Raw genomic sequence first — 57,671 nt, 5'->3', positions numbered from 1 at the left:
ATAGGATCACTTAAAAAATGAGGGCATATGAAAAAGATTATTGGAGGAATCGCCTTTTTAGGAATGATCATCGGAGCATTACCAGTATTGGCGCAGGATGAAGGAAAGCAATTATTTCAGGTGGAGGAAGAGGTGGTGAGTAAGAGAGGGTGTATGGACTGTTCGTGTAAAGAATTGATATTGGATCCTACGCTCTTATTTAAAGACAAGAGCCATATTGCTCTTAAGCATCAAAAAAATAATGTTTATATAAGTGAGTTGACACTGGAGGAGAAGCAGCACATTTTGGTGGTGTTAAAGTACCTGCCTCAACCACTCGCTCAGCAGAAAGAAACTGTAAAAGGGGAATACAGAAAGTAGTAAATGATGAGAGATGAAACAGGCACGTTACTAATGTGCCTGTTTTTTTATCGTAATAAGAATCCTTCCTTAAAAGGGTCGTCCGGATCAATTAAAAAAGTATGCATTCCTGTAATATAGGCTGTACCTTCTACCTTAGGAATCACCGCATTTTGGTAAGGACCATAAGGAATCACTTCCTTGATACTTCCTTTGAACTGGCTTCCGGTAATGCTTTCGATGGTTAAGCTTTCGGATTCGGATAACTCTCCTTTGGCATAATGAAGGGCCATCCTTCCTGCGACACCAGATCCTGTAGGGGAGCGATCTACTTCTCCATCAGCGAAAATACATACATTTCGACTGTTTGCTGTGGAGGAGTCCTCAGGCTTACCCATAAAGATTGTTCCATATAGGAAGCTTAGATCTTCTTCAAAAGGGTGTTTTACCTTCACTTGTTCCATTACAGCATGCTTGATAGCCCTGCCTTTTTCAATTAATTCATTGTGATTTTCCTCAGCCATGGAAATACCTAAATGATCGGCATCGACATAAGCATAAAAAGCACCTCCATAAGAAATATCATAAGGGACATTACCAATTCCTTTTACCTGTACTTCTTGGTTTAAGGCAAGAGTAAAGGAAGGAACACAATAAAAATAGCAGTCGGTTACTTTTCCATGATCGTCCAATCGAGCATAGCTATCAATCCTTCCGCAAGGCGCATCAATACGAAGATGTGTCTCAGGGAATGTTTTTTCTTTCCATCCCATCTCTACAGCTAGTTTAGTAAGGGCAATAACGGCATGCCCACACATGGTAGAATACCCTTCGTTATGGATAAAAAGAACACCGAAGTCGGCCTCATCTGTATTGGGTGGAAGTAGAACACAACCATACATATCGGCATGCCCTCTAGGTTCCCACATCAATGCTTTTCGGAGGGAGTCGTGTCGGTTTTTCATATCCTGACGGTATTCCAAGATATTGTTTCCTTCTAATTTGGGAAGCCCTCCGATAATCACTCTTAGCGGTTCCCCTCCGGTATGCATATCAATACTCTGAACTTGAAGCCATCCTTCTGGAGGGACGAAGGAAGTTTGTGTTTGTATTTTATGGTAAATGCTCATTTTTTCAGTTATCAGTGAAAGTTGAAAAGGACTATCTAGTCAAAGAGTTCAGAGATCATACGATAGTATGATATCGCTCTTTGACTTTGCAGTTTATGACCAAAGGATCATTTTGGGTTTATCAGTTATCAATAATTACTGATAAACCCCACCTACATATCACACTGCCGCAATCAACTGTGCTTTTCTCTCATAACGATTTGGGGAAAAGCCTTCCAGTGACAAACTCCCTTTTTGTTCCGTAAGTAGCTCTGCAATTAATTTACCGGTAGCAGGTGCCAAGCTGACCCCCATCATCGCATGCCCTGCAGCGATACTTACATTAGTAAACTTATTACTTCTACCAATATATGGAAGGCCGTCAGGAGAACAAGGGCGTAATCCTTTCCATATTTTAGTTTTATCCTCTGGAATCTGAGCTTGGTGCTGTGGATAGTATTTTTCTACTGCCTGTACGATGCCTTCCACTCTTTTAGTGTTTACAGAGAAGTCAACGCCAGCAATCTCCATGGTACCGGCAATGCGAAGTGAGTTCCCCATAGGCGTCATCGCGACTTTTGCTTCTGTGAGGATAGAAGGAATACTAAGATTATTTTTAACATTCTCCTGTGTAATACTATAGCCTTTTCCGGCTTGCATAGGTAGGTTTAGTCCTAGTTGTTCAACCAAATCCCCTGCCCATGCTCCTGTGGCAACGACGACCTCATCAGCATCAATCATTCCTTGATTGGTGATTACTCCTTGTATCTTATTACCTTTTTGGACAAACTGTGTGACCGTAGTGTTTTCTAGGATTTTTACTCCCTTAGCTAGTAAGTTGGTATATAATTGCTGTAATACTTCGGCTGGATTAAGGTGAGCATCTCCCGGGTAGTAAACAGCCCCCTTCACATCAGTGGTACAGTTATTTTCCAAAGTGGCTACTTCTGAAGCCGAAAGGATTTGCGCTTCTAGCCCTGCTTTTTGAGCCAAGAGTGCCGCTTCACCTTCTTCTTCTTCCATATGGTCTGTTTTATAAAGCATCAGTAATCCCTTGTGCTGTAATGGAAGCTGTAAGTCATCCATTAATTCCTGATATAAAGATTTACTGAAGAGACTCAAGTCTCTAAGCAAAGGGATCGCGTTGGATACATGGGTATGGTTGGCTGCCTTATAGAAATGAAGTCCCCATTTAAACAGGGTAGGACTGATTCTTGGACGGACATAAAAAGGACTGCGGGCATTAAACATCCAACGTATACCTTTAGAAATCATCCCGGGTGCAGCTAATGGAATAATATGACTGGGAACGATCATTCCAGCATTCCCAAAAGAGCAACCATCCAATACTTTACCTTGCTCCAGAACAGTTACCTGACAACCTTCTTTGGATAGATAATAGGCAGTAGATAATCCAATGATTCCTCCACCAATTACAGTTACATTCATACAATTTTTAATTACTAATGAGGAATTTTCAATTATCAATGAACAGTGAGCAGTGAACAGTGAGCAGTGAGCAGTGAGCAGTGAACAGTTATGAATTATGAGTGCTGTAAAAACTATTGGTTATTGTGTTCGATGGTAAGTTTTTAATATTATACTTGATCTATAGTTCAAATAGACGAACTTATTTTTGAAGCCATAACTCATAACTCATAACTCATAACTCATAACTCATAACTCATAACTCATAACTCATAACTCATAACTCATAACTCATAACTCATAACTCATAACTCATAACTCAACTATATTACCTGAAAACCGTGTGCATATGGATCATTTTCATCAATGATGATATGATTATATCCTGTCACTTGTGCCCATCCCTCTATGCTAGGAATAATGGCAGGAAGGCCATCCAAAGAAGCCTCTTCCTCTATACGCCCAATAAACTGAGAGCCTATAATACTTTCATGGATAAATTGTTCACCGGGTTTGAGTTGTCCTTTGGTGTACCATTGTGCCATACGGGCTGAAGTACCCGTTCCACAAGGAGAACGGTCGATGGCTTTATCGCCATAGAATACGGCATTGCGAGCAGTAGCTTCAGGAGATAAAGTAGCTCCGGTCCATAAGAGGTGACTTAACCCATTGATGGTTTCGTCCTGAGGGTGAACAAAGACATACTTTTCATTTACTTTATTACGGATCTCCCGACTCCATCGAATCAACTGATCGGCAGAGTAATCCTGAATGCCTTTGAAGTTTTCCTGAGGGTCTACGATGGCATAGAAATTTCCTCCATAAGCGACATCCATACGCAGGAGGCCTAGTTCTTCTGTTTCTATTTCTATATCGGTAGCAGCAAGGTAAGAGGCGATATTGGTCAGTTGTACAGAGGTGACCTTTTTTCCTTCCTGTTCATAGGACACTTTGACGAGTCCTGCGGGGGTTTCCAGTCGAAGCTGCCCCGGAACTTTGGGAGTGATCAATCCTTCTTCAATAGCAATGGTTACCGTGCCAATCGTACCGTGTCCACACATAGGAAGACAGCCACTGGTTTCAATAAACAATATTCCCATATCGTTTTCCGGATCGGAAGGAGGGAAGAGAATACTGCCAGACATCATATCATGTCCCCTTGGTTCAAACATGAGGCCTTTTCGGATCCAGTCAAATTCCTTGAGGAAGTGCTGCCTTTTTTCACTCATATTTTTTCCTTTCAGAAGAGGGCCTCCTCCTGCAACTACCCTTACTGGGTTACCACAGGTATGTGCATCGATACAAAAAAAAGATTTTCTATTCATGTTGATTTATGGCATGGTTTGTAGCAGGGCTAATGCCCAATTGTTTCGTAATAAGTTGTGCAGCGACAAGATCTTCCAGTGCATGTCCTACGGATTTGAATACCGTAATCTCCTTGGAGGAAGTCCTGCCCATATGTTCTCCTTTACAGAGTGTGGTTAATTCAGCTAGAATATCATTAGGGGTAATACTGCCTTCAGCTAGTGGTATTGCCAGATCACCGGTTTCTTTGCTTGCGCCTTCCAGGGTGTCTACAAAAATGCTGGACTGCCATAGAACGGCATTGTCAGCTTCTCGCATGTTGGGCTTATAGGCCCCCACAAGATCAATATGTTGCCCTTCTCTTAATTGCTCTCCAAATACAAGTGGAGTACTACTTAATGTAGCGCAACTCACAATATCAACATCGGAGATGATGGTTGTGTAGTCTTCAATGGGTTCAATGGAAGCAGTGATCTTATCCTCAAGAGTATGGGCAATCTTTTTTGCTTTCTCATAACTTCTCCCCCAGATATAAACTTTTTCAATAGGCCTTATACTGCAATGTGCTTGTATTAGTTCAGGTGCGAGTACACCGGTTCCGATCATCAGCAGGGTACGACTATCTTCTCGGGAAAGAAAAGAAGCCGCAAGGGCAGAGGCAGCTGCTGTTCTTTTAGCCGTAAGACTAGGAGCATCAATTAAGGCTTTTGGTTGTCCAGTGACTGCATCCAGCAAAAAGTAAACTCCTTGTATAGAAGGGAGCTGAAACTTGCTATTATGAGGAGATACGGTCACTACTTTTACGCCTACATCCTGATTGGTCTGCCAGGCAGGCATAAGTAACAAGGTAGAGACCTCTTTCCCCGATACACCTTGGAAAAAATGATGATGCCTTAAAGGTACTTCTATACGCTGAGTTTTAAAGGCTTCCCTCAATGCAGGAATAAGGAGATTGAAGGGGAGGTTTTCCTGAACTTCTCGTTGACTAATAATTTCCATAATAATACAATGTAGAGGCGCCCTAATAGGGCGTCTCTACTATACAAATCCCTGTATTAATAATTACCTAACCTACTAATTCAACTATAGACACTTTACTCATTTGTCCGTCTACCTTTCGCCAGATACCTAATGGATTTGCATCCTTAAGTTCTTCAGGAAGGTAGGACTCTGGACAGTTTTGATAACATATAGGGCGAACAAATCGCTTGATAGCCGCAGTACCTACGGAAGTAAATCGACTATCTGACGCTGCAGGAAATGGTCCTCCGTGTTGCATGGCATGACTTACCTCTACACCTGTAGGAACATTGTTAAAGATCAAGCGTCCCACCTTTTCTTGCAGGATATCGATTTCGTTCTCAAAGATCTTCACATCTTCATTGGTACCCATGATAGTCCCTGTAAGCTGTCCCTTCAGTGCATGTAATACCAATTTTAGTTCTAGGCGGTTTTTACATTTTATGACCAAAGAAAATGCACCAAACACTTCTTCTTGGGCTAATGTATTGTTGATAAAGTCTTCTCCGGAGATCATAGCTATAGCAGGCTGACCAGCACCTTTTGGTAACTCTTGTTGTGAACTAGCTATTGGGCTGACTCCTGTGGAAGAAAGAACGGTTTCTTTTCCATTTTCATAGGCTTTTAGAATGCCGTCAGTGAGCATGACTTGTGGTGTACTATCCTCAATAGCCTCTTTGAGTTCAGAGGTAAACAAGTCCAGCTCCATAGAGTCCAGTCCGATTAATAAGCCTGGATTGGTACAGAATTGTCCTGCTCCTAATGTGATGGAAGCGGCATACGTTTGTGCAATTTCTTTGACTTCCAGATTAAGCTTCTCGGGAAGTAATAGTACCGGGTTGATACTGCCCATTTCGGCAAATACCGGAATGGGAACAGGACGTTCAGTAGCGATTTTCATTAATGCTTGCCCCCCTCGAGTGGAACCGGTAAAGGTTACCGCTTTGGTTTCAGGGTGCTTCACTAACTGCTCTCCTACGCTATAGCCTTGAGCGTTTAGGGAAGAGAAAACCCCTTGAGGCATATTGGTTTTTTCAGCAGCATTTATGATTGCTGTAGATACCAATTCATTGGTACCTAAGTGTGCTTCATGAGCTTTCACAACTACAGGGTTTCCTGCAGCTAATGCCGAGGCCGTATCGCCTCCAGCCGTAGAGAATGCCAAAGGAAAGTTGCTGGCCGTAAATACAACTACAGGACCAAGGGGGCGGAGCATGGTACGGTGATCAGGTTTAGGGACGGGAGTTCTTTCCGGTTGAGCTGTTTCAATCACAGCTTCACACCAGGAGCCTTCCCGAAGTAGGGTAGCGAACAAGCGTAATTGATTGACGGTTCTACCTCTCTCTCCCTCAATCCGCCCTTGAGGGAGCCCGGATTCCTGAGCAGCCTGTTGTACCAGCTCATCCCCCAGCACCAATAATTCCTCCGCAATAGCTTCCAGAAAGTCTGCTCTTTGGTCTTGTGAAGTTTGTTTGTAAGTAATGAATGCGTTAGCCGCTAAAGACATCGTTTGTTCTACTTCTTCAGTCGTGGCTGCAAAAAAACGTGTGGGTAAAGTAGTGCCCGTAGCAGGGTTGATACTTTGGCAAGTTGTTGTACCTTGAGCGGATAAAGTACCGCCGATAATATTTTTACCGTGCATAATCAGGAATATTTTTGAATAAATTGGTGCGTAGTAACCACCACAGTCACTTTCTCTTCTTACTATTCAGTCCTCTACAAGAAAAACATTCAGCCTAAAAATGATCAAGAGCATTGATGTCTTCGGAAGAGAAGAAATGCTGTGGTGGTAAGAGTGGTTATCGGTTATTGTTTATCGCTTATCGTTTAAATAACTTTCTTAACTGATAACTGATAACTGATAACTGATAACTGATAACTGATAACTGATAACTGATAACTGATAACCGATAAAACTATTGATAAACTTCTACCTCAGGTAAAGCTGGTCGAGAAGCCAGACTATCCTCAATCACTTTAAGGACACGTTTGCGTTCAGTACCGATAAGCGGAAGTCTAGGAGCTCTTACAGTCTCAGAGCCTAGTCCAACAGCTACTTCTGCTAGCTTAATATTTTGTACGAGTTGAGCATTGATATCCAGTTCCAATAGTGGTAAGAACCAACGATAGATCGCAAGCGCTTCCTCCATACGTCCTGCTTTGGCCAATTGGAAAATAGTAACAGTTTCCCTAGGGAAAGCACATACCAGTCCGGCAACCCATCCGTCAGCTCCCATGGCAAGGCTTTCCAAGGCAAGTGTATCTACGCCTGAAAGAATCTGGAAACGATCACCAAAACGGTTTTTCATGCGCGTTACATTAGACAAGTCACGGGTAGACTCTTTTACTGCTTGTATATTCTCGTATTGAGTCAGCTCCTCAAACATATCCAGTGTAACCAATGTCTTGTAGTCAACCGGGTTGTTATAGATCATGATCGGAAGGTCTGTACTCTTGGCGATCTCAGCAAAGTAAGCAACTGTTTCATAATCAGTAGCAGCGTATCGCATAGGAGGTAATAGCATCAAGCCACTAGCACCGTCTTCTTTTGCTTTAGCAGCCGCAGCAATTGCTCCTTTAGTAGTTTGCTCTGCGATATTGATAATTACAGGAACTTTACCTGCTACGTGAGCAACGGTTGTGCGAACAAGGGTAGATTTTTCTTCTTCGGTCAGTGTACTGGCTTCTCCTAGGGTACCACCAAGGATAATTCCATCAACACCTGCTTCTAATTGCGCATCGATATTCTTCTTGAATAGCGCTAAATCTAATGTGTCGTTTTCTGTAAATTTTGTGGTTACAGCTGGGTATACCCCTTTCCAATTGATTGTCATTTCTTATGATCGTTTTTAAGTATGAAATAGAAATCCAAAAGAGCTTACACTGCTGAAGAGCTTAAGGTAGGCAAGCAAAAACCAAGTGAATACAAAGCGAAGATTAGGGATCATTACCTTTTGAAAGGATAGCCTTAGAGATCTACTATCTTTTACTTCTTACCTTTATTTTACCTCTTATCAATTTACTACATGGTTAGTATATGGTCAGTAGAGAAATGAGATTAGCACAGAATAGCTCTCCATTTGCTCTCCAACAGTATAAGCATATGACAAATGTATAGGGAGACTAAGGAAGATATTTTCACCATTCTAGCAGGATATAATATTATCCTATCCACTTGTTAAGGTGAGGGTGTAAAAAGCAGGGAATTTGGTATTAAAGTACAAGGTAGGGGCGACCCCACGTGGTCGCCTTTTATATTATTTGATCTTAATAACCAAGGAATCAGGGTAAATACCATTTTGCTGTAAATGCAACATGGTTTTTAGACGAATATTCATGCGGATTACTTTTAGCTCCTGTCTCGAGAGCTTCCTTTTCCAATGAAGCGTTAAGATGTACAGGGTATCCCGATGGAGTTGTATGTCCTCTGTGATTTCTTTACCGAAAGCCATCTTTTGTAAGTCGGGGTAGTCAATTCTTAAACCTTCTTTCAGAGGTGAAATATTCCATTGATCAATTTCTTTTTGTTTTAAGAGCGTTTCCAAGGAATCTACTTGATTACGATAAAACACTAGAGCATCCCCCTTTTCGGACTCAGGTACTTGCTGGATTAAACTATCGATATGTTGAAAGTCCCGAAAGCGAAATTGTCGATGAAAGATTCTAAAAGTGGTTTGTTCTAAATGATAACGTTGTGTCTGGTTTTTCCAGGTAGCGATTGTGCGATCATCAATGGAACCATGGGTGACATCCAATTCCATGTAAGTGGAATCTGGGTTGATATACTTACTGTTAAAGTTAAGCTTGATGTTTTCATCAGTGACTGAAGGCTTGATGACTTCCAAATAAAAATTCTCACTATTATTTAAGAAGAGGCTTTCTTTTACCAATCGATAGAAAAGAATACCGGAGGGAATAATAATGATTACTGTTCCCAATAGGAGGTAGTTTTTGACTTTCTTCTCTACTTTGGGATCAATAAATTGTCGGGTAGGAAACTTCATTAAACGTATAATCCCTACAGTGGATATACAAATAAACAGGGAGTTGAGTAAGAATAAATACATAGCCCCAAAGAAGTAGGACCATTTTGCGGAAGCCATTCCATAGCCAGCAGTACACAAGGGTGGCATTAAAGCGGTAGCAATCGCCACACCTGGTACCACTGTACCCCGCTCTCCCCGGGTGGCGGCGATGATTCCTGCTAGTCCTCCAAAAAAAGCAACTAAGATATCTAAGGTAGTAGGAAATGTTCGATTCAACAGTTCAGGAGTTTCCCGTTCAATCGGTGAAATGAGAAAATAAAGGAAAGAAACCATCAAGCTCACAATGGTCATCTTTAAGAAGTTTTTTAAAGAGATCGCAATTAGCCCAAAGTCAATTAATCCTAACCCTAGTCCAATTCCCCGTATAGGTCCCATCAAAGGGGAAATCAACATGGCACCAATAATTACCGCCGGAGAATTGTTATTCAATCCGACAGAGGCCACGACAATAGAACACATCAATACCCAGATATTATATCCACGATACTTGACACTTCCCTCTATGGATTTAATGGTTGCTTCATAGTCTACGTTTTGGGTGAGTTCAAATGACTCCCTGATTTCGTCAAGTATACGTTGCCATATACTCCGAACACTCTTGTCTTCTATTTTTGTGGGGTCTTCGATGACCTTTCGTTCCAGTCGTGATTTTTTATTTGGGTTCTCTTCGTTTGCCATTAGGTGATCGGTGGTTAGTGATGGGCGATTAGGTTTAATTTATGAGATTTCAACCTGATTATTGGAGTGTCATGACTAAAAGTTGACAAGTTTTTTTATTGAAAGGCATTGTGATTGTCGTTTGCGTTAGTTCTATCCAAACGATAAGTGATTTACTATAGATGATAGACAGTCATACTTCGCTATGCATTGTGTTAATGCGGTTTTTGTTTGGTTTTTTATTTTAAATAAGAATTTAGTTTGGATAATAGATTCGTTTTAACTTACATTTATACTGTATTAGTTAAGTAGTACACTAAATCACTAAGTAAAATGATACAACTCCAGAAACTAGGTTTTGCTTATAGTAGCAAGACCATATTGTTTAATAATCTCAACTTATCCCTTCATGAAGGGAGTATTGTAGGAGTCTTAGGAAAAAATGGAGCAGGGAAAAGTAGCTTGATGAAAATGATAGCAGGGCTTTTGTCTCCTCAAGAAGGCACCTTAAGCGTTTTAGGATATACTCCTTCCGCACGAGTCCCTTCTTTTTTACAAGAAGTATTCCTTCTTCCTGAAGAACCTGAAACCCCTTCGCTTAGTATTCAGGAATATATTCAGGCTTATAGCCCATTCTACCCAAATTTTGATCTGAACTTACTGGAAGAGAGCTTAAGAGTATTTGAGTTGTCGATCGGCACTCACTTGAAAAAGCTTTCCTATGGACAGAAAAAGAAGTTTATGATTGCTTTTGCCCTAGCCAGTAGATGTCGTTTGATCATCATGGATGAACCGACTAATGGGCTAGATATTCCATCCAAAAAAGCCTTCAAGAAATTGATGGCAGGGACGATGAATGACGATCAATTGCTTTTGCTTAGTACACATCAGATCAATGATATTGAAAGCTTGATTGATCAGGTAGTGGTATTGGACGAAGGTAAGGTAGTTTACCATAAGGGTATGTATCAGCTCAGCAAAGAGCTCGCCTTTGCCCTGGTACCTTCTTTAGAGGGAAGGGAAGTGCTGTATAGCGAGGAAAGTGTGGGAGGTTACAAAGTAATTACCCCTAATCAAAAAATGGATACTCCAGTTGACTTGGAGTTATTATTCAATGCGTTAATGAAAAACCCGAATAAGTTAGATCATGAAAACAACTAATGACTTTTTTAGTGCTACCCGTTTCAAGTTGCTGGCGCAGCAAACGTACTTCTTAAATCGAAAGGCTTTTTTTAAGGGGATCGCCGGATTTTGTGGTGCACTGTTTATTTTATTTTTGGTGATGCAATCTCCCTTGGGAATGAGACGAGCCTTGGAAGGAAAGCATTTGCTGGAAATATTTATCACACTGTTTGTGATTTTAGGATTGATTTACATTGGTTATGCTTTTCCGGCTTTTCGCTCTAAAGAAAAGACCATTCCTTACCTGATGTTACCGGCTTCCGCATTTGAGAAGTTTGTTTTGGAATACCTGACTCGGATACTATTGTTTGTGATTGTTTTTCCCTTCTTATTTTTGATGACCTATATGGTTGAAGGATGGTTGCATGCTAATTTATTGCAGGATATCAACTTTTATGGCTGGGAGGTATTGGATCAAATTGAACTGTTTAAGCATATGGAGGAATTTATGAAGCCATGGTCGGCCATGTTGCTGGGCGTAGTTTTCTGGACAGGTATCAATTTAGCCTTTTTAGGAAGTGCGATGTTCCAACGATTGCCTTTGTTGACAACCATATTCGTATCCGTGGCATTGTTCTTTCTATATTTTGGGTTAGTTGTATTAATGTTTTTTCTTTTTGATGTGAACTCCTATCCTTTTGTATTAAAGCAATCTTCTATATTGGAAAGAGTATGGATAGCGGCGATTATTCTATTGGGGATAGGATTTAATGGAGGGTTGATTGCTGCGGCGTATTATAAGGTGAAAGAAAAAGAGGTCTAAAAATGGAATTCAATAACAACAAAAGTATTTACCTACAAATTGCTGAGAGCATCACGGAGAAGATCGTGAGGGGAGAGTACGCAGAAGGAAATAAGATTCCATCAGTGCGAGAGATGGCAGCAAACATGGGAGTAAATCCAAATACCATTATGAGAACGTATAGTGAACTACAGTCCCAAGGGATTATTGGAAATAAGAGAGGAATCGGCTATTTCGTGAATGAGAAGGCACAGGAAGCCATTTTACTGCAAAAGCGTAAGCATTTTTATGAGGAAGTCCTTCCGGAATTTATCCGACAAGCAGAATTGCTTGGTATAGAACTGGAAGATCTACAAAAACATTTAAGTACACTCGAAAATGAAAACAAGTAATAAAATTCTGATGGCCGCTTTTGGGAGTATTGTGGCTTTTATCCTGATTGCTGGAACCTCCATGCGTATACAGATGAATGATACGGATAGGCTACAGCTAGTAAAAAATAGGTTGTCAATTGCTCCTTTTAAATATATCAAGGTCAATAGTCCCAATTTTACCCTATCAATGAGCACAGGTAAGGAACATGCTTTTTTGCTGGATTCAGATCAAAAAATAGAGGACAGTAAGCATGTATTGAACTATTATATCTCGAATGATACCCTCTATTTTAAGGACCAGACGGCAGAGCAGGAGAAAATTCCTTTGTATCACTTTACCTTGACCACACCGGATTCGGTACATGTGATAGATGCAAAAAATACCAGAGTAAATCTCAGTAACCTAAAAAGTGACTATTTACAAGTAACGATGGAAAAAGGAGAGCTTTCAGCCTATCATAATACTAAAATTGGAACATGTACCCTTGACCTGAGAGATGTCGTCAATCACTCTTCATTTTCTTCTAACACTCAAATAGAGGAAGCTACGGTCAATCTAAATAATTCGGAGTTTCACTTTTATAACAAGAAGAAACTAAAATCCCTGAAAGGAACCATTTACAATGAATCGAAGCTTACACTGAATGATCCTGAAATATTAAGTATTGATAAGGATCAGAAGAGTAGTGTCAAGGTACACTAAGTTGAATGAAGAATGAAGAATAGATGGCTTAGGAATTGCATACCAACTTTATCAGTCCTAATTTCATTCTTCATTCTTCATTCTTCATTCTTCATTCTTCATTCTTCATTCTTCATTCTTCATTCTTCATTTAAAACTGCACAATATAACTCACCATCGGAATCAACGGGAAGCCAGACTGCTTCCAGTACTGATTATTATAATAGTAGATGTATAATGGATTAGGGTTACTGTACAGGTTATACAAGGAGAACGACCAGGTACGTAGGGACTCCTGTCCATTTCTTTGTCTCAGTTTCTTGCTTTGGTAGCTGATATCCATACGGTGATAGGCCGGGAGTCGGTGACGATTGATACCTCCTACGTTGCCTATACTTTCCAATGGAGAGGCCCCCGGCATAAGGGAAGCCGTAAGCTGTTTACTGTCCTGTATAGTGAAGGCGCTTCCGGTGAAATAGACGAAGTTAAAAGAGATCTGCTTGTCTTTATTGAAGTTATAAGCTCCGAAAAGAGAAAGGTCGTGACGACGGTCAAAAGTATAAGGGAAGGTATTCCCGTTATTAAGTGTAGGGAACTGACGGTTAGACCAAGAGAGCGTATAGCCCAACATACCCATCCATTTCTTACTTTCTTTTTTCAGAAGAATTTCAGCGCCATAGGCTGTACCGGTTCCGGTTTCTACCAGTTCCTGCCAATTTTCCTGGAAGCCAAACATTGTATTACCTGGGTCTTTATAAGCTAATAAGTTTTCCATCTCTTTATAGTAGCCACTTAGTGTTACCTCCCATTTTTTTGGCGATTGATATTGTAGGTCTAAAGCATATTGTGTGGCTTTGGCAGTAGGGTGCAGATCAGTGGCCGTGACCCAGGTATCCAATGGCAGACGGCCATTCAGGTTATTAAGCTGCTGAAACGGCTGTACCATCTGGCTATAAGAAGGGGCAATACTCAATTGCTCATTGACTTGATATTTCAAGGAGACCCTTGGCAAGAGGTAAAGATCATTTTCCTCTTTGTCAAAATAGTGAAGGTACCCCCCTCTCAATCCGGCACTCAAGGAAATCTTTTCACCAATGCTTTTGCTATAGTTCACGTATAGGGCACTATTAAGCAAGGAAAGGGAGTACTCCTCTGCTAAGGAGTCATTAGGATTTTCAGAAAACGTATTGACTTGTGGAAGTAATTCTTGATGTGCTACACTTCCTCCTACTTGTATATTTCCCCAAGTTGTTTGAATCGTATTGTCAATTTGTACGCCATAGTCTCGGATATTGGAACGTATGTCTCGGTCCGGTCCTCTTTCTTCTTCTGGAGACAAATCCTCTACTAAAATATCGTTTTGATAGGCACTATAATAGGCCTTCAGGTTCAAGGTATGTTCGTCGGTAAACTGATGTTGCCACTGACTGGAAACAGCCATATTGGTCCAGTTTAAGCTATATCGATGGTCTGAGTAGCTGAAATTTCCACTGTGCTGTAGGAAACGGTCACGGGAAAGAAAAAGGTGGTTTCTCCAAGTGGTTTTGGAAGATAGCTTGGAATGACTTTTCAGATTGACGTCATAGAATAAAAAGTTTGGAGCACCAGAACCTTCTCCGCCGATTAATGCCAACACATCGGTAAAACTCCTTCTCCCTGCCATGATTAGGTGATGCTTTTCATTAGGGCTTTTCAGTTGGCCTGAAAAAGAGGAAAGAATAGGGTTGAGATTCAGCTTGAAACGATAGTCCAAAGAGTCCCGACTTTTCGTAGAGAGGACAGAAGAAAGTCCTCCTCCATAATGGGCAGGGATGTCTCCCTTAAAAAGCGTGGTACGTTCAATGATATCTTCGTTATAGGAAGAGACAAATCCCCAAAAATGGGAAATATTGTAAAGACGGGCATCATCCAGCAAGGTGATGGTTTGGTCTGGACTTCCTCCTCTTACGTGCAATCCCGTAGTGCCCTCTTGTCCCGGCTTCACCCCTGGAAGGATCTGCAAAGCTTTGATAGGGTCTTGAATACCCATGGTAGGGATACGTTGTAAAACCGCTCGCTCTATTGCAATGGACTGGGTATGAAAGGGGGAGTCTTTCTGTCCTTTGACTTCTACCGTTTTTAATTCTTTTTGTCGGTCAAAAAGAAGGGTTAAAGGAAGATCTTTCCGGATGACGACTTGTGTTGTTCGGGACATTCTTTCGTAAGAAAGTAGGATGGTAGCCGGTCCCTCTCGTAATGGAAGGGTAAAAGAGCCGGACAAGTCCGTTGCTGTTTTAAGGGTATCGGATTGTATGGCCGTTACCTTTACATTAAACAGCGGTTGTTTGCTTAGTTGATCCAAGACCTTCCCTTCTACAGTAGCTTTTTCTTGTGCAGAAGTGGATGAAATGGATAGTATAGAAAATCCAAGCAGGAATAAAATAGTAGGGTAAAAAGAAGACATAGGACTAGAAAATTTCATCTTTTAGTGGAGGAAAAGCGACTTGGCGTACGGTGTAAGCGGCAAAGATGCCGTTGGCGTTTTTGATATTGGAATAAAGCTGTGTGCTTTGCCCAAAAGGGAACCAGTCTTCAGGGTCCGGTTCGTATTTTTTACTGGCAATATAGCTTTGAAGGTATTGGTCATAGGTGGTACTGCCATTGACTACGGAAGCGGTAAGGTCATATCGGGTATAACGGCCAGAGTATTCCCGTTGATAGGTTTGATAGCCAAACTCAAATGCATAGGTATAGGAGGCTGGTGCCGGAAGTATGGGCGAAAAATCACCATACCCATACGTATTAGTATAACTGTCAAACTCCCCTCTTTTTTGGTCAAAATATGGATCAATACTCTGAAAGTTATAACCAAAATATTTCTCAGAAGCTTGGTAAATACTATCGTGGTCGAAGTAGTGTGCATGTACTAACCCTCCCAGCCAACTGGGCTTTGGCAAAGGAGTCTCAAACGTTACGGTATATAACTGATAACGGCGAACAGACCATCCATTATCAAGTACGGTAGTGTCATAAGCATAAATATGCCTTGCTGTAAAATCAGGAACCAATTCAGGAACAGTATCTTCCGCCTCAATGGTTGGGTGTCCATCAATCGCTACCTCAATACGGTAGGTATGATTGACTTTTGGGAGGTAGTCTAATTGGTAATAACCACTCCCTCTATAGGCGGTCGTACCAATTTCAGTATTATTTTCAAATACAGTAATCTGGGCATTGTCCACATTAGGAAATGCTGTTGCAGCGGTAGGTGGTATTGATTTGGAGAGGTGAATACTAATACTCGAATCAGGGCAAATCATCCCATTTACGATAATTTCTTCGTTGTGATCTACCTCAAAGGCAATAGGTTCACTACACCCATATAGTAATACTATAGGGAGTAGTAAAAGGCAAATAGTTTTATTCATTACAGATTATTAAAGTGTGTTTTGCTTATTTGTTCACAAAGAAAATAAATTATGCAAAAAAAAAACAAAAATAGATTTTAATAAGAGATGTAATGAGGAGAGGAAAGGTTGTAAAGGGTTTAATAGCTGCGTAATTGCATATGGTACAGGTGGTATCCTTCTGCCCACCCATTTTCTTTTACGAAAAGTAGTGTAAACCCCATCTTCTCATAAAACTGATAGGCCAATTGGGAGGTTCGTACGATAATGTTGGAATATAGTTTTTGGGATTGGATGTGCTTTAGTCGAAATAGTGTAAGCTGTTTGCCAATGCCTTTTCCGTGAGCATCAGGATGAACGAAATCCCAGGATAGGCGAGCTTCCTGTTGTTCAGGGAAATAATTGATACCTGCAGCACCCAGGATCTCCCCTTCTTCTTCAAATAAAAAATAGTCTTCTATATGCTGCTTCAAATAATCTTCTAGGTCAGTAATTTCCTCTTCAGCAAAATAAGCAGGGGTATTGGCCTGCATAAGGGCGATGACTTTTGGGTAGTCATCGGGGTGGTAAGGACGAATCATGTTAATGAAGAATGAAAAATGAAAAGTTATGAATTGAGTGATGGGCTAAAGATAGTTAATTTCATCCTTCATCCTTCATCCTTCATCCTTCATCCTAGACTATTCGTTTATAAACTTCTCATAAATCTCCCCAAAGTCTTCACGATTGAACTCAAGGTAACGGTCTTTTTGCCAATCAAAAGCATATTCATTGACTTTTTTGAACAGATCATCCGTCATCTCGAATCGGCTTGCAGATAGTGTTTGTACTGTACTGCTAAGGCTACTTTCAGACATTTCCAGCATGCGGTCATTATCGTATTGCATGGAACCAATTTTCACTAAAGCTTTGTAAAGGTCTTTCAGCTTTTCCAGTTGTTTTTTATCAACATCAATGCTGTAATCCACATCACCAAGATAGAACTTGATCTCTACGTCCTTATCCAGGTTTCCGGCAGTTTCCAGACGTACATTTCTGAAGTTGTTGTGCTTATAGGAATACCTCTTTAGCATGCGTTTTTTATTCATTGCTGAGGTACCATCCAAATGGATCAATGCTTTATTCGTAAAACAGTATTCATCACTTTTGGATTTGATCAAAAAATAGATTTTCTCTCCATCTTCGTGCATGACATAGTCATCAGAGTCTACCATATGATACTCAGAAGGGCTTACAATAGTACCGATGTCACTAAGACCCATCATATCCGAGGCTACTTTTCCAAACATATTGTTTTTGATTTGTATAAGGTTAAAAATAAAATTGATGTATTGGGTTTAACGTGGAGGGGAGGCAAAAGGTTGCTGGAGGGGTAAAGGATAAAGGATAAAGGATAAAGGATGAAGGATGAAGGATAAAGGATAAAGGATGAAGGATAAAGGATAAAGGATAAAGGATAAAGGATGAAGGATAAAGGATAAAGGATAAAGGATGAAGGATTATTTTTCTTATAGTGCTTTAATTGGGTAGTGAAATGGATGAATTAGTTAAATCACAGCTTGGTATCGTAATTTATCTAATCTTAATCACAACTTTATGTATCAGTTTCCTTATGAACGCCTTAATGTTTGGAAAGAAAGTATGCTCCTTATAAAGGAAGTCTATCAGGCGATTATCAAATTTCCAAAGTCAGAAGATTATGCATTAAAATCTCAGTTAAAAAGAGCGGTGGTATCTGTTACTTCTAATATAGCTGAAGGTTCAGCTCGCCTTTCTCCTAAGCAACAAGCTTATTTTTTTCAAATGGCTTATGGGTCTCTTATTGAAGTAAATTGTCAATTGCAAATAGCAGTGTCTTTAGGGTACCTAGAGGAAGAATCGTATAAGTCTTTGCGGGAACATATTCGTCAAATAAGTAGTCAACTTAGTGCACTTAGAAATCGACAATTTAAGTAAGGATTTTTTCCGAGGAAATGTTTAGTTTCCTCCTTCCTCCTTCCTCCTTCCTCCTTCCTCCTTCCTCCTTCCTCCTTCCTCCTTCCTCCTTCCTCCTTCCTCCTTCCTCCTTCCTCCTTCCTCCTTTTTCTATTGCCGAAGTTATCCCTACCTTTACCCTGACCATTTTTTACATCAGAGTATCTATATCATGAGCAATACCAATCAATCCTTCACGCCAGTGATTTATTCCATTCAAGAACTTCTATCCCTTTCCTTAGTGGACTTTGGAATGGCTTTAGCGAAACAGTTTGAGGAACGAAAAGGAGAGCGTCCAGATCGGGAAGAAAAGGTGAAATGGCTAAAGACCTATGAGTTACTGCAGAAGGTGTTGCCGACATTCAAGGAGATTCCAGCGGAACTTGTTTTTGGATATGAGCTTCCGGGGGAAGAAGGAAGAAGTCCAGACTTAATTTTGTTGATAGAAAATCAGCTTCTAGTGATAGAAATTCAATCGACTCATGAGACCAGAAAAGGAGAGCAGATAGAGAGTACACATTATCTTCGTGATCTTCAGGCATATCATACCGCTTCGGGTGAGTTAGAGATTACATCATTACGTATTCTGGCGGATGCCAAGAAAGCACAACGGTCGGTAAATGGTATTGAGCAATTGACGGATGCAGGATTTAAATCGTATTTATCTTCTTTATTTAAAAGGTATAAAGAGTCTCCTATTGTGTCTGCTGATACTTGGGCGAAGGCTTCTTATCAGGCATTACCAGACTTAAGGGAGGCCGCAAAAACCTTGTTTGAACAGCAAGAACTTCCGGTCATGGAGAAGGCAAAAGAAGCGAAATTGCCGGAAACGATGCGTTTTTTGAAAGAGACTATTGTGTCTGTAGCTAATGCAAAAAAACATCAATTAATATTTTTGACGGGAGCACCCGGTACCGGAAAGACAGTGGCAGGGTTGCAATTGGCGCAAACGCTGGACAATCCACTTTACCTTACAGCTAACACTGCTTTTGCAGAAGTTATTCAGGAGACCACTAGTCAATATTTTGTGCAAAATCTTCATCAGTTTTTAAGTGAGAATTCTACGGTAAATACTCCTGTGATTATCGTGGACGAAGCCCAACGTGTATGGGATACTTCTACCGTAAGTGCGCAAGGAGGAGCAGAGCAATCTGAGGCTTCCGCCTTGCTTTCTATAGGAGCGAAGAACACCTGGAGTATAATTGTATGCCTCGTAGGGGAAGGGCAGGAAATTTATTTGGGAGAGGAAAAAGGGTTAAGCTTGTGGGAAGAGGCCTTGGAAAGTAGCTCAACACAATGGGATGTGCTAGTGCCACCTCATTGGGAAAGTCGTTTTACTTATCCACATCAAATAGACCCTTTGTTGCATTTGACGACTTCCATGAGAACTCATTTAGCGAATGACTTACAAGCTTGGGTAGATGCTTTATTGGAAGGAGATTTAGCTTTATGTGCTACCTTGTCTGATCAGCTTAACCAAAAGGGTTTTCATATCGATTTGACTCGCAGAATGTCCGTAGCAAAACAGCATATTCAACATATCTATTCCAAGGCTAAGGAGAAACGTTATGGTATTCTATCGACTTCTCATGATCGTTTGCTACAAGAGACCGACTTAACGTTAACCGAAGATATTGCTGCTTTTTATAATACCTCTCCTGCAGACACTCATTCATGTTGTCAGCTTAAGGAGTATGTGACGGAGTTTGAGTGTCAGGGGCTTGACCTGGATTATACAATGGTATGCTGGGGTGATGATTTAGTATGGAACGGGGACCGCTGGATAGAGTTGTATCACCGTAAAGAAGCAGATCAGTCCATTCGTCTTCGCAAGAATGCCTATAGGGTGTTACTCAGTAGGGCTAGAGATGGTATGATGCTGTATGTACCGGAAGGGCTGGCTTTGGATAAGACGTATGAAGTGCTGAAAGAGGCGGTAGGGGCGACTCCATGTGGTCGCCCAAAAAAGTAGGAGTATTCCCCATGTGGTTGTATGGTAAATGCAATAGGCCTAAATGATATAAGCATTTAATGAAATTAATTAGTAAACTGCTGCCCTTTATCGCTTTTTTAATTAATAACTGCTGGGAAGTAGACAGAACTTCCGGTAGGAAGAACCAATCATATACCAATGAAACTAATAAACAGAACGATGACAACCCTCTTGGCTTGCCTGATGGTCTTAGGCCTGAATGCCCAAGAGAGGGGGATTACGATTGACCAACTTTTTCACGATTATGAGTTGCAGAGCGAGAGGGCTCCCAAGTTACAGTGGATGCAAGGGGGAGATCGTTATACGCTATGGGAAAAAGGAACAGAGGGGTATGACTTGATACAGTATCATACCGAAAAACAAACCTCTAAGGTGTTGATTGAAGCCAAAGAATTAATTCCTCAAGGAGAGGAGAAGCCCCTGAGGATAGAGCAGTATAGCTGGTCAGCAGATGAGCGTAAGGTATTGCTGTTTACCAATTCCAAAAGAGTATGGAGAAGTAATACCAAAGGCGATTATTATGTATTTGACCTGGATAGCAGACGGTTGAAGCAGCTTGGAAAAGCGTTGCCGTCTTCTTCCTTGATGTTTGCGAAATTCTCCCCAGACAACAGTCAGGTAGCTTATGTTTCTGATTTTAATTTATATGTAGAGGATTACCGTAATGGGGAAATTCGTCAGTTAACGACAGATGGAACGAGTAAGGTGATCAACGGTACCTTTGATTGGGCTTATGAGGAGGAACTGGCTTGTAGGGATGGTTTCCGCTGGAGTCCTGACGGAAAGAAGATTGCTTTTTGGCAGATTGATGCTTCTAATACCAAGACGTTTTATATGATTAATAATACGGATAGTATTTACGCAAGTCTGATTCCTTTACAGTATCCAAAAGTAGGGGAAGCTCCCTCTGCAGCAAAGGTAGGTACCGTTACGGTCGAAAGTGCAGAGATACAGTGGGTAGATCTTCCGGGAGACCCATCCCAGCATTATTTGCCCAGAATGCAATGGCATGAAAACGATTTACTAATCACACAATTAAACAGAAAGCAGAATACCTTGAAGCTGTGGAGAAAGAAAGAAGGAGCGCAACCTACTTTACTCTATACGGAAAAAGATCAGGCATGGGTAGATGTGATTCACACCGACTTGACGGCTTCTTGGGTGGTGGATGATATGCCTGTGGTAGACAAGGGACAAGCGGTACTGAAAACTAATGAAACCGATGGATGGAGACATTTGTACAAAATCAATCTGAACGATGGCGCTCAGACATTATTTTCTCCGGGGGAATATGACTTGGCTCGTATGTATACGATGGATCAAAAGCAAAAATACATGTATGTGAATGCTTCTCCTAAGAATAATACACAGCGTTATTTATACCGTTTGTCTTTGGATGGAAAGGGAACATTGAAGCGTATGACCCCTGCTGCTTATGAGGGAGTAAACGTATATAACGTATCTCCTAATGGTAAATATGCGGTGCATACCCATACCAGTGCCAATAGTCCTGCGACGATACAACTGATCCGTACGAAAGATCATCGATCGATTGCTAACTTGGTGGATAATAATGAACTGAAAGAGAAATTAATAGCGCTGAAAATGCCAAAAGCAACCTTCTTTAAAGTGACTACAGAAGAAGGTATAGAAATGGATGGTAGAATAGTAAAACCAGTAGATTTTGACCCTAATAAAAAGTACCCGGTGCTTTTCTATGTCTATGGAGAACCTTGGGGACAGACGGCGGTGGATGATTGGTCTATGCGTTCTTTATGGGAGCGCATGCTGGTACAAAAAGGCTATATCGCTATTACAATGGACAATCGTGGTACTCCTACCCTCAAAGGAAGGGAGTGGCGAAAAAGCATTTATCGTAAAGTAGGGATTCTTAATGCCAGAGATCAGGCTATGGCCGCTAAGGAAGTTCTGAAATGGGATTTTATTGATGAGGACCGTGTGGCCGTTTGGGGCTGGAGTGGTGGAGGTTCCATGACATTGAACCTCATGTTTCAATACCCTGAAATCTATAAAACAGGGATGTCTATTGCACCGGTGGCTAACCAGCTGACGTATGACAATATCTATCAGGAACGTTATATGGGATTGCCGTCTGAGAATAAGGAAGACTTTATAGCAGGTTCTCCAGTGACTCACGCCAAAGGACTTCAAGGAAATCTCTTACTGGTACACGGAACGGGAGATGATAATGTGCATTATCAAAATGCTGAAATGGTAATCAATGAGTTGATTAAGCATAATAAACAGTTTCAAATGATGGCTTACCCTAATCGCTCTCATGGGATTTGGGAAGGTGCCAATACTAGCAGACACTTATTTACGCTCCTGACACAGTATTTGGAGAATCATGTGAAAGCAGGTGGAGTAGAACGTCCTGAAGCTATGAAAAATTAAAAATATAAATCAATTATTCTTCTTTGAAGGTATCCATTTGGATACCTTTTTTTATGCATATATCCTTTGGAATTTACCAATAAACCATGATGGAGTCCTTCCCTGTTTATTGTGATTTTTATGGATAACATTACACAAGTCTTTATTCAATTTAACATTGAATTCTTTTATCGGTATCCTTATGAAAAGCAAATTATTCCAATCCAATTTGCAAAATACACACTATCAATATTATACAAATAACTATCAAACGCCCATAGACGTATTCCAAACAAGCTCTTAGGGTAAAAAATTATCCGATAAAATGAAAATGAGACATGTAATGTATCGCCTTTTAAAAGGCGCCGTTTTGTTATGCTTTTTACTTTTTGTGGGAAAGCAAAGTCTACAAGCCCAAAAAGGAGCTGACTTGGCCGCTGAACTTTCCTCTTCTGCAGGTCCTTTTACCTTAGGTACAATTGATGGGCCAGATGGGGATACCGCTCCAGGTAACGATATTCCTACAGGTGATTATTGGGAAGGAGTAGGAGATATAACGATCACAGATAAGAATATAACGCTTGCTGCAACTGGAACTATTATCATAAATGGAGACCTCATATTGGATGGCAGTACAAATTTCACAAATGGAGGAAGACTGATTGTCATTGGAGATCTAATCGTGACAGGAACGGCTAATTTGGCATCCTCTAATATGTTGGTAGTATTTGGAGATGTAGATATACAACATACGGGTTCTGTTTCGGGTGCTAGTGTTGTGGGAGGAGATGTGAAAGGGACAACACCTTCCGGATATAATTACTCAAAGGGTAAAGGAAATCTGGATGATTATGAAACTGATGCCGTAGCGGCAGATTTGAGAACAGTGGTCGATCAAGTCAATAACCGTTATATTACTTTCGGCGCTTTACCGGTAGAGTTACTTTATTTCAATGCGAATCGAAAAAATAGCAACATTGAACTGGAGTGGGAAACCACTTATGAGGAGAATAATGATTTTTTCGTCATACAGCGTTCTATTGATGCGAAAGAGTATGTCTCCTTGGATACCATCCATGGTTTAAAAAAAGGGGTGTATGATTATGGGCAGGTATATCAATTTGTAGATCGGGATGCCCCTATGGGAATCGTATATTATAGACTTAAGCAGATGGATATCGATAGGAAGTTTGAATATTATAATGTAATAGTTAATCCTGCGGCACAACAAAGAGGAGTGAATATGGAGATTTATGGAAGTGATCCTTTTGTAGACACCCCTTTTAGGATACAGTTTTATTCTCCTATTACTCAGCAAATCTATCTGATGATCGTCAACTCCAAGGGAATGATGACCTATGAGAAGCGAATAACAATTTCTGGTGGGTATACCTCTCTTCTTATCCCTGAGCTTTCCATAGAGAAAGGATTATCATTACTATCCTTAATCACTGCTCACAAAAAACAAGTAGTAAAAATCGTCCGTTAGTTGTTCATAGTGTTTAGTTGTTTTATTTTTTTTCAACTAAACAACATGAACGAGCGAAGCTCAATTAAACATCATGAACAAAAAAAACACAACTGTGCATTTAGATTGCATAGTTGTGTTTTTTATTTGTGTATAGTTGATCGTTTAACCATAAACAAAAGAGAAAATGGCCACCAATAAACACGCAATTATTCGCTATAAAACGTTAGATCGTTGCTTTAGAAATACAGGAAGAAAGTACTTTTTGGAAGACCTGCTGACGGAGTGTAATAGTGCATTACAAGAATTTACTGGCAATGGTGTGGATATTAAGAGAAGGCAACTATTCAATGATCTGACCTATATGGAAAGTGATCAGGGGTGGTCAGCAGATATTGATCGTATACGGGAAGGCCGCAAAACATATTATCGTTACAAGGATCCCAGTTTTTCTATTGATAACCAACCCATGACGGAGTTGGAGGTAGCCCACTTAAAAGAAACTTTACAATCCCTGAACTTGATGAAGGGACTGCCACAATTTGACTGGTTACAGGAAACGGTTACTCGCCTGCATGCCAATATGGGAATACAGGAAAAGCAGGAGCAGGAGGTGATGTCTTTCCAACAAAATCCTTTTCTGACCGGATTGGAATATCTGGAAGAGGCATATAATGCTATTATTTACAAAAAGGTATTACAGGTGACCTACCAGAGTTACAAGAAAGAGGGAAGTGAATATTTTGAGATTCATCCTTATCACCTGAAACAATATAATAACCGATGGTTCTTGTTGGGCTATAACCCTAAATACGATGCTTTGACAAATATAGCACTAGACCGTATTGTGGCTATGGAGACTTGCAGTTTACCCTATATTGAGAATACCCAATATAATTTCCAGGAGTATTTTGAAGATGTAGTAGGAGTTACCCGAAATGAAAAAGAGGGCCCTCAAAAAGTATTATTAAAAATAGAGAAAGGGCTTTGGCCTTACATTCAGTCCAAACCTATTCACGGTTCACAGCGTAAAGTGGAAGAAACAGAGAAGTTTGTGACAATTTCTTTGGAAGTCGTACTGAACTATGAGCTGCAAAGCTTATTGATGACTTATGCCCATGGTATGCAAGTATTAGCTCCAATGTCTTTGGCAGAAGACCTTAAGGAACGGGCGATGGCTATCTTGCAAAATCAAGGAACGTAAGGAGGACGTAATTCATTTACGTTCTGTTGCCTTATATTGCATGGACAAATCACCGCATAATAAGAAGCAAATGGGTAATATTTTATTTTTCGATACAGAGACGAATGGCTTGCCGAGGAGTTATCACGCTAAATGGTCAGATGTTAGTAATTGGCCTAGAGTCGTACAGTTAGGGTTTTTGTTAACTGATACAGAAGGGAATACGATTCAAGAGTATCAGGCTATTATACAACCTGATGGGTGGGAGATTCCTATTGAGGCGAGTCGTATACATGGTATTTCCCAGGAAGTAGCAGAAGCGGAAGGTGTGCCCATGTTTCAGGCGGTGGCAGTTTTTGAAGAAGCGTTGGAGCAAGCAGACCTATTGGTAGCGCATAATATTAAGTTTGACCTACCTATAATGGGCGCAGAATTTTATCGAGAAGAAAAGCTTTTACATGTCCCTGATACATTTTGTACTATGCTCGGTAGTACCGATTATGTAGGGATATGGAATGAGTATTATGGGGGATATAAGTGGCCAAAACTAGAAGAACTTTACTGGAAATTGTTTGAGGAACCCTTTGAAGGAGCACATGATGCCTTGGCAGATGTAAAAGCAACAGCTGCTTGCTATTTTAAGCTTAAGGAAAAAGGTATCTTTGTGTTTGAAGGATAGAGTAAGGGCGCCCCCAATGCTGTCAATTTAAGCTGAAAGTAAAAAGGTAGAAACTGGTCGTAGGGTCGACCACGTCATGTAATGATACGACCTGAAGCGGGTTTGCACTACGCTTTCTACAAGTAGGTAACATTCAACTAAACATTATGAACGAGCGAAGCTCAATTAAACACCTTGAACAAATAACAAAATGGCTATTTTTTTAACCCCTTCTCAACACATTAAATGGTTGGAGCGATTGATTCGTGAAAGTGAAGAAGAGCTGGTCATGGTAGTTCATGATCTGAAAGCACTAAGGGATTGTATGAGCATCTTGCAGGAGATCGATCAACAAGGGGTAGAACAAACGATTATTTATCAACAATCAGGAATCCTATCGGAGGAACTGAAGGATTTCTGGGAACTGAAGCATCTGACTTTATTGAAACATGCCAGCTTGCAGGAGTATAGTTATTTTAATAACAAATTATTACTAAGGGGAGTGTTGGACAGTGAAGGCAGTGTTTTATACCACTCTACGGATCTGGAAGGGACTTTGGCAGATTATATTACGACGTTTACTGATTTTACAGAGAGCTTCCAAAATGCATTGGAGCAGGCTTCTTTGATTAAACGCTCGACACGGTTGCATCATGCGATCCCATACCAAGATGGAGAGGAGCAGGCCATGGTTTACTGTGAAGCGCTATTGCCTCATTTTCCAAATAAGCTATTTTATCCACTGTTTTCTGAAGAAGGAGAGTGGGTAGCTCAATGTGAAGGCTATGCGGAAGGCATTGATATCTTGTTAGAGAAAGAACGTTTAGGAGTGACTTTTCAGGGAACAGAAGAAAAACGACAGGCCCTATATCGTTATTGGATGATAGACAATGATCCATTAGAGTTTAGAGGATTTAAGCAGTATTGGCAGCACCCGAACGCACCTTTATATCTCTATCGCAATTATGAATTTGATTGGGATAGCCTGATCGCTTCCGGGATGTTTTACAAGAAAATCCAGCAAGGTGCTGACTGGATCGTTGAAAAAGTCGATAAAATTATACCTTATCTTTCTTGAGGTAAAAGGTAAAAGGTAAAAGGTAAAAGTGATCATGTGTGATGGCTTTTACCTTTTACCTTTTACTTTCTCCCTTAACCTGTCTAATCTCTCCGAATAATTGTCTTGTTATGGGAAGGAATACGATTAAATAAATAATTTCCGTAATTTTCCCATTGGTAGGAACTTTAAACTGAACCTTATAATTTTCGCTTTTAAGCGATAAGCGATAAGCGATAAGCGATAAGCGATAAGCGATAAGCGATAAGCGATAAGCGATAAGCGATAAGCGATAAGCGATAAGCGATAAGCGATAAGCGATAAGCGATAAGCAGTGACAATTATTTTTTAGACAATATTTTTTGAATGAAAACAAGATATATTTTTCATGGGGTATTGAGTGTTCTAATAGCCGTTATGGCCTTTCTTGTACAGGCATGTTCTTTGGAAGCTGTATTGCCGGATGTTTGTGAAAATCAGGAATTCACTTTGGAAAGAGAGAACTACACGGCAGGGCAATTGCCTTTGAACGGGTACTATTATAGTGAGAATGATACGAGTACAGCTGTAGATGTTGTGTATCTATATGGCAATGGAGTAGTTTACTATTATGGGGAAGTAACCGATGCGGCTGATATTGTACGTAATGGGAATTGGATTCCGGAGTTACCACAGAATTATCAGACAAACCCGATTGACTGGGGACTTTTTCAGGTAAATAATGAACAATTGGATATTCAAACTTGGTATCCGGGACTATGTGGAGCTTTTGTCTTAGAGTTGAAAGGAGCCGTAGTGAAGGATTCTCTTTTTAAAATTACGACTTATATAGAACAAGGTGTTCCTTTTCCTTTGGAGAAAGAACATTATTACTATTTTCGGGAGAGTAATTTTAAACCGGATAGTATTAACCTTTTTATAAACTGATAGGCTTTTTTTGAACGAATGAAAACAAACTATTACCTGCTGCTTTTCTTGACTTTGTGGATGACTTCTTGTGCTCTGTTCAAGGAGCCTGAGGAAGAGTTCATACCCATAGAGGATTATCTACAAATTAACCAGAGTAGTGATGAGCTTGTCCGTGGGATCAATGACTTGACCTTTTTAAACAATAGTCCAGATTCTATACAGTCGTTTGAATGCTTTTTGAATGGAGAACTGATTTACCGTTCAGACTTTCAGGAAAGTGAGTATAATGTTCGCTTTGATACGTTCAATTATCCGAATGGAAGCTACGAGTTGGTAGCAATATTGACTACAATTAATGGAGAAGTATCCAAGGAGATTCTGGGTATGAACATCCACAACTATCAATTGGACTTTTCATTTGCTCCCGATTATTTTAGAACGGCAGAACAGGCATTTCTATTGGTTACGGATGAGCAAGGAACACTACAGTATATAGAGCCTGTGGTGAATGGAGGGCAGTATCATTTCAAGGATTATAATGGTGCAATTGACGAAACATTTCTTGTCCATGTTTTTTATGGGAATCAGTTACATTCTTATTATGCCAATGCTTCTTTGTCAAGCTGGAATTGGGTCAATCAGGAAGAAGAGCTCTTAGAGGAGACAGATTCTTTGGGAACGGTGATGGTAGAAATGGACCTTCATCCGCATATTCCCAAAGCTTTTTTTGGAACAGTTTCCGGAAGTGATTCTACGTTTCATGAGGTTGAGATAGTGCAGGATACGTTGCATTCTTTAGCGATGGAGGTCGTGAAGAATCATAGTAACTTGTATTTGTCCTATGAAGTGGAAGATACGGTATTTGTAGCCCTAAAAGCGGCACAACAGCCAGGGGATACGGTACGTTTGTCTTTGGATGACTTCACAGCTTATTCAAAGCATCAAATTTCAATTTCAGAAACCAATAGTTTTCAGTATAGATTGATGGATAATGAGTCGAGACACCTTTTAACTAAAGGGAGTACGAATACTTCATCAATAACGACTTATACCCCCGATCAGCATTGGGAGAACTTCTATTTTACAGGAACGGATACAGGAGCACAATTTAATAGAACTTATGAGCATTGGGGGACAGTATTGCCAAGTGACATTGTATGGAATACGCATACATTTGAATATACAGTACAGTCTGATGCCCTATCCTTTCAACAGGAGTCTTCGGCTTCTTGGGCCGAGATCTCATTGGAAGGAGGAACAGGAACACAAAAGCGTTTCTGGACACTTCATTTACCTGCCGAATCACTAAGTATTAAAGTCCCTAAGTTGCCTAATGAAGTATTGCCTAACTTTTTATATGGTCGATATGAAGTCAAAGAAGTAACCTGGAAAACACCCGGGACAGTGAAGGGATATGAAGAGTACTTGTCTCGATTATCTTCAGGAGCCTTGAAAAAAGGAATGGAGAACAAGACTTATGAAACGATAGTAATGCGTATTGAAAATGAAGAAGACAATGAGGGGGAATAATATAGTTTTAATGATGGTATTGATGGGACTACTGATGGCGTGTGGCTCCCAAGATACAGTGGAACCTATAGATTATTACTTTACGGCCACTTTGGATACCACTAAGGTAGCTTATCATGTAAAGCAAAATACGGTATTGCAGCAAGGAAAAAAGACGGAAGAAACTTCCTTTGGGTTTTATAGCTGTTTTGAGGATGGTATATTACTCACTTCTTCGGAACGTTTTGAGATAGAGGTAGGTGCCTCTGCCAAGACAGACGGAGATCTATTGAGACTGGATCAAGTCGATTATTTATTTAGGGAAACAAAGCTGGATTTTGCTCAAGTGAGTATGAATACTAAGGTCGAGAGTTGTGAACGATTGGTGCAAATGGGGATTCGATTGACCGTAAGAGACAAGGAGAATGACACATTCTATTCGACAGCTTTTGCACCTCAATCAGTGGACAGTACCTATTTTTTCGTCAATGACTTTTATAAAGAAATTGATCTTTCCAATGAGAAAGTAGGTGTCGATATTCATTCCGCTTACTACGTATTGAAAAGTACTTTTGCTTGTCGTTTGTATAAAGAAGGAGATCCATCACAATGGATTGACTTGAAAGAAGGGAGACTATTCTTGCCAATAGGAGCGATATCCATCAATAGTACTCAATAAACTGTTCATATTGTTTAAGTGAGCTTCGCTCGTTCATGATGTTTAGTTGAAATCTAACATTAAGTTATTAAACCTCAATAACTTCGTATTGAGGTTTAACAACAATAACTAAACAATATGAACGAGCGAAGCTCAACTAAACAACATCAACAAAACTGTATGATTCAACCTTAACCAATACAATGATTATGTCATCAAAAGAAATTAAAACATTCGAGGAATTTTACCCTTACTATCTGTCTGAACATCAACATACCACCTCCAGGGTATTACACTTTACGGGAACGTTATTGTTTTTTATAGCTTTGGGGATCGCTATTTATTTTGGATGGACGTGGCAATGGGTATTTCTTCCTGTGATTGGTTATGGTTTTGCGTGGGTAGGACACTTTTTCTTTGAGAAAAATAAGCCAGCAACTTTTCAGTATCCTTTGTGGAGCTTACGATCAGATTTCAAGCTGTTTTTTGAGATTCTGAGAGGAAAAAAGGCCTTTCATGCGGAAAAAGACCATCAGTAGTATTTGTTGAATCGTTGAATTTCACCTTCGGTGAGTTGAATTGAGCTTCGCTCGTTGATTCGAGTTGATAGGTGGTTTGAGGATTTGTATATATTTCAATCAACAGTTCAACTCGAATCAACGAGCGAAGCTCAATTCAACAAGCAGCGTAAGCTGCCTCAACGATTCAACAAAAAGAGCTTATTAGATTCTGAAGCCAAGAATAGCCACATCATCAATCTGTTCTTGCTCAGCCTTCCATCTTTCAAAAGTTACTTCTAAAATTTCCTTTTGCTCTGCTACTGGCAGTGTAAAGATGGAGAAGAGGAATCCTTTCAGGTTTTTCTTCAAAAACTTTTTATTGTTAGGCCCACCTATTTGATCCGCAAAACCATCAGAAGCCAGGTAGATCATATCACCTTTATGTAATGGAATAGAGAGATTGACAAATGGCTTTTCTTTTGGATATATCCCTATAGGTTGTCTATTGCCTTTAATCTCTATTAGGGTATCGCCTGTTTTGGATGCAATCAACTTGATATGTTCTGACGTTTCCGGCAGGGGAGTACCCGCTTTTCGAAGGATAATAGCCGTATTATGCGCACTGGCAAAGTGTAGTAGATTATTTTCTTTTTCAATGATACAGAAAGCGATATCCATACCATCTTGCTGCTCTCCGTTACTACCATTTTGTCCTAGCGAATGCTTCACATTATTTCTTAGTGTTTCTAAGTAGTCTGCAGCATTGCACAAAGGATCAATTTGGTTTAGAAAAGCTACGCCCATCATGCTCATAAAAGCACCCGGGACACCATGGCCTGTACAGTCGGCAACAGTCACAAAAGTACGTTCTTTTGTGCTTTTACTCCAATAAAAGTCACCACTGACAATATCTCTGGGTCTGAAGAAGACAAAGTGATCTTGCAAGTGTTGTTCCAGCTGTTGCTCATCTGGAAGTACTGCTTTCTGAATACGTTGTGCATACTGAATACTATTGAGGATTTTAAGGTTTTTTCGCTCAATTTCTTCTTTTTGCTCATTGACTACCTCCAGTGTTCTGAATAGTTCTTCGTTGGTACTTTGAAGCTCTTCATTAGTGGCCTGTAGTTCCTCGGTACGTTCAATAACCTTGAACTCCAAGTCCCTGTTGAGGCTTTCCAGTTCTTTGTGCTGTAGTTCAATTTGCTTTTTGGCATCGTACTTCTGTATAGCTTCTTTTACGGTAAGCTGTACATCCTCTGGTTCCCATGGTTTGGGAATGTAACGATACAGGTTGGCCGCATTCACCGCACTACCAACAGCTTCGGTATCTGCTTGCCCTGTTAATAATATATTGATGGTGGTATCACAACGTTGATGAATATTCTTCAGGAATTCATCTCCTTTCATCCCCGGCATGATGTAATCCGTGATAACTACAGGAATATCGTACCCATCTTCTTTGAGTTCGTCAAAAACTTCCAGCCCCTCATCCCCACTTTCGGCGGTTTCTATGATAAAATCGCTGCCCAAAACAGTTTTTAGCTGTTTTTTCAGGCCTGTTAGAATGATGCGTTCATCATCTACGCATAATATAGCTCTTTTCATGTTTTGGTCGTTTTTAGCTTGTAGTTAGCCGTTAAGATTGAATTGTTACTCCCTCAACTTCAACTACATTATATGCTTTTGCATTAATTTAGGGGAAGAGTGACGGTAAAGGTGGTGCCTTGTCCTACTTCACTGTCCACTTCAATAGTTCCGTGGTGTTTTTTTATAATTTTACTCACAATATCCAAACCAAGGCCTGTTCCTTCGCCTTGTTTTTTCGTTGTGAAGAATGGGTCGAATATACGATCTTTAATTCTGTCAGGGATTCCCGTACCTGAATCTTTCATGGCGACACTAACAGCCCCTACCTCTTCTCCGGTAACGCCAATCATGGAGGTATTTTTCACGTCAATTGCGATATCTCCTTGATAGTTCATGGCTTGTAATGCATTGTGTAGGAGATTGGTCCATACCTGGTTCAGTTCATCGACATAGCAGGAAATCATTGGTACTTGCTCGAAGTTACGCTGTATGGTCACCCCATGTTTCATTTGGTTTTGATACAAGGTTAAGACCGTTTCCAGGTTATTGATAACCTCTGCAGGGTGCTTGTCCCCTTCCGCATCCCGGTGAGCAAAACTCTTCAAGGCAAAGACCACTTTAGAGGCTTTACTTACCGCTAAGGATACATTATTACTGTCATTAACCAGCGTAGAGAAATGGTAGAGGGAGTTGATCGCCTCTAGTGGACTTTTTGTAGCAAGCAAAGGCTTGATACTATCAAGGTTATATACTTTGGAGTCTATAAGGGTATCGGCCAACGTATCACTCTCTTCCTCTATACCGAGTTCTTCCAAATCAGCTCTCAGCTTTCTTTTCAGTTGTCGCTCCTCTCTGGAGGTTAGGTGTTGGTTTTCTCTTTGACTAACCTCTGTCACGATCGAGAAGAATATGTGAAGTTCTTCTTCTGTGAGTTTCTTTGCTAAGTTAGGGAAGTGTGTACCGCAGACTTGCAGAGAGTCGGAAATATTTTGTATTGAGGCACTGATGGCCCCCAGAGGTGTGTTGATTTCATGGGCAATCCCAGCAATAAGCTGTCCCAGTGAGGCCATCTTTTCTGATTGTACCAATTGGGATTGCGTTGCTTGTAAATTGTTAAGTGTTGCCTGTAGTTCGTGTTTCTGGTCGTTAAGTTCTGCGTTGGTGACGGTTAATTCCTGTGTACGAGCTTCCACGATTTCTTCCAGATTTTCCGTCAAACTCTTGAGTTCATTGTTTGCTTTATCTCTAAGGTTAACGAAGTAAAGGAATAAGCTGACCACCATACCACAAATAATGGACATGTTCAGCGTAAAGAAAAGAGTACTTACCCATGCCTCATGTTGTAATCCATGTTGAGCCCAATAGCTATCAGTTAACCCGGAAAAGATAATCAAGGTAATATAGGCTGCTAGCCAATACCACGAGCTTTTAATCTCTGAAAAGGCGATAGATCCCGTTAGTGAAAATAATGCCCAAAGCATTACTCCTCCAGAAGCAACAAACCCTCCTAGTCCCCATTGGAAGAAGAACGGAAGAAGTAAACTGATCAGAATCTGGAAAAAACGTACGCCTTTGAAGTTCTTGCTAATATGAAAATATAGCAAATTGAAGAAGGACATAATCGTGTAGCCAAAAGGAATCATACCAATGAGGTATTCTCCAAAAGCAAAAGCGATGCCCCCCCAGATTAAACCTCCAACACTCATCATGATGGCTAGACTATTCAATAGCTGCTTCCTGGAGCGCATTTGTATTTCGTCATCAGGAAGTTGCCCTATGGCGATGAGTTGGGAAAATATAGACTGTGACATATGGATGTATGCTAAAAAGTAAAGAAGTCTTAATGTTAAAGTTGAAACTGTAAAGTCCTATGGTTTTAGAGTCCTGGAAGTCATGAAATAGTATAAATTCTCAAGCCCTCCTTGATTAGGCAAATATACTATAAGGTTTTATAAATACCTTTTTTATTAAAGGTAACGAAAAGTTCTGCAGTTCATTGTATTTGAAAATGCATAGGATAATAGTATAACGTACAAGGTACTGATCGTATATACAAAATTGTATTTTAAAGAGTGGACAATCAGTGGACAGGTAAGGAGAATGTTATGAATACTTTTTGTGGTGAAAAACCAAAAAAGGTACACGCTTAAAAGTAGAGGAATATCAAGATCTATTTGAATCACTCTATATTCTACATAGGTAAGGGGCGTGATGGATTGCGTCCGTATCTAATTTATAGTATTCATCCTAAAATAAGCGAAAGAGATCAATGAAAGATAAAAACCTGTCGGATAAGGAAATCCATCAGATCACTCGAAGAAGCTTTATCAAAGTAGCTGGAGGAGCCATTGCTATAGGAGGCCTAACAGCAGGGGGATGGGCTTTAACGGAGCTGATCGTGGATGAAGGTCCCGTGGAGTCTTGGCATAAGTCAGTTTGCCGTTATTGTGGCACCGGATGTGGTGTGATGTTGGGTATGAGCAAAGGAAAGAAACTTATGCGCGTGAGGGGAGATCAGGAGGCGCATAATAAAGGAGTGATTTGTATCAAAGGCTCTACTTTGGATAAGATGCTCGCCAATGAACCTCAACGATTGAAAAAGCCCATGATTCGTAAAAATGGCACATTAGAAGAAGCTAGTTGGGAAGAGGCCATGACGTTGATGACTGAGAAGTTTAAGGGAGCAATTGCTGAGCATGGAGCAGATAGCGTGGCCTTCTATGGATCGGGGCAACTATTAACGGAAGAATCTTACACGGCCAATAAGCTATTTAAAGGTGGCTTTAAAACGAATAATGTCGATGGAAACCCTCGATATTGTATGGCTTCTGCAGCGGTAGGATATACCCAGACGTTTGGAAAGGATGAGCCCCCAGGAGCCTATGAGGATATCGATCATGCCGAGTGTTTTTTCTTGATTGGCTCCAACGCCTATGAGTGCCATCCTCCTTTATTTGAGCGGATGATGGTCAGGAAAAAGGTGAATCCCAATGTACGGATGATTGTTGTGGATCCCCGAAAAACCAAAACGGCAGAACATGCAGATCTACACCTTCCGGTATTGCCTGGGACGGATCTTTTACTATTGAATGCGATGCTCTACACCATGATGAAAACGGACCTTTTTGATGAGGAGTTTATTCGGGAGCATGTCAATTTTAGTGATGGGAAGAACAAGGTTTCCTTTGAGGATTTCAAGAAGTTTCTGGAAGACTATAAACCTGAAAAGGTGGCTCCGGAACTAGGAATATCCGCCCGTGATATTCGAAAGGCCGCTTACATGTTTGGTAATGCTAAAGCAACCATGTCACTGTGGACGATGGGGATTAACCAAAGGATACAAGGCACCTACCTTAATAATACATTGAATAGTATGCACCTTGTCACCGGACATATCAATCGACCGGGAGCAACACCTTTATCGCTGACCGGGCAAAGTAATGCTTGTGGAGGGGTAAGGGATACAGGATCACTTTCTCATATTATCCCGCATGGACGTCTGATTGCCAAGAAAGAGCATCGCAATGAGATGGAAGAGATTTGGGGTATTCCAAAGGATTCCATGAGCCCTAAGCCAGGGTATCATGCGTTGGCATTGTTTCAGGCCATGGTGGATGAAAAGGTGAAGTGCGCTTTGATTATGTGTACTAATCCTGCCCAATCCTCCCCTAATGTAGAGCACTATAAAAAAGGAATGGAAAAGACCTTCTTGGTGGTGGCTGATGTGTTTGAGACAGAAACAACCAAGTTGGCAGATATTGTTCTCCCAGCGGCATTGTACATTGAAAAGCAAGGCGTATATGGACAGACAGAAAGACGTTATCAGTTAATTGAAAAATTATTGGATCCTCCGGGAGAAGCAAAAAGCGACCTTCAAATATTAGTCGATTTTGCAGAGCGAATGGGGTATGGCGATTTTATCAAAGCCAAAACACCGGATGAGGTTTGGGAGGAGTACCGTAAAGTATCGTCTCACAGTAAATATAACTTTGAGGGTATTACTTATGAGCGCCTGAAGAAGGAAAGAGGATTACAATGGCCTTGTCCGTCAACCGATCATCCCGGCACCGTTCGCCGATACACGAAAGGAGATCCTTTTGTACCTGAAGGAAAAGAGCATTACTTCTATGGAAAACCAGATGGTAAGGCTGTGGTTTTTCTACGTACTTATACGCCTAGCAAGGAAAAGGTAACTGACGAGTATCCACTTTATTTAACCACCGGAAGGGTAATCTCCCAGTGGCATACAGGAACGATGACCATGAAGGTGGATGAACTCATGTCTTCCAGTGGTCCTGCCCAGTTGGTAATGCATCCGGAAGATGCCTCTCGTATGAGGTTGAAGGAAGGGGAGACGGTAAAGGTGGAAGCAAGAAGGGGTAATATGAATGCCGTCGTGAAAATCTCTGAGCATGAAACGCCAGGGGTGTTGTTTGCCGCATTTTATGATCCATCTTTCCTAATTAATGGAGTGGTGTCGGACGATCATGATCCTTTTTCTAAGGAGCCAGCTTACAAAGTTACTGCGGTACGAGTAACCAAGGCGTAGATCGCGCAAGATGTATTAAAATGAATTTGATACCCACTATACGTTATAAACTATGGAAACCGTATTAGTCTATATAGCTATTGCATTAGTGCTTTTGGAGGTCATACTATTGTATCGCCTACATGTAAATAGAGGCAGTCTAACCGCTAAGGTCAAGTGGTTGGCATTATTTGCCATTATCATTGTACCTGCGTCGACTTTGTTATTTGCCAATTACCATGTCTTTGAGAGTACGAAAAAGTCGGCTGAATGTATGAGTTGCCACGTGATGGCGGCTATTGGCAATGACATGAAGGGTTGGACAGAAGAAGAGCATAGTATGACATTGGCTGCCCGACATTACCGTAATGGATGGCTACCAGAGGAACAAGAGTGTTATTCTTGTCATAAGGATTATGGATTTCAAGGAACCTTCAAGGCGAAGTTGGATGGTTACCGACATTTGATGCGCTATGTGACGGAAACCTATGAAGAGCCTATTCGCTACCGAGGAGAATTCAATTACATGAATTGCCTAGGATGTCATCAAAACAATCGTTCCTTCACTGAGGTAGAAGAACATGCACCTGTGGTTACCAATATAACAGGAGATAATCCTACAATTAGTTGTTTGAACTGTCACGGTAGGGCACATCCGGAACCTTCTCGTCGTACCCCCGGACATCCAGAGTTTGAGGAATTAAAAATTCCGGTGAAAGATGCTGAAGCACTCCGCTCTTACCTTAAAAAATTTGATACTGAACTGACCAAGAAATGAGACAGATATTTATAGAAAGTTTGTTCGTAATTGTTGGAATGGCCATCGCTATTCCCTATATGATATGGCCTAACCCCTATTTGATGTTTTTATTTGTTTTTGTTGCTCAACCTTGTTTTGCCGTGGCGATGCTTGGAGCGATCTATGAGATCTTTAAGGATTTGAAGTCCAAGGATGTGATTTGATGATGAAGGATGGGCGACCCTTGTGGTCGCCCCAGAGACAAGGGTCGCCCTGTGGGCACTCAGATTAAATGTAAAAAAACTAACTACAATATTGACTGTAAAAACAGACCAACTAAAACCCATGAAAAAATTATTACTAGGAGGATTATTAATACTATTTCCTTTACTCATATTTGCTCAGGAATTTCGTTTGGATGCTGATTATAGGGCACGTTACGAACATCGAAGAGGATGGGGGACGTTACGTCCAGATGCGGATGAGAACGATGCGGCAGCCAACTTCATTTCTCAAAGAGCACGTTTGATTGCTTACTATAAAAGCAAATCTGAAAGACTGGACTTCAAGATGGCTATTCAGGACGTACGGACCTGGGGGGCTACCCCACAGTTGGGTGTTGTTGGAGCTAATCTGGCTTTGCATGAAGCTTGGGCAGCAGTGCACTTGGATAGTAATAGTTTTCTTCGTGTAGGGAGGCAGGAACTCAATTTTGATGATAGTCGATTCTTGGGAAATGTGGATTGGATTATGCCTGCCAGAGCGCATGATGCCATTATGTTTCAGCACAAGAGTTCTTTTTTGTTGCAATTAGGGGCCGCCGTACATACTAATCGTGAAACCTTGTTCAGGGAGCCTTATACTGTTAGTAATTATAAGGCGATGCAATTTATTCGCTTCAAGCAAGAGTTTGACTTCTTCAATTTAATGGTGCTCTTTTTCAATAATGGGCAGGAGATAGCTCCAGCAAACCCATCCAGGAGCGAGTTAGAAACAGTTTATAGTCAAACTTACGGAATACGTTCAGAGTTTAGGTTGGGACTTGTCGATTTGGACGTCAACTTCTATTTACAGGGAGGAAAAGATGCTACCAATACAAAGATCAGGGCATTTAACTTACGACCAGAAGGTAGAATCAATGTAGACGATAATCTAAAGATTGTCGCTGGGTTTGAGTGGTTATCAGGTACTGATACAGAATTTGGCCTTTTGGGAGGAGGACAAGGGATACGTGCAGAAGATAAAAACTATTCTTATTCTCCTTTTTATGGGACAAACCACAAGTTCAATGGATATATGGACTACTTTTATGTAGGGAATCATTTCAATAATGTAGGGTTACAAGATTATTATGGAGGGGTCAATATTAAGGTAGATAAAACGAGTTATTATGGTCGCGTACATTTCTTTGGTAGTTGGGCTGATATGATACAGCAAGGGCAGGAAATCGATCATTATCTAGGAATAGAGATTGATTTGACAGCTAAGTATACCTTGAATGAATGGATTAATTTCCAAGGAGGTGTATCTACCATGATTGCGGATGAGAATATGGAAACCTTGAAAGGAGGGGATGCTGGTAAGTTCAATTACTGGGGATGGGCTATGCTGATTGTGAAGCCGAACCTATTTACTATCAGAAAATAATAGAATAGCTTGGTGAGTTATGAGTTATTGTTTTAAGGATAACTCATAACTCATAATTCCAAAAACTTCCTCCATCATTTTTTCTTCTCACCCAGTATGCATTTTTTTGTGCTTCAACTTTTTAACAAGGGTCAACTTTTAGGAATGGGGAAACAAATCAGAAATATAGGGATTCTTGCTCACGTAGATGCTGGAAAAACAACACTTACGGAAAACTTCTTATATCATACAGGTGCATTGAGGCAGCTCGGCAGTGTAGATCAGGGAACCGCTCAAACAGATTTTTTGGATATTGAAAAGGAAAGAGGGATTTCTGTAAGGGCAGCTTGTACCGCATTGGAGTGGAAAGGAGTACAGATAAACCTAATTGATACGCCCGGACACGTGGACTTTTCAGCAGAGGTTGGTAGGTCATTAAGTGTACTGGATGGTGCTATTTTGTTGGTCTCGGCAGTAGAAGGAGTACAGGCCCATACGGAAACACTTTGGCAGGCTTTGCAGGAACGAAAGATTCCTACCCTTATTATGATTAATAAGATTGATCGGGCTGGAGCAGATGTAGAAGCAGTGACTAAGGCATTAAAGGAAGAGTTAAAAGCTAATGTGGTGGAGTTGCAGATAGCAAAACAGGAAGGAAGCAGTGATGCTACGATAGCATTGGCAGAGAGGGGAGAAATATTTATAGAGGCTTTAGCAACAGAGGATGAAGTGTTAATGGAGCAATATCTCGAAGAGGTGGCAATAACAGAAGAGGCATTAGAAAAATCACTTCAGCAACAAGTTGTAGCAGCAAAGCTCGCTCCTGTTTTTGTAGGATCAGCCAAGCTTTCCTTAGGTATAGAAGAGTTATTGGAGGGAGTCATACGTTACTTACCTTCTCCATTAGCACAAAAAGAGGCGCCTTTTTCAGCCCTTGTTTATGCAATACAGCATGATGTACAAGGAAAAGCAGCTTTGGTCAAGGTACTGAATGGCACAGTGAAGAACAGGGATGTTATACCCAATTCAAAAAGGGAAGTAGAGGAAAAAGTGACGCTGTTACGTAAAGTATATGCCGGAAAAACGGCAGATATTACAGAAGCGGAAGCAGGGGATATTGTGGCCTTATATGGTTTGTCAGCTGCGCAAGTAGGAGATTACTTGGGAGAGACTCCAGAAATACAACCCGATGATATGATTCTTCAGGCTCCTCTATTGACCATACAGGTGAAGCCCAAAGAAGAGAAAGATCTACAGTCCTTGGCGGAGGCCTTGATCGAGTTGGCTGCCGAAGATCCCGCTTTAGAGCTGGAGTGGCTGGCGGAGGAAAGGGAGTTGCACCTGAAAATTATGGGGAAAATACAGATAGAGATCTTGGAAAAAGTATTACTCAGTCGCTTTGGGCTACAGGTTACTTTTGAAGACCCTATTGTGATCTATAAAGAAACTCCTGAAGCAATAGGGGAAGGTTATGTTCGTTATACCATGCCTAAACCATGCTGGGCCGTATGCCGATTCCTAATCGAGCCTTTGGAAAGAGGCGCAGGTGTAGAGTATGAAAGTAAAGTAGGAGTGAATGATGTTGCGCACCGCTATCAACAGGAGGTACAACGAAGTATTCCGTTGGCTTTATCACAAGGAATAAAAGGATGGGAAGTCACGGATGTCAAGATTACTATGATAGAAGGAGAAGATCATGTGATGCACTCCCGTGCCGGAAACTTTGTAACGGCTACTCCTATGGGAATTATGCAGGGATTGGATGAGATCGGAACGACTTTGTTGGAACCTATATTGGCTTTCAAGATTACAGCGCCTGAAGATTTACTGGGAACAGTAAGTAGTGACATTATTCAAATGAGGGGGAGCTTCGGCAGTCCAATGATGGCTGATGGCAAATTTACCTTAGAAGGTAAGGTGCCTATTGCAACCTCTTTGGATTACCCTGTAACCCTTAGCTCAAAATCCGGAGGGAAAGCAAAGATGAGTACAAAACTGCATGGGTATGAGGCCTGTGAGGAATCGTTAGGAGTGGTGCGCCCATTCAAGGGAATCAGCCCACTGGATACGTCTAAGTATATCCTCAAAGCAAGAAATGCCTTACAATAGACATAGGGGGGAAATAATTAGCATTAGAATGATGCCTCAAACAGCGGCAGGATTAACCTGAAACATTATAGCATCATTAAACAGATCAACTCGATTCAACGAGTGAAGCTCAATTCAACTCACCGAAGGTGAAATTCAACGATTCAACAACAAAGGAAATGGAGTTTGTAGCATTAGATTTTGAAACGGCCAACAGGTATAGAAGTAGTGCTTGCCAGGTAGGATTGGCACATTTTAAGGAATGGGAAATCATTCATAGTTCTGGGGATTTGATAGTACCCACACCGGCACATTTTGAGTATATGAATATACAGGTGCACGGCATTCTACCAGAACACGTTGTTGATAAACCTAATTTTGAGGATTATTGGCCTGTATTGCATGGGTTTTTAGAGAATCGCTTGATTGTAGCGCATAATGCATCCTTTGATATTAGTGTATTAAAAAGTACGCTGGATCATTATGGATTGCCTTATCCCAACTTACAGTATGTTTGTACTATGCGTCTAAGCAAGAAATTGTTTCCGCATTTGGAGAACCATAAGCTATCTACCGTGTCCCAGGCTTTTGGTATTGCCTTGGATCACCACGAAGCTGAGAGTGATTCTTTAGCGGCAGGGTGGATTCTGAAGGAAGTGGTAGCGCAGACACAAGCAGAGACCATAGAGGAGGTATTGGAACAATGCGGTTTCCGAATGGGGAAATTATCAGCGAGTGGAGCACACCAATCGTTCGGTGTGAAAAGATAGGGACGACCCTTGTGGTTACCCATCGTATTTTTTGCACAAAAAAATATACCCGTCCATATTCTGGGCGGGCATATATCCCTCAAGGTTGATTTTTTATTAAGATAGGATTTTCTAACGATCAAGGCCCTTTTTTAAAGAGCACATTAGAGAGTCATCACTTTTTCTAGATGAAAAAGTAGGTGTTAGTGTGTTGTTAACCGTTTGATTAACACTTCTAAAGTAGTGATACTTTTTTGATTTACAAATGAAGCAAAAGTAGCCCTTAATCAAGTTAGCCGTCTTTCAGAGAATGCAACCGATTGAAAATATAGATAGCCTTTATTTCTTTATAAATATTAAAAAATGTTAAAAATGAATCTTTTTTAAACATATCAAAAAGTTTATAGTTCTTTGTGGAATTTTATATTTCAATCAAAGTATGAACAGAGGATGAAGCAACAACTACTAATCAGTTTATTAACCTTATTGATCTTGGGCTGTAAGACACAACAGTCTACCGTTCCCACGATTTCAGAAGATGTATCTATCCATTTTGAGCAACTCAAGCAAAAACCTGAACAGCTAAAAGCATTCTTTACCGCTATGCCTAAAGGAGGAGATTTACATCATCACGCCAGTGGTACTCCTTATGCAGAGCAGTTTATCAAATATGCCTTGAAGGATAGCCTGTGGATTAGTAAGGATAACTTTACTTTGTACCCTAATGAGACTGCAGCAAAAGAGAGTGGAGAGCAGACGGTTGAGATCAATGAATTATTGACTAATCAAGTATTGAAGGATAGTTTAATTGACCATTGGTCAGTAAGAAACTATCAACAACATGGACGAGATGGACATGATTGGTTCTTTGCGACCTTCTTAAAGTTTGGAGAAGCCTTTGTTGGACGAGAAGCAGAGCTGTTGTCGGAGACTTGTGCCAAGAACAGTCGGGACAATGTGCAGTACCTGGAGACAATGATCCGTGTAAAGAACCTTCAAGATTCCTTAGCATTATTGACAGCGGATCATCCTTGGGAGAATCTAAAAAGCAATACGGATGAACAGCGTATTGCGGAACTCTATGAAACAATGATGGCCAGTGGTTTGAAAGAACTATCACAGGCTAATGCGGATTCTTTGGACGCTATCTGGTCCAGAGTGGATAAACATGGTATTGAACTGAAGTTCCAGACGTATGGCCTGAGAATATTTGATGACCATAGCTTGACATTTGGACAGTTGGTACTCGGCTTTCATGCAGCATCTCTAACGGATAATTTGTTGGGAGTAAACTTTGTTGCGCCAGAAGACAATCCCAGCGCATTGAAAAACTATACGTTGCATATGAAGATGTTTGACTTTTTGAGAAAGCAATATCCCGATGTACATATAGCACTACATGCAGGAGAACTGGTTGAAGGGAAAGGAGCCGTGACAGCGGAAGACCTGACATTCCATATTGAGGAAGCATTGACGTTGGCAAAAGCGGAGCGTATAGGACACGGCGTAGATTTGCTATCAGAAACGAATAAAGAAGATATTTTATCCTTGATGAAGGAGAATGGAATTGCAGTAGAAATTAACTTATACAGCAATGAAGTGATCTTGGAAACAAGTCCGGATACCCATCCTTTGAATACATACTTAGAGGCAGGAGTACCCGTATGTATCTCTACGGATGATGAAGGAGTTTTACGTTCCAACCTAATTGAGCAATATTTATTATTGACTAAGTATCGCCCAAATATTACCTATCAAGAGGTGAAGACGATCGTTTACAATGGTGTACGCTATTCGTTTTTAGAAAAACAAGACAAGCAACGCTTGATAAAGCAATTGGATGAAAAGTTTGAGACATTCGAGCAAACCATCCAACGGTAAGTTCCCTGTTGAGATGCCCTATATCAAAGTTGAATAAATAACCACGACACTACGAAATCGCTTTGTTGAATCGTTGAATTTCAATACTCCGTATTGAGTTGAATTGAGCTTCGCTCGTTGATTCGAGTTGAACTGTTGTATGAAAACATATAACTATCAATCAACAGTTCAACTCGAATCAACGAGCGAAGCTCAATTCAACGATTCAACGGTTCAACAAAGCTGTTGGGTAGTATAACGGTTAATTATTCAGGGCATCTAAAGTTTGTTGTTAACAAAGGAAATGTAACCACTGACACACAACAAATAGTGCGATGGTATTATAATTACAAATTAGAGCACAAGAAAATATTATAGATAGATGAGATTTATTGATGATTGGCGTCTAATCCTGATGGCATGTTGTACCTTAGGATTGGCTCCATTTTTTCCAGAGCCTCACATTTGGGGAAAGTTACGTTGGATCGCAGGAGGAGCACACGGGATGCAAGCCATGGACTGGTTTGATACCTTGATGCATGGCGCGCCTTGGTTATTGCTGATCGTGTTTTTGGTAAGAAAAATTATGGTACGCAAGAAATCCCAGTAGGGGCTAGCAGGTATAAAGCTAATCTTGACTAAATAATCGTCATACTACCAGCTAGCTTTGTTGAATCGTTGATTCGTTGAATTAAGCTTCGCTCGTTGATTCGAGTTGAACTGTTGATTGATAGTTATATGTTTTCATACAACAGTTCAACTCGAATCAACGAGCGAAGCTCAATTCAACTCAATACGAAGTATTGAAATTCAACGATTCAACATTAATTATTTCGTAAAGATCACTTCTTCATTATCAATACGGAAGCGCTCACTATACACTCCTCCTTCTGCACCTTTTCCACAACCGATAATCATACAGATCTCAGCAGCAGAAGGGAGTCCCAGTACTTTTTTGACACGTTTGCTGTCGAAGCCCTCCATAGGACAAGTATCGTATCCCTCGGCTTTCATGGCATACATAAACGTCATGGAAGCCAGTGCTGCACTTTTGTGAACCGTAACCCTTACATCAGAACGTCCAACTTCTCTTACCATAGGTTTTTTCCATCCAATCCAAGAGGCTATAATCCTTTTGACAAAGCTGGAAATTCCCAGCTTGTCATTTTTACCGTAAAGCTTTGGAATAAGGCTGGTATAATAACTCATCGCTCTCTTACGGGCTTTAGCATCCAGATGTGCCGTTACTTTTTCCATCTGAGTAACATTGGCCTGTTGACGCTTTTTCCATAGATCAGGACGTACAACTACCACGACCAATTCACGAGCAGTGGTTGCCGCTTTTTGGCGCATACAGTATTGACCAATTTTATCTTTTAGAGTATTATCTTTAATGCGGTAGAATTCCCATAGTTGCATATTGGAACTGTTGGGAGAAAGAACGGCTTTTTCCAGGCTACGCTGTACGGCGTCGTGGTCAAAAGGTTCTTCTTGATCATATACACGAACAGAACGGCGTTCTTGTACCAATTGCTCAAAGGCTTTGGTTAATTGATCTTCCTGGTAATTCATCTTTGTTGTAATTCGTTTAATAGGTGATGATCGACTAGAGAATTGATAGTCTTATCTTGCAAAAATACATTTTTCAGTGCAAAAATAATTCCCTTTATTTATAATATTGTGCGTATGTATCAGTAACTACCTACTGAAGTATGCATTGGTAAATATAAAATAGTCGTCTGAGATGCAGGAAAATTTGGAGAAGACCATCCGTCAACTTCCATTGGAACCGGGAGTGTATAAGTATTTTAATCAGGAGGGAACGATCATCTATATCGGAAAAGCCAAGGAGTTGCGGAAGCGGGTGAGTAGCTATTTTACCAATACCAAGCAACATAACCGAAAGACTCGGAAACTTGTAAGTGAGATCGATCGCATTGAGTTTACGGTGGTTAATTCGGAGTATGACGCCTTGTTATTAGAGAATAATCTAATCAAGGAAAATCAACCCAAGTATAATATCCTGTTAAAGGACGACAAGACCTACCCATATATTTGTGTAACGAACGAACGCTTTCCAAGGGTCTTCTCTACCCGTAATACCAAGGATCGTAAACATCGCTATTATGGTCCTTATCCTTCCATCCGTACCATGAATACCCTTCTGGACTTGTTTCAGAAATTGTACAAGATAAGGACTTGCTCCTATAATCTTTCCAAAGAGAATGTGGACAAAGGCAAGTATCAGGTGTGTCTGGAGTACCATATCAAAAACTGTCTGGGTCCGTGTGAAGGGCTACAGCAAGAGGAGAGTTATATGGAAGATGTCGATCAGATTGTTGATATTCTTAAAGGGAAACTAGGGAATGTAAAGGCTTATTTAAAAGGTAAAATGGAGCAGGCTGCAGCAACACTTGCCTTTGAGAAAGCAGCTGAGTACAAGTATCGATTGGAGTTACTGGAAACTTATCAGGCTAAATCATTGGTGACCACCCCTTCGGTGAAAGAGTTGGAAGTGTATGGTATTACCACTGATGATCGTTTCGCTTATGTGAGCTTTATTCGTATTGTGGATGGCTGTATTGTACATACGGAGTCTGTACAGTTGACGAAAAAGATGGATGAGTCGGATGAAGAGTTATTGTTGTTTGCTATCCTGGCCTTTCGTGATAAATACGGTTCAGCTTCCCGAAAGATTATCGCAAATCGTCCAATTCCTGAAGAGTCTATCCCCGAAGTGGAGTTCGCAATTCCACAGATTGGAGATATGAAAAAACTGGTGCAATTGGCGATAAAAAACGCCTTCTATTACCGCAAAGAAAGAGAGACAACCAGAGGTGAGATTTCCCAGAAGAAAAGCCAGAATCAAACTTTATTACAATTAAAAGCAGACCTGAACTTAAAGGAGCTTCCGGTACATATTGAGTGTTTTGACAATTCCAATATACAAGGAACTAACCCTGTGGCCGCTTGTGTCGTGTTCAAGGATGGTAAACCTTCGAAAAAGGACTATCGCCATTTTAATATCAAAACAGTGGAAGGGCCTAATGACTTCGCTTCTATGACAGAGGTGGTCTATAGACGTTACCGTCGTTTACAAGAGGAAGAACAACCTTTGCCACAACTTATCATTATCGATGGAGGAAAGGGACAGCTCAGTTCTGCCGTCAAGGCATTAAAAGATCTGGACTTATATGGAGAAATTCCGATTATAGGGATTGCCAAACGTTTAGAGGAAATTTATTTTCCAGAGGACCCTTACCCGTTACATATCAGTAAAAAATCCAGGGCATTGCAATTGATTCAGCAGTTGAGGGATGAGGCACACCGTTTTGGAATCACCTTCCATCGATTAAAGAGAAGTAACTCCAGCCTCAATAGTGTATTGGAGGAAATAGAGGGAATAGGTCCTAAAACAGTGCAGAAGCTTCTGACACATTTTAAGTCAGTAGAACATATCAAGAATGCATCGGAAGAAGAGCTAATAAAGGTAGTTGGAAAGAAGAGGACTGAGCAGATCCGAACGTTTTTTAATGAAAAATGAAGAGTTAAGAATGAAGAATAGTGATGACACAACAATAGTTATTCTTCATTCTTAACTCTTCATTATTAATTATTTATCGTTGCTTCAATCCAAAGGGTAGTTTCTGACTTCTTTGGATCGTTCGATATAATGGTAATAGCTTTTCGTTGAGGGCCTGAGTAAGCAGGTGCCGTGTAAACGATTTTCAGGGTAGTGCTTTCATTAGGTTGCAAGACTTTTTTCCCGATATCAGAGGCTGTACAACCACAAGATGGTTTTACTTTGTGCAGGATCAATACGTCATTCCCTTTGTTTGTTAAGTTAAACGTAAATTCTTGCTTACTTTTGGCAGAAATATTTCCAAAGTTGTGCTTTTCGGTCTCGAAGACAAGCGTAGGGGTAGGGTCTCCTTCACTGATAGAAGAGAAGTCTTCTTTGATGTTGGCACTTACATTGATTCTTTTTTCGGCTTCCAAAGGGTCATTCGTTGCTAATCGAATATAGTCAAAGACAAACCCCCAATCGTTTTTGTCGGCACTATTATAGTCTACAATGATAGTTGCCGTATCGGCAGGGGCAATCACCTCTTTGGAGATACGCATCGTTAAATGCTCAGGTAGTGTACTTTTACCTGGGAAAAGCTGTATCGGTTGTTTACTGTCGTTATATAAGGTTAGGGTACCTGTTTCAATCTGTCCTTTGGTGACATTGCCCATGGAAATATGGTTGCTTTTCACTCGGATATTTCCCAAATCCATCCCATATAGGTCTCTTAACCCTTTTGGTTGAGGCGTAACTTCTCCTTTAATCCTAAGGATTGTCATCTGTGGTTGGCCGTCGGTTTTAACAGAAATCGATTTATTGAAAACACCTGGGCGTCCTTTCGGGTTATAAGAAGCAGTAATGAAGCCTTCAGCATCGGGAGCAATGGGTTCATTACTCCAACTTGGGGTGGTACATCCACAAGAAGCCTTTACATCTAGGATCGTTAGGGGTTGATTCCCTTTGTTGACAAACGTAAAGGTATGCTCTGTAGGGCCGTCTTCTTCTTTGATGTTTCCGAAGTCATGTTCCTTTTCTTCAAAATCCATTCTTCCTTGGGCATATGAAGGCTGTAGACCTGTCAATATAAAGAAAGAAAGAATGGTCAGTAGATACTTATACATAATAAATGATTTTTATAATTGATCTGAGATAGAATTATTCCTTTGTTCATAAGTCTCCTTACCTTAAAAGGAAACGTTTATTTGGGATTTTTGAATTTGTTCATCAGAACAATGCTCAAAAATAATTCAAATCTATCAACAAATAAGATTTTTTTGTGTATATGTAAAAGAAATTAAATATCTTGGATGAGGCTTTATGGTTTTATAGCGAAAAAATTGCATATTTTAATGAGCTGAAAACCATAAAGGATACTTTTTATCGTTACTAAAATACGAGAAGAGTTTTTTTGTCAAAATTGCATATTTAGATTGAACCCTTAAAATTATTCATCAATATATCCTGCTGTATGAGGAGATAAGGTATACACTTATGTGCCTTATTGCCAATAGGAGTGGATATGGTTGGAGTTTTTTGACAGGGATCAGCTTGCACACTTTGCTATAAATTGTTGAACAATGCTACAACAGAAAGAGTATATAGAACATTTCAGTGTAAAGACATTCAAACATCAACTAGAAGGGCAACATATTAAGTTGGCTTTTAATGGTATGTTTACACAGGAAGTATTGTCTCTCATTGGAAAAAGCTTATTGGATTCTCCAGACAGTCAGGTGATTCGTAAAAGACTGTTTGCAATTGTCATTGAGATGGCCCAGAATATTCACCATTATTCTGCCCGAAAGTCTTTTTGTGAAAAAGACAAGAAGGAGGTAGGAACTGGAGTGATTACCATTGGGGAATCAAAAGACCACTTCATTGTAGCATCAGGCAACTATATCAAAAAAGAAGAGTTACCTCCAATTGTAGAGAGAGCGGAATACATCAATAAACTTCCTACAGAGGAGTTGCGTGCGTTTTATCGTGAAGTTAGAAAAGCGCCCCAAAGAGAAGACAAGCCAGGAGCTAACTTAGGCTTAATTGATATGGTGAGGAAGTCAGGAAATCCAATTTCAATAGAGACAATGGAAGTGGATGATGAGGTCTCTTTTTTTATTTTGAATGTGAAAATTAACAAAGAATTAGACTAACATAAAAACTACTATGGAAAACTTCTATATTGAGGGATCTACCTACATCCCGAGAGTGGACTTTAATTCGGAAACAGGTGTTTTGGAGATTGAAGGCGAGTCTTATCACGAGTTTACAATGGAATTTTTTCAGCCAATGTTTGATTGGATTAACCAATACCTGAAAACAGACGGCAGAACCATTACGATGAACTTTAAGATGTCTTACTTCAATACCAGTTCATCCAGAAGATTTTTGGAAATCCTTGAAAAGTTAGACAGCTACAACGGTAAAGTAGTCGTGAACTGGTACTACGAAGAGAATGATATTGATATGTTAGAGAGTGGGGAAGAATATGCTGAAGACGTAGAAACGTTGGTATTCAACCTGATTCCTTATTAGTCGTAAAAATATCTAGACCACCGACTGCTTACAAAGACATTTAAAAAAATGAGTTATTCGATAATTAATTTTATCTGAATAACTCATTTTTTTATGTTCTAAAGAAGCTCTAAATCTTGTGTGAAATGTTATTTTCAATAGTGTGATTGATTTATCAAAAAAAGCCTTTCTTAGTGCCTAATATAGCGTGTAAAAACGAAATATATTCTTGAACCCAATTCAATACAAAACAAACCCAAATACTTTTTTATGAAACAGGTAATTAGTTTTTCAATACTATTTTTATCTATCCTTAATTATGCCCATACTCAGGAGAAATCATTTTTTTCTTTGAGTGCTAAAGGAGGAACGGGATATACACTGGAGGATGGCTATGTATTGGCCGGAGGTAAGGTAGATTATTTTAAACAAGGGTATACCTATGGTTTTTCAGTGGAAGGAGGATTTAACTTAAATATTTTTGGGCCTCATAGAGATTATACCTTAGTGGGAGTGCATTTAGGAAAATATAAATTCATCCACCCTAAATGGCGCTATGCGTTTCAAGGAGGTATGGGGTATCGATGGGGGCAAAGAGATACGGAGGAGGTGATTGAAAAAAATTCTTCAGGTTTACTGGGTGGTTTAACTTATGATTATAAGTCAGAATCATACAGTGATGCAGGCTTTATTCTTCAAACAGGAATTCGTTATTTACCTACCAAGTTTCTGGGGATAGGTTTGGACTTACAAGCCAATTTATTTTTGGAAGAACCAATGATATCCCCCTCTATCGTGATTGAAGTTGGTCGTTTAAGGTAAAGGATAAAGGATGAAGGATGAAGGATTTTTTATCCTTCATCCTTCTTCCTTAAACTACACATTATTGCCTAGGATGATACTCCTGAATCACCTGCTTGAGATAGTTAGTATCCAAATGCGTATAGATTTCTGTGGTATGGATAGACTCATGTCCTAGCATTTCCTGAACAGCCCTGAGGTCGGCACCTCCTTCGACAAGGTGTGTGGCAAAAGAATGTCGAAAAGTATGTGGACTGACCGATCGTTGTATCCCTGTCAGTAAGGCGAGTTTCTTGATAATATGAAAAATCATGACTCGACTAAGACTTCCACCTCTCCGGTTGAGAAATAGAAAGGCACTACTATCGTCCTTGATTTTTCCTAGACCTCTATAGTTATCCAGATAATTCAGGCAAGCTTTCATGGCACTCTCTCCAATAGGAACGTAGCGTTCTTTGTCTCCCTTTCCAATGACCTTGATAAATCCTAGCTCGAAGTATAATTGCTCTATCTTAAGATTAATCAATTCAGATACCCTCAAACCACAAGCATAGAGCACTTCCAGAATAGCCCTGTTTCTAACACCTTCAACAGTATCCTTAGGGAGTGCAGCAATCATTTCATTGATTTCTTCCAGACTAAGAATATCAGGAAGTTTCTGGGGGAGGCGGGGGCTACTTAGAAGTTGTACTGGGTTGTGGGAAATGTCGTAATGATCATGGATAAATCGGTAGAATGATTTTAGGCTAGATACAATACGGGCCTGGGTACGGGCAGATAAATGAAATTGCTCGTTCAGATACCTAAAAAATGCTTCTACAATCGTTGTGGGAAGCGTATCCGGAGTATAAGATAGCTCTCCCATGGCTAGATATGCGCTCAACTTTCGTAGATCCCTTCCATAGTTCTCAATGGTATGGGCCGACATGTTTCGTTCCAAACGCATGTGGAACTCAAATTCCTGAATACTCTCTTCCCAGTTTAAATACATGCTGTGATGGTTGAATCGTTGAATCGTTGAATTGAGCTTCGCTCGTTGATTCGAGTTGAATTGTTGATTGAATTTGACAAACAATTCAACTCGAATCAACTCACCGAAGGTGAAATTCAACGATTCAACGATTCAACAGTTTTAATATCTTTTTCAACGCCAAATATAAGGTATATACTCGCAGCAAAGCAACAGATTGCTGCTGCCCAGAAAGGGTGCGTGATAGAGGAGGAGTCATTGTGATATAACCATCCTGAACCTAAGGCACCCATACCTATCCCGGCTTCCAAAGCGATATACATGGTAGCTAGGGATCGTCCCCTAAATCTTTCAGGGCTTCGATCTACAGTCCATGCGGTGATGGTTGGAGAGTTCATGCCTACCCCTATTCCCAGGATGACGGCTGCACTCAGCAGTAAGGCAGGGGTATGGGCATAACAGATCATTACCAAAGCAATGGCTATCACTAGGGTAGAGATTCTTAGAATTAGTACACGACCATAGCGGTCACTCACTTTACCTGCCACAATTCTAATAAGTAATGACGCAAGGGTAAGGTAGAGGAAGAAGGTACCTTTATTGTCAATGCCTACTTGCTTACTGAGATCTGGAATGATGGTTAGGATTACGCCATAGCTGACAACGGAAAACATTAGAATAATACCGGGAACCATGGCTGTTGGCTCTAGCACTTCTCTTGGAGGAATGAGAAAATGATTTTTCTGAATCTTTTCAGGATTTGGAAGGGTCTCTTTCATTCCTAATAGAATCAAGATGGAGAATAAGGCAAACAGACAAGAAGCAATAAACATGGCATCCATCCCCATGAGTTCTGTGATATAACTACCGATCATAGGGCCGGCACCCATTCCCGTACTGCCAAAGAATCCCATAATGCCCATGGCTTCCCCTCTTCGGTTAGCCGGAACGATATCGGCAAGGTAAGCAGAGGTACCGGTTGGTTTAAAGCCAGTAGAAAATCCATGGAAGAAACGTAGTAATAGAAAACCAGCCACAGAAGAAATTACAGGATACAAGAGGGAGCAAATACAACACACCAACACCCCAAAGATCATGACGGGCACACGGCCGACCTTGTCGGTGAGTTTTCCACTAAATGGCCTGGAAAGCCCAGCGGTTAAAGTGAATAAAGAAATAATTAACCCTTTATAGTCTTCACCTCCTAAGGCAGTGAGGTAATCCGGTAGTTCCGGAATCATCATATTAAAACTGCTGAAGAACAGGAAAGAGCTGAAACAAAGAAGCCAGAACTGCAAAGTATAAATAGGCTCTCGCTCAGGGGTGCTACTGCGGTACATGGATGTCGGATGAAAATTACGGTTAAAAGAAAGACGGTTGGTCTTGTAAGTAGCAAAGATAGGATAATTATGCTAAGAAGTAGAACATGTTCATGAAGTCATAATCTGGCATTAGGACTTCTTTAAGGGATAAATTGGACGTTCGTCTAAATCCTTTTAACTTTACGGCATTCGCGGAGTTTCCGTGATGTTTATTTTATTTCGAAAAATCACAATCCAAATGAGCGTAGCTAAAAAAGGAGATACGGTAAAAGTACATTATGTTGGAACCCTTAACGACGGTGAAAAATTTGATTCATCAGTAGACAGAGGTGAGCCTATCGAGTTTGAGGTAGGTGCAGGCCAGATGATCCAAGGATTCGATGCAGCTGTTGAAGGAATGACAGTGGGTGAGAAGAAAAAAGTACACATCCCATGTGACGAGGCGTATGGTCCAGCAAGAGAGGAGTTGATCGTTAAGTTTCCAGTAGATCAAATTCCTGAAGGAATGAACCCTCAGGTTGGTGATCAATTGGCTTTGAACTCTCCTTCAGGTCAGCCGATTCCTGCTGTAGTAACGGAATTAAACGATACTGAGATTGTATTGGATGCGAACTCTCCAATGGCGGGTAAGGATCTAAACTTTGACATCGAGTTGGTAGCTATTGCATAATTTGCAAACTCTATAGCTTGTGTATAAAAATGGCTTCTCTGGAAAGAGAAGCCATTTTTTATTGAACTAACTTACAAATTACACGTGAGCTATCAGTTTTCATAAACCCATTTTTTAGCCTTAGCTACTGAGTCAAAATACAGCTCCTCAAAGTCTCCACCCAAAGCGGTATTGTCTTCGAACATTTGCTTGACTGATACGTTGACAAAAATATCTTCGCTGGCAACATGGGCAAACTTCTCTAACTTCCCTTCAACCATCGATAGAATATTAGTAATGACTTCTTGCTGTAGTTCTGGAGAGATAATCACTCTGGAGTTAGTGTCATCTCCAATAATTCGACGACAACCTTTGGACAAGAAAGTGTTTAATATTCGATTGGCTTCCACCAAATAAGTGTCCTCTGTCAGTTCCTCACTTGCAAGTTTCCAAGTGTAGTGAAGGATTTTATGCTGCTCATCTACCTCTAGGGTTAGGTAGTCGTTGTCAAAGGTTCTTTTCATGATTGAATGAATCGGAAAGGTGTTGAATACTAATTAATTGTTAAATGCATCATATGACCACAAAACGTTGGTCATTTGAGCGCTACATATTGTTTACATGTGTTAACAAGTATACTGTATTCTTTATTTTTCTTCTTGATGGAATGAGTAGAACCTTACGTTGGTAAGGAAATGGACTATAAGTATTCGATTTGAGGTAATAGGTAAAAAGGAATAGGTAATAGGTTTGGATGAAGACACGACACTGGTCGTAGTGTTCCGTACGCTATTTAATCCTCGATATACGTAAGAATGGCAGGAAAGACCATAACTATCGTTGAGGCCGCTTGCGCGGCTGGTTGAGTGGGCTTGCGCCCGTTGAGTAGAGCTTCGCTCTGTTGAGACTTTACGGTACTGCTCACAGATACTGGTCTTAGGCTCCTGCCTAAGACCCAAAGGCACTTTCGCCGAGCGTCCACGCTCGGGTGGTATATGTGAAAAGTGGAGGTTGGTCATGGATTGATAGATCGAATAAAAAATAGCCGTGTTTCGTAAAGTGACAGGATCAATCCCGCCGCCCCTATGTGATGTCACCCTTTCAGGGTTTAGGTAGCATACAACCCCTTTAGGGGTGACATATATTAGCCGTGGGTTTCTAACCCACGGTCTACGTATGAATAGGGTTCACTCCTCTCGCAACAACTATTCTTACGCAGACGATGGGTTGAAAACCCACCGCTAAGATTAATTATCCCATGAATGGGATTTGGTATTATCTTGAAAAGATTTTGTAGGACTGTGCTCCTTACACCAACATGCTTATATAGAAAATGGAAGGCTAGTAAATGTAGCTAGCCTTTCATTGATATTATCTATTCAGATATACTGTGTGCGACTAAAATTAATTATTTTGTATCCTTATTCTTTTTAACTCTTTCTCTAAAATTGTTAGATCATTGTAATCTCCTCCCTTGTCAATTTTTTTACGCCATTTACTTAGACAATTAGAAAGTAAAATAAACCCTTCATTTGTTAAATCTGATTTCTTAAACTCTTTGTTATCATCAACAAACTCATTTTCATCTAATATTTTTCTGGTCGTTAGATTTTCCTTCTGTAAAAAGAGTACTAGAGAACGAAAAGTTGCTCGTATTTTATTTTCAATACTTTCATTCCCAGGGATAGTGGTTAGCCAACCTACTTTTTCAATAATAAAATCTTCCATTTATGGTTTTTGGATTAATCTTGTTTGAACATGTTTAACATTATGAGTGTTTTTTTGCCCTTTCTTACGAATGTAATGTCCTCCACTAGCTCTTATCCTAGCTTCTTTATTCTGTTGATCAGTTTTATCAGCAGTTAAGCTAGTAACCTCTACCATATCGACAACTCCAGAGTTTTCAAAAACAGCAAAGTCAACACGCCTACCTTTGTGAGGACTAATAGGGTCCTTTGCCCTTACGCCATTTTGATACCTTAAATCTCTTTCTGATTGTATATCTGCATTTGGGTATTGTTGCTGTAGCTCAAGAAAGACTTCCAGTTCTCTTTTTAATCCTGCAACTTTATTAGGTATCGTATTAGGAGACCAATTTTTACCAAAATCACCTAGGTATTCATTAAATACATCCTTGTAAGTATCACTTAACCTTCCAGTTTGTTCAATTGCATGTTCCAGTTCATTATAAGCATTAGCGAAATGTCCTGCAGCATCTTCAGCATGAGATAAGGCACTGGAAACGTGGTCAACGTACTCTTTTGCTAAATCATCAATCTGATCAATATTTAATCCACCAGATTTAAGTATACTTTGTAAAGTCTCATTAGCTTTACGAGCTTCATCATGATATTTTTTACTAGACGCAGCTCCCTTTCTCAATTCCTCTAAGAATGAAAGCCAATCTTTCCCATCTGGGTCAAGAAATCTTATAGGGTTATTAATAGCGTATGAATAAGGAGAAAGGTCAATACTATTTTCCGCCAACGGATCCACCCCAAACCATCTTCCCACACTCGGGTCATACATCCTAGCCCCGTAATCAAGCCATCCTAATTCCGTCTGCTCCTCCTTCCCATTATACGTATACTTAAAACCAGTACCCGCTCCAGCACTCAAAGAAGTAATATTCCCACCCCACGGACACCCTATGAACTCCCAAAAACACCAAAAAAAGAACGAAAAAGCTACCTCATTTCACCAAGGCACATAAAAAACAGGGCAGAAAAATAACACTTTTCTGTCAATATATTTGAACTGCTTTCTTCCAACATCAACTACATCACTGTGGATTTAAATAAGAATTACCACGGGTAGTATATCTCCAGAAGAAAATTAAGTCCGTTAATGAGTTTAGCCTGCGCCATTACCATGCGCCATTGACTCCACGCCCTATGTGACCTTGCTCCAGAAGTACTTCCCTGCGATTAAATCCGTAAATGGGTTTGGGCGATTGATAAGGTCACTTGTCCCTGATAGTTAATGTAATCTACAGCGGAAGGGTGCAATTGCCTATAAGTTACGAAGGGTAGCAGTAAAGTCTATGTTTATCTTTCATAAGTAGAAGCATTGCAATAGAAGACCATGCCGAAGCAAACTTTTCTTCAGATCCTACGTAAGTTATATAACATTTACGAACCAAAAACAAACGATGATAATGAAGAAACTAGGTTTAGTTGCTGCGGCTTTTATGGTATTGATTATCGCACTTTTTGCGACCTGTTATCAACGTATTGAGGCAGGGTATGCCGGTATACGTGTCAATTTGTATGGAAGTGAGCGTGGGGTGGATGATGTAAGGGAAGTAACCGGGGCGGTATGGTACAATCCGGTGACGACTAAGATATACCAGACCCCTTTGTTCGTACAGAATGCGATCTTTACCCGTGATATGACGGAAGGGAGCAGGAATAATGATGAAATCCGAGTAACAACCAATGATGGATTGGTGGTATCCATGGATGTATCGATTAACTATAGGGTAAAGGAAGATCAAGCGGTCTCTATCTTTAAAAAATATAGAAAACCATTAGAGGAGATCAGCAGAACTATCCTGAGAAACTACATTCGGGATGCGTATAACCGTTCTGCAAACTACTACTCGGCAGAGGAGATTTATACGAAGAAGAATGAGTTTATCTACCGTGCCGATAGTTTATTTACCGCCGATCTGGGTAGAGAAGGCTTTAATATAGAGAAAATTGTGTTGCTGAATGAGCTGCGCTTGCCAGATAAGATCAAGCAGGCTATTGATCGTAAGATTGAGGCGAAGCAAATTGCCGAGCAAAAGAAAAATGAGCTGAAACAGGCAGAAGCTGACGCTGCCAAGGAAATTGCCAAAGCCAGAGGAGAGGCGGAAGCGCTTAAGGTACAGGCAGATGCAGAGCGTTATGCTTATGAGCAGAAGCAAAGAGCCTTGACACCTTTGTTGATACAACAACAGTTTATAGAGAAGTGGAATGGTACGTTGCCAGTGTATGGACAGACACCACAACTCTTCAAAGATATTACTGGGAAAGGTAAAAGGTAAAAAGTAATAGGTAAAAATGCGAATCAAGGGTTAAAACCCCATCAAAATAAAAAGGGCTGAAGCAAATTTT

51 protein-coding genes are annotated in these 57,671 nt (G+C 40.4%); 30 read left to right on the top strand and 21 right to left on the bottom strand.

The window, feature by feature from the left end:
- Positions 1 to 27: 27 nt before the first annotated feature.
- Positions 28 to 360 carry a hypothetical protein gene (locus tag ABD985_RS08850; protein ID WP_345371007.1) on the top strand — a complete coding sequence of 111 codons (333 nt, stop codon included), beginning with the start codon at positions 28 to 30 and terminating at the stop codon, positions 358 to 360.
- 47 nt (positions 361 to 407) lie between these two features.
- Here ABD985_RS08850 and ABD985_RS08845 read toward each other — a convergent pair whose 3' ends face one another.
- The 7 genes from ABD985_RS08845 to ABD985_RS08815 all read right to left on the bottom strand — a co-directional run bounded on the left by ABD985_RS08845 (position 408) and on the right by ABD985_RS08815 (position 9,925).
- A complete protein-coding gene (locus tag ABD985_RS08845; protein ID WP_345371006.1) occupies positions 408 to 1,469 on the bottom strand; it encodes a proline racemase family protein in 1,062 nt (353 codons plus the stop codon).
- A 159-nt stretch (positions 1,470 to 1,628) separates the two neighbouring features.
- Positions 1,629 to 2,897: an NAD(P)/FAD-dependent oxidoreductase gene (locus tag ABD985_RS08840; RefSeq protein ID WP_345371005.1), complete on the bottom strand. Its 1,269-nt coding sequence runs from the start codon at positions 2,895 to 2,897 to the stop codon at positions 1,629 to 1,631.
- Between the two features lie 302 nt (positions 2,898 to 3,199).
- Positions 3,200 to 4,201, bottom strand: coding sequence for a 4-hydroxyproline epimerase (locus ABD985_RS08835; RefSeq protein WP_345371003.1), 1,002 nt, complete (start codon positions 4,199 to 4,201; stop codon positions 3,200 to 3,202).
- Positions 4,194 to 5,180, bottom strand: coding sequence for a bifunctional Delta(1)-pyrroline-2-carboxylate/Delta(1)-piperideine-2-carboxylate reductase (gene lhpI, locus ABD985_RS08830; RefSeq protein WP_345371001.1), 987 nt, complete (start codon positions 5,178 to 5,180; stop codon positions 4,194 to 4,196). Before lhpI ends, ABD985_RS08835 begins: the two co-directional genes overlap by 8 nt.
- 67 nt (positions 5,181 to 5,247) lie before the next feature.
- The gene (locus tag ABD985_RS08825) at positions 5,248 to 6,843 is read right to left on the bottom strand and encodes an aldehyde dehydrogenase (NADP(+)) (RefSeq protein WP_345370999.1); all 1,596 of its coding nucleotides are present in this window, start codon (positions 6,841 to 6,843) and stop codon (positions 5,248 to 5,250) included.
- A 274-nt stretch (positions 6,844 to 7,117) separates the two neighbouring features.
- The gene (locus tag ABD985_RS08820; protein WP_345371098.1) at positions 7,118 to 8,029 is read right to left on the bottom strand and encodes a dihydrodipicolinate synthase family protein; all 912 of its coding nucleotides are present in this window, start codon (positions 8,027 to 8,029) and stop codon (positions 7,118 to 7,120) included.
- Positions 8,030 to 8,458: 429 nt separating this feature from the next.
- Positions 8,459 to 9,925, bottom strand: coding sequence for a DUF389 domain-containing protein (locus ABD985_RS08815; protein WP_345370998.1), 1,467 nt, complete (start codon positions 9,923 to 9,925; stop codon positions 8,459 to 8,461).
- A 312-nt stretch (positions 9,926 to 10,237) separates the two neighbouring features.
- Here ABD985_RS08815 and ABD985_RS08810 point away from each other — a divergent pair, with 312 nt between their 5' ends.
- From ABD985_RS08810 to ABD985_RS08795, 4 genes are read left to right on the top strand one after another with little or no spacing between them, the layout of a single operon-like run.
- Positions 10,238 to 11,065 (top strand): ABC transporter ATP-binding protein, encoded by an 828-nt coding sequence (locus ABD985_RS08810; protein ID WP_345370996.1) that lies wholly within the window; start codon positions 10,238 to 10,240, stop codon positions 11,063 to 11,065.
- Positions 11,052 to 11,849: a hypothetical protein gene (locus ABD985_RS08805; protein ID WP_345370994.1), complete on the top strand. Its 798-nt coding sequence runs from the start codon at positions 11,052 to 11,054 to the stop codon at positions 11,847 to 11,849. Before ABD985_RS08810 ends, ABD985_RS08805 begins: the two co-directional genes overlap by 14 nt.
- 2 nt (positions 11,850 to 11,851) lie before the next feature.
- Complete coding sequence (locus ABD985_RS08800; protein WP_345370993.1) at positions 11,852 to 12,220, top strand: GntR family transcriptional regulator; 369 nt, start codon at positions 11,852 to 11,854, stop codon at positions 12,218 to 12,220.
- Complete coding sequence (locus tag ABD985_RS08795) at positions 12,207 to 12,905, top strand: hypothetical protein (protein ID WP_345370991.1); 699 nt, start codon at positions 12,207 to 12,209, stop codon at positions 12,903 to 12,905. Before ABD985_RS08800 ends, ABD985_RS08795 begins: the two co-directional genes overlap by 14 nt.
- Positions 12,906 to 13,035: 130 nt before the next feature.
- On the opposite strand, the gene ABD985_RS08790 is transcribed toward ABD985_RS08795, so the two are convergent.
- From ABD985_RS08790 to ABD985_RS08775, 4 genes are all read right to left on the bottom strand, one after another.
- The gene (locus ABD985_RS08790; RefSeq protein WP_345370990.1) at positions 13,036 to 15,345 is read right to left on the bottom strand and encodes a TonB-dependent receptor; all 2,310 of its coding nucleotides are present in this window, start codon (positions 15,343 to 15,345) and stop codon (positions 13,036 to 13,038) included.
- On the bottom strand, positions 15,332 to 16,291 hold the full coding sequence (locus ABD985_RS08785; protein WP_345370988.1) for a DUF4249 family protein: 960 nt from the start codon (positions 16,289 to 16,291) through the stop codon (positions 15,332 to 15,334). Before ABD985_RS08785 ends, ABD985_RS08790 begins: the two co-directional genes overlap by 14 nt.
- Before the next feature lie 119 nt (positions 16,292 to 16,410).
- A complete protein-coding gene (locus ABD985_RS08780) occupies positions 16,411 to 16,851 on the bottom strand; it encodes a GNAT family N-acetyltransferase (RefSeq protein ID WP_345370987.1) in 441 nt (146 codons plus the stop codon).
- A 99-nt stretch (positions 16,852 to 16,950) separates the two neighbouring features.
- Positions 16,951 to 17,559, bottom strand: coding sequence for a PH domain-containing protein (locus ABD985_RS08775; protein WP_345370986.1), 609 nt, complete (start codon positions 17,557 to 17,559; stop codon positions 16,951 to 16,953).
- 307 nt (positions 17,560 to 17,866) lie between these two features.
- On the opposite strand from ABD985_RS08775, the gene ABD985_RS08770 reads away from it, so the two are divergent.
- Positions 17,867 to 18,226, top strand: a complete 360-nt coding sequence (locus ABD985_RS08770) for a four helix bundle protein (protein WP_345370984.1) — start codon at positions 17,867 to 17,869, stop codon at positions 18,224 to 18,226.
- Here ABD985_RS08770 and ABD985_RS08765 read toward each other — a convergent pair.
- Complete coding sequence (locus ABD985_RS08765; RefSeq protein WP_345370982.1) at positions 18,219 to 18,392, bottom strand: hypothetical protein; 174 nt, start codon at positions 18,390 to 18,392, stop codon at positions 18,219 to 18,221. The genes ABD985_RS08770 and ABD985_RS08765 overlap by 8 nt on opposite strands.
- Positions 18,393 to 18,416: 24 nt before the next feature.
- Between ABD985_RS08765 and ABD985_RS08760 the strand changes: the two genes are divergently transcribed.
- The 10 genes from ABD985_RS08760 to ABD985_RS08715 all read left to right on the top strand — a co-directional run bounded on the left by ABD985_RS08760 (position 18,417) and on the right by ABD985_RS08715 (position 30,612).
- Complete coding sequence (locus tag ABD985_RS08760) at positions 18,417 to 20,216, top strand: DNA/RNA helicase domain-containing protein (RefSeq protein WP_345370980.1); 1,800 nt, start codon at positions 18,417 to 18,419, stop codon at positions 20,214 to 20,216.
- Between the two features lie 159 nt (positions 20,217 to 20,375).
- Positions 20,376 to 22,652, top strand: coding sequence for a S9 family peptidase (locus tag ABD985_RS08755; protein ID WP_345370978.1), 2,277 nt, complete (start codon positions 20,376 to 20,378; stop codon positions 22,650 to 22,652).
- A gap of 304 nt (positions 22,653 to 22,956) precedes the next feature.
- The gene (locus tag ABD985_RS08750; RefSeq protein ID WP_345370976.1) at positions 22,957 to 24,120 is read left to right on the top strand and encodes a hypothetical protein; all 1,164 of its coding nucleotides are present in this window, start codon (positions 22,957 to 22,959) and stop codon (positions 24,118 to 24,120) included.
- Between the two features lie 166 nt (positions 24,121 to 24,286).
- Positions 24,287 to 25,303: a helix-turn-helix transcriptional regulator gene (locus tag ABD985_RS08745; RefSeq protein ID WP_345370974.1), complete on the top strand. Its 1,017-nt coding sequence runs from the start codon at positions 24,287 to 24,289 to the stop codon at positions 25,301 to 25,303.
- 40 nt (positions 25,304 to 25,343) lie between these two features.
- Positions 25,344 to 25,961 carry a 3'-5' exonuclease gene (locus ABD985_RS08740; protein WP_345370972.1) on the top strand — a complete coding sequence of 206 codons (618 nt, stop codon included), beginning with the start codon at positions 25,344 to 25,346 and terminating at the stop codon, positions 25,959 to 25,961.
- A 190-nt stretch (positions 25,962 to 26,151) separates the two neighbouring features.
- Positions 26,152 to 27,018, top strand: coding sequence for a hypothetical protein (locus ABD985_RS08735; protein WP_345370971.1), 867 nt, complete (start codon positions 26,152 to 26,154; stop codon positions 27,016 to 27,018).
- A 345-nt stretch (positions 27,019 to 27,363) separates the two neighbouring features.
- Positions 27,364 to 27,924 carry a hypothetical protein gene (locus ABD985_RS08730; protein WP_345370969.1) on the top strand — a complete coding sequence of 187 codons (561 nt, stop codon included), beginning with the start codon at positions 27,364 to 27,366 and terminating at the stop codon, positions 27,922 to 27,924.
- A gap of 18 nt (positions 27,925 to 27,942) precedes the next feature.
- Positions 27,943 to 29,436, top strand: a complete 1,494-nt coding sequence (locus ABD985_RS08725; protein ID WP_345370967.1) for a hypothetical protein — start codon at positions 27,943 to 27,945, stop codon at positions 29,434 to 29,436.
- Entirely contained in the window at positions 29,411 to 30,094 is a 684-nt protein-coding gene (locus tag ABD985_RS08720; protein WP_345370966.1) for a hypothetical protein, read from the top strand. The genes ABD985_RS08725 and ABD985_RS08720 overlap by 26 nt, the downstream gene beginning before the upstream one ends.
- 188 nt (positions 30,095 to 30,282) lie before the next feature.
- A complete protein-coding gene (locus ABD985_RS08715) occupies positions 30,283 to 30,612 on the top strand; it encodes an Mpo1-like protein (RefSeq protein ID WP_345370965.1) in 330 nt (109 codons plus the stop codon).
- A 183-nt stretch (positions 30,613 to 30,795) separates the two neighbouring features.
- Here ABD985_RS08715 and ABD985_RS08710 read toward each other — a convergent pair whose 3' ends face one another.
- Positions 30,796 to 32,178 (bottom strand): SpoIIE family protein phosphatase, encoded by a 1,383-nt coding sequence (locus ABD985_RS08710; protein ID WP_345370964.1) that lies wholly within the window; start codon positions 32,176 to 32,178, stop codon positions 30,796 to 30,798.
- Positions 32,179 to 32,261: 83 nt separating this feature from the next.
- On the bottom strand, positions 32,262 to 33,971 hold the full coding sequence (locus ABD985_RS08705; RefSeq protein ID WP_345370962.1) for a sensor histidine kinase: 1,710 nt from the start codon (positions 33,969 to 33,971) through the stop codon (positions 32,262 to 32,264).
- A gap of 458 nt (positions 33,972 to 34,429) precedes the next feature.
- Between ABD985_RS08705 and ABD985_RS08700 the strand changes: the two genes are divergently transcribed.
- The 8 genes from ABD985_RS08700 (at position 34,430) to ABD985_RS08665 (ending at position 44,360) form a co-directional block, all read left to right on the top strand.
- A complete protein-coding gene (locus ABD985_RS08700; RefSeq protein WP_345370960.1) occupies positions 34,430 to 36,709 on the top strand; it encodes a molybdopterin oxidoreductase family protein in 2,280 nt (759 codons plus the stop codon).
- A 52-nt stretch (positions 36,710 to 36,761) separates the two neighbouring features.
- The gene (locus ABD985_RS08695) at positions 36,762 to 37,466 is read left to right on the top strand and encodes a hypothetical protein (RefSeq protein ID WP_345370959.1); all 705 of its coding nucleotides are present in this window, start codon (positions 36,762 to 36,764) and stop codon (positions 37,464 to 37,466) included.
- Positions 37,463 to 37,651: a hypothetical protein gene (locus ABD985_RS08690; RefSeq protein WP_345370958.1), complete on the top strand. Its 189-nt coding sequence runs from the start codon at positions 37,463 to 37,465 to the stop codon at positions 37,649 to 37,651. Before ABD985_RS08695 ends, ABD985_RS08690 begins: the two co-directional genes overlap by 4 nt.
- Before the next feature lie 121 nt (positions 37,652 to 37,772).
- The gene (locus tag ABD985_RS08685; RefSeq protein ID WP_345370957.1) at positions 37,773 to 39,074 is read left to right on the top strand and encodes an alginate export family protein; all 1,302 of its coding nucleotides are present in this window, start codon (positions 37,773 to 37,775) and stop codon (positions 39,072 to 39,074) included.
- A gap of 144 nt (positions 39,075 to 39,218) precedes the next feature.
- Complete coding sequence (locus ABD985_RS08680; protein ID WP_345370955.1) at positions 39,219 to 41,162, top strand: GTP-binding protein; 1,944 nt, start codon at positions 39,219 to 39,221, stop codon at positions 41,160 to 41,162.
- A gap of 128 nt (positions 41,163 to 41,290) precedes the next feature.
- Positions 41,291 to 41,911 (top strand): 3'-5' exonuclease, encoded by a 621-nt coding sequence (locus ABD985_RS08675; RefSeq protein ID WP_345370953.1) that lies wholly within the window; start codon positions 41,291 to 41,293, stop codon positions 41,909 to 41,911.
- Between the two features lie 429 nt (positions 41,912 to 42,340).
- Positions 42,341 to 43,771 carry a hypothetical protein gene (locus ABD985_RS08670; protein WP_345370951.1) on the top strand — a complete coding sequence of 477 codons (1,431 nt, stop codon included), beginning with the start codon at positions 42,341 to 42,343 and terminating at the stop codon, positions 43,769 to 43,771.
- A gap of 361 nt (positions 43,772 to 44,132) precedes the next feature.
- Entirely contained in the window at positions 44,133 to 44,360 is a 228-nt protein-coding gene (locus ABD985_RS08665) for a hypothetical protein (RefSeq protein ID WP_345370950.1), read from the top strand.
- 218 nt (positions 44,361 to 44,578) lie between these two features.
- Here ABD985_RS08665 and ABD985_RS08660 read toward each other — a convergent pair whose 3' ends face one another.
- The gene (locus ABD985_RS08660; protein WP_345370948.1) at positions 44,579 to 45,322 is read right to left on the bottom strand and encodes a nitroreductase family protein; all 744 of its coding nucleotides are present in this window, start codon (positions 45,320 to 45,322) and stop codon (positions 44,579 to 44,581) included.
- 172 nt (positions 45,323 to 45,494) lie between these two features.
- On the opposite strand from ABD985_RS08660, the gene uvrC reads away from it, so the two are divergent.
- On the top strand, positions 45,495 to 47,294 hold the full coding sequence (gene uvrC / locus ABD985_RS08655) for an excinuclease ABC subunit UvrC (protein WP_345370946.1): 1,800 nt from the start codon (positions 45,495 to 45,497) through the stop codon (positions 47,292 to 47,294).
- Between the two features lie 65 nt (positions 47,295 to 47,359).
- On the opposite strand, the gene ABD985_RS08650 is transcribed toward uvrC, so the two are convergent.
- On the bottom strand, positions 47,360 to 48,439 hold the full coding sequence (locus ABD985_RS08650) for a DUF1573 domain-containing protein (RefSeq protein WP_345370944.1): 1,080 nt from the start codon (positions 48,437 to 48,439) through the stop codon (positions 47,360 to 47,362).
- A 456-nt stretch (positions 48,440 to 48,895) separates the two neighbouring features.
- Here ABD985_RS08650 and ABD985_RS08645 point away from each other — a divergent pair, with 456 nt between their 5' ends.
- The 3 genes from ABD985_RS08645 to ABD985_RS08635 all read left to right on the top strand — a co-directional run bounded on the left by ABD985_RS08645 (position 48,896) and on the right by ABD985_RS08635 (position 50,651).
- Positions 48,896 to 49,468: a SiaB family protein kinase gene (locus ABD985_RS08645; RefSeq protein ID WP_345370942.1), complete on the top strand. Its 573-nt coding sequence runs from the start codon at positions 48,896 to 48,898 to the stop codon at positions 49,466 to 49,468.
- Between the two features lie 13 nt (positions 49,469 to 49,481).
- A complete protein-coding gene (locus tag ABD985_RS08640) occupies positions 49,482 to 49,850 on the top strand; it encodes a DUF1987 domain-containing protein (RefSeq protein WP_345370940.1) in 369 nt (122 codons plus the stop codon).
- 249 nt (positions 49,851 to 50,099) lie between these two features.
- Positions 50,100 to 50,651 (top strand): hypothetical protein, encoded by a 552-nt coding sequence (locus tag ABD985_RS08635; protein WP_345370938.1) that lies wholly within the window; start codon positions 50,100 to 50,102, stop codon positions 50,649 to 50,651.
- Between the two features lie 61 nt (positions 50,652 to 50,712).
- On the opposite strand, the gene xerA is transcribed toward ABD985_RS08635, so the two are convergent.
- Both xerA and ABD985_RS08625 read right to left on the bottom strand, forming a co-directional pair.
- Positions 50,713 to 51,621 carry a site-specific tyrosine recombinase/integron integrase gene (gene xerA / locus ABD985_RS08630; RefSeq protein WP_345370937.1) on the bottom strand — a complete coding sequence of 303 codons (909 nt, stop codon included), beginning with the start codon at positions 51,619 to 51,621 and terminating at the stop codon, positions 50,713 to 50,715.
- A gap of 116 nt (positions 51,622 to 51,737) precedes the next feature.
- Positions 51,738 to 52,940, bottom strand: a complete 1,203-nt coding sequence (locus tag ABD985_RS08625; protein ID WP_345370935.1) for an MFS transporter — start codon at positions 52,938 to 52,940, stop codon at positions 51,738 to 51,740.
- A 220-nt stretch (positions 52,941 to 53,160) separates the two neighbouring features.
- On the opposite strand from ABD985_RS08625, the gene ABD985_RS08620 reads away from it, so the two are divergent.
- On the top strand, positions 53,161 to 53,592 hold the full coding sequence (locus ABD985_RS08620) for an FKBP-type peptidyl-prolyl cis-trans isomerase (protein WP_345370933.1): 432 nt from the start codon (positions 53,161 to 53,163) through the stop codon (positions 53,590 to 53,592).
- Between the two features lie 92 nt (positions 53,593 to 53,684).
- Here ABD985_RS08620 and ABD985_RS08615 read toward each other — a convergent pair whose 3' ends face one another.
- The 3 genes from ABD985_RS08615 to ABD985_RS08605 all read right to left on the bottom strand — a co-directional run bounded on the left by ABD985_RS08615 (position 53,685) and on the right by ABD985_RS08605 (position 56,223).
- Positions 53,685 to 54,095, bottom strand: a complete 411-nt coding sequence (locus tag ABD985_RS08615; protein ID WP_345370932.1) for a hypothetical protein — start codon at positions 54,093 to 54,095, stop codon at positions 53,685 to 53,687.
- An 880-nt stretch (positions 54,096 to 54,975) separates the two neighbouring features.
- Positions 54,976 to 55,299 (bottom strand): hypothetical protein, encoded by a 324-nt coding sequence (locus tag ABD985_RS08610; protein WP_345370931.1) that lies wholly within the window; start codon positions 55,297 to 55,299, stop codon positions 54,976 to 54,978.
- Positions 55,300 to 56,223, bottom strand: a complete 924-nt coding sequence (locus ABD985_RS08605) for an RHS repeat-associated core domain-containing protein (protein WP_345371097.1) — start codon at positions 56,221 to 56,223, stop codon at positions 55,300 to 55,302.
- Between the two features lie 505 nt (positions 56,224 to 56,728).
- On the opposite strand from ABD985_RS08605, the gene ABD985_RS08600 reads away from it, so the two are divergent.
- Entirely contained in the window at positions 56,729 to 57,601 is an 873-nt protein-coding gene (locus ABD985_RS08600; protein WP_345370930.1) for an SPFH domain-containing protein, read from the top strand.
- Positions 57,602 to 57,671 lie beyond the last annotated feature (70 nt).

Origin of the sequence: Algivirga pacifica (genome assembly GCF_039543525.1) — a bacterium.
GTDB classification, from domain to species: domain Bacteria; phylum Bacteroidota; class Bacteroidia; order Cytophagales; family Flammeovirgaceae; genus Algivirga; species Algivirga pacifica.
This window is presented reverse-complemented; position numbering and strand designations above follow the sequence as displayed.

Excerpts from the sequence above, each read along its gene's own strand:
- ABD985_RS08850 (WP_345371007.1), top strand. The coding sequence starts at position 28 with ATGAAAAAGATTATTGGAGGAATCGCCTTTTTAGGAATGATCATCGGA.
- ABD985_RS08845 (WP_345371006.1), bottom strand. The coding sequence starts at position 1,469 with ATGAGCATTTACCATAAAATACAAACACAAACTTCCTTCGTCCCTCCA.
- ABD985_RS08840 (WP_345371005.1), bottom strand. The coding sequence starts at position 2,897 with ATGAATGTAACTGTAATTGGTGGAGGAATCATTGGATTATCTACTGCC.
- ABD985_RS08835 (WP_345371003.1), bottom strand. The coding sequence starts at position 4,201 with ATGAATAGAAAATCTTTTTTTTGTATCGATGCACATACCTGTGGTAAC.
- lhpI (WP_345371001.1), bottom strand. The coding sequence starts at position 5,180 with ATGGAAATTATTAGTCAACGAGAAGTTCAGGAAAACCTCCCCTTCAAT.
- ABD985_RS08825 (WP_345370999.1), bottom strand. The coding sequence starts at position 6,843 with ATGCACGGTAAAAATATTATCGGCGGTACTTTATCCGCTCAAGGTACA.
- ABD985_RS08815 (WP_345370998.1), bottom strand. The coding sequence starts at position 9,925 with ATGGCAAACGAAGAGAACCCAAATAAAAAATCACGACTGGAACGAAAG.
- ABD985_RS08810 (WP_345370996.1), top strand. The coding sequence starts at position 10,238 with ATGATACAACTCCAGAAACTAGGTTTTGCTTATAGTAGCAAGACCATA.
- ABD985_RS08805 (WP_345370994.1), top strand. The coding sequence starts at position 11,052 with ATGAAAACAACTAATGACTTTTTTAGTGCTACCCGTTTCAAGTTGCTG.
- ABD985_RS08800 (WP_345370993.1), top strand. The coding sequence starts at position 11,852 with ATGGAATTCAATAACAACAAAAGTATTTACCTACAAATTGCTGAGAGC.
- ABD985_RS08795 (WP_345370991.1), top strand. The coding sequence starts at position 12,207 with ATGAAAACAAGTAATAAAATTCTGATGGCCGCTTTTGGGAGTATTGTG.
- ABD985_RS08790 (WP_345370990.1), bottom strand. The coding sequence starts at position 15,345 with ATGAAATTTTCTAGTCCTATGTCTTCTTTTTACCCTACTATTTTATTC.
- ABD985_RS08785 (WP_345370988.1), bottom strand. The coding sequence starts at position 16,291 with ATGAATAAAACTATTTGCCTTTTACTACTCCCTATAGTATTACTATAT.
- ABD985_RS08780 (WP_345370987.1), bottom strand. The coding sequence starts at position 16,851 with ATGATTCGTCCTTACCACCCCGATGACTACCCAAAAGTCATCGCCCTT.
- ABD985_RS08775 (WP_345370986.1), bottom strand. The coding sequence starts at position 17,559 with ATGTTTGGAAAAGTAGCCTCGGATATGATGGGTCTTAGTGACATCGGT.
- ABD985_RS08770 (WP_345370984.1), top strand. The coding sequence starts at position 17,867 with ATGTATCAGTTTCCTTATGAACGCCTTAATGTTTGGAAAGAAAGTATG.
- ABD985_RS08765 (WP_345370982.1), bottom strand. The coding sequence starts at position 18,392 with ATGGTCAGGGTAAAGGTAGGGATAACTTCGGCAATAGAAAAAGGAGGA.
- ABD985_RS08760 (WP_345370980.1), top strand. The coding sequence starts at position 18,417 with ATGAGCAATACCAATCAATCCTTCACGCCAGTGATTTATTCCATTCAA.
- ABD985_RS08755 (WP_345370978.1), top strand. The coding sequence starts at position 20,376 with ATGAAACTAATAAACAGAACGATGACAACCCTCTTGGCTTGCCTGATG.
- ABD985_RS08750 (WP_345370976.1), top strand. The coding sequence starts at position 22,957 with ATGAAAATGAGACATGTAATGTATCGCCTTTTAAAAGGCGCCGTTTTG.
- ABD985_RS08745 (WP_345370974.1), top strand. The coding sequence starts at position 24,287 with ATGGCCACCAATAAACACGCAATTATTCGCTATAAAACGTTAGATCGT.
- ABD985_RS08740 (WP_345370972.1), top strand. The coding sequence starts at position 25,344 with ATGGACAAATCACCGCATAATAAGAAGCAAATGGGTAATATTTTATTT.
- ABD985_RS08735 (WP_345370971.1), top strand. The coding sequence starts at position 26,152 with ATGGCTATTTTTTTAACCCCTTCTCAACACATTAAATGGTTGGAGCGA.
- ABD985_RS08730 (WP_345370969.1), top strand. The coding sequence starts at position 27,364 with ATGAAAACAAGATATATTTTTCATGGGGTATTGAGTGTTCTAATAGCC.
- ABD985_RS08725 (WP_345370967.1), top strand. The coding sequence starts at position 27,943 with ATGAAAACAAACTATTACCTGCTGCTTTTCTTGACTTTGTGGATGACT.
- ABD985_RS08720 (WP_345370966.1), top strand. The coding sequence starts at position 29,411 with ATGAAGAAGACAATGAGGGGGAATAATATAGTTTTAATGATGGTATTG.
- ABD985_RS08715 (WP_345370965.1), top strand. The coding sequence starts at position 30,283 with ATGTCATCAAAAGAAATTAAAACATTCGAGGAATTTTACCCTTACTAT.
- ABD985_RS08710 (WP_345370964.1), bottom strand. The coding sequence starts at position 32,178 with ATGAAAAGAGCTATATTATGCGTAGATGATGAACGCATCATTCTAACA.
- ABD985_RS08705 (WP_345370962.1), bottom strand. The coding sequence starts at position 33,971 with ATGTCACAGTCTATATTTTCCCAACTCATCGCCATAGGGCAACTTCCT.
- ABD985_RS08700 (WP_345370960.1), top strand. The coding sequence starts at position 34,430 with ATGAAAGATAAAAACCTGTCGGATAAGGAAATCCATCAGATCACTCGA.
- ABD985_RS08695 (WP_345370959.1), top strand. The coding sequence starts at position 36,762 with ATGGAAACCGTATTAGTCTATATAGCTATTGCATTAGTGCTTTTGGAG.
- ABD985_RS08690 (WP_345370958.1), top strand. The coding sequence starts at position 37,463 with ATGAGACAGATATTTATAGAAAGTTTGTTCGTAATTGTTGGAATGGCC.
- ABD985_RS08685 (WP_345370957.1), top strand. The coding sequence starts at position 37,773 with ATGAAAAAATTATTACTAGGAGGATTATTAATACTATTTCCTTTACTC.
- ABD985_RS08680 (WP_345370955.1), top strand. The coding sequence starts at position 39,219 with ATGGGGAAACAAATCAGAAATATAGGGATTCTTGCTCACGTAGATGCT.
- ABD985_RS08670 (WP_345370951.1), top strand. The coding sequence starts at position 42,341 with ATGAAGCAACAACTACTAATCAGTTTATTAACCTTATTGATCTTGGGC.
- ABD985_RS08665 (WP_345370950.1), top strand. The coding sequence starts at position 44,133 with ATGAGATTTATTGATGATTGGCGTCTAATCCTGATGGCATGTTGTACC.
- ABD985_RS08660 (WP_345370948.1), bottom strand. The coding sequence starts at position 45,322 with ATGAATTACCAGGAAGATCAATTAACCAAAGCCTTTGAGCAATTGGTA.
- uvrC (WP_345370946.1), top strand. The coding sequence starts at position 45,495 with ATGCAGGAAAATTTGGAGAAGACCATCCGTCAACTTCCATTGGAACCG.
- ABD985_RS08650 (WP_345370944.1), bottom strand. The coding sequence starts at position 48,439 with ATGTATAAGTATCTACTGACCATTCTTTCTTTCTTTATATTGACAGGT.
- ABD985_RS08645 (WP_345370942.1), top strand. The coding sequence starts at position 48,896 with ATGCTACAACAGAAAGAGTATATAGAACATTTCAGTGTAAAGACATTC.
- ABD985_RS08640 (WP_345370940.1), top strand. The coding sequence starts at position 49,482 with ATGGAAAACTTCTATATTGAGGGATCTACCTACATCCCGAGAGTGGAC.
- ABD985_RS08635 (WP_345370938.1), top strand. The coding sequence starts at position 50,100 with ATGAAACAGGTAATTAGTTTTTCAATACTATTTTTATCTATCCTTAAT.
- xerA (WP_345370937.1), bottom strand. The coding sequence starts at position 51,621 with ATGTATTTAAACTGGGAAGAGAGTATTCAGGAATTTGAGTTCCACATG.
- ABD985_RS08625 (WP_345370935.1), bottom strand. The coding sequence starts at position 52,940 with ATGTACCGCAGTAGCACCCCTGAGCGAGAGCCTATTTATACTTTGCAG.
- ABD985_RS08620 (WP_345370933.1), top strand. The coding sequence starts at position 53,161 with ATGAGCGTAGCTAAAAAAGGAGATACGGTAAAAGTACATTATGTTGGA.
- ABD985_RS08615 (WP_345370932.1), bottom strand. The coding sequence starts at position 54,095 with ATGAAAAGAACCTTTGACAACGACTACCTAACCCTAGAGGTAGATGAG.
- ABD985_RS08610 (WP_345370931.1), bottom strand. The coding sequence starts at position 55,299 with ATGGAAGATTTTATTATTGAAAAAGTAGGTTGGCTAACCACTATCCCT.
- ABD985_RS08600 (WP_345370930.1), top strand. The coding sequence starts at position 56,729 with ATGAAGAAACTAGGTTTAGTTGCTGCGGCTTTTATGGTATTGATTATC.